Below are 52,496 nucleotides of genomic sequence, written 5' to 3' on the forward strand. Positions count from 1 at the left end.
CTCTATAGCTAAGACTAAACCTTAATTTGAAGTAAACAGCTTGTAATATGATTGCTTTAGGAAAACAGTGACCTTTGAACATCTTTTTGTTGTAAATATAAAAAAATAAAATTTTTCATTACATTAGATGCGACAGAACCTCGCACATGTTGTTAAGCTTTTTGGAATTCGAATTTTAATAAGAAAAAGAACAAAAAACAACTTGCCGAATATTCATTAAACTCACCAAAAATTGTCTGGTTCGATAATCGCTGAATGGAAAGGTTGCTCTAGTAAAGAAGAAAAGCAGAAACGAAAGTTTCGGTTTTTTTGATTTTAAAAACTTCAAAAAGTATTTTAAATTTTAACGACACTTAATTTCTAGTAATAAAACAAAAAAATCGCCTAAGTTACTTAGGCGATTTTAATAAATAAGAAATTTTTTATAATTTAGAAATTATAGTTTGTCAGCTTCTTTTTTAAGAGCATTTGCAGCATCTTTAGCAGTTTCTTTTGTAGCATCAACTGCTTTTTTAGCACCATCTTCTACTGTGTTAGCAGCATCTTTTGCTCCTTCTTTTACAGCATCTACTGCATTTCCAGCGGCATCAACAGCATCTGTAGCAACATCTCCAGCAGCATCTACTGCGTCATTTGCAGCATCACCAACAGCTTCACCTGCACTTTCAATTGCATCACCAGTTGCTTCAACAGCATCACCAGTTGCTTCTGCTGCATTCTCTATTGCATCTCCAGTTTTTTCTGCTTCTTCTCTACAAGAAGTGAACGTTACGCTTATAGCTAATAATAAAGCTGCGCTAAATAATAATTTTTTCATTGGTTTTAGTGTTTAAATTAATTCTCTTGCAAAAATACTATTTTGATTATAAATTTTAACATTTTAATATAGTATTTTTTTATTTGTTATCGACAATATGTCAATTACTTAGGTTAATTACGTAAAAACTTTAGTATTTGGATTACTGCGCCTTTGTTTTTTTTAATATAATTGTAATTATTTAAGCCATATTCTGCTCTAACAACTTTATTTGTAATAAATAAATCAAAAGCATAATTTAATTCTTTTTGATTAGAAATAGACACCATACCTTTGTGATCAATCATGGCTTGTGCTTCAGGAAATTTTTTGTGATTACTACCTATTATTATTGGTACTCCAAAAACAGCAGCCTCTAAAGTATTATGTAAACCTGTAGTACCTACTGCTCCACCTACATAGGCAATATCTGCATAAGTGTAAACTTTTGTAAGTAGCCCTATGGTATTTAATATTAGAACTTGGAATTCTGAAATCTGCTTATTTTCTTTTTCAGAAAATAATAAACAAGATGTTGCAATGCTTCGTTTCAAGTTTTCAATTTGGTTTTGCTTAATATTGTGTGGTGCTATTATAAACTTGGTGGTTTTATTGGCTAGTGTATTAATATATTTTACAATTAGCTTTTCGTCTTCAGGCCAAGAACTGCCAATAACAACGCACAAATTATCTCCTTTAAATTCTGATATAAATTCTAAAGTATTATTTTGTAATAGTTGATTAGAAACACGATCAAATCTAGTATCACCAGAAACACTTGCATTTTTGTATCCTATTTTTTCTAAAAGTAGTTTTGATTGTTCGTTTTGAGTAAAAATATGTTCGAATGCAAATAAAGCAGATTTAGCGAGCTTGCCATACCATTTAAAAAAAGATTGACTTTCCCTAAATGAGGCCGAAATTAAAATAGCCTTGCATTGCCTTTCTTTTAATTCCTTTAAAAGATTAGGCCATATTTCATACTTCACAAAAATTGTTAATTCTGGATGTACTAAATCTAAAAAACGTTTAGCATTTGTTTTAGTGTCTAATGGCAAATAAACCACAGTATCAGCAAATGGCGCGTTTTTTCTTATTTCGTATCCAGAAGGAGAGAAGAATGATAATACAATTTTATGATCTGGATAATCCTGTCTTAATTCTGTAAAAACAGGCAAGCCTTGTTCATATTCGCCCAAAGAGGCACAGTGAAACCAAAAGGTCTTATCTTTAATAGTAATACTTTCTTTTAATGTTTTAAAAGTTTGTTCACGTCCTGTAACACCTCGTTTTATTTTAGTGTTAAAAAGAGCGATAATTTTTAAAATAAAACTGCTAATGTATATTCCAAATGAGTACAATAAATTCAATTTAAAAAATGCGTTGTGCTAAAATACATAATTCATTGTATAGCATTTACGAATTTTGTAAATTCGTTTAATAAATCGTGAATGTTAGTACATTACTACTATAAAAATATATTGTATCTAACATATAATCGTACAAAAAATAATAAAGAAACACATGAAAAAAATTCAAATGGTTGACCTTAAAGGCCAATATGAACAAATAAAAACAGTAGTAAATAATTCTATTCAAGAGGTTTTAGAAACTACTACGTTTATAAATGGACCAAAGGTTCATGAGTTTCAAAAAAACTTAGAAAATTATTTAGGTGTTAAGCATGTTATACCTTGTGCCAACGGAACAGATGCTTTACAAATTGCAATGATGGGATTAGGCTTAAAACCTGGAGACGAAGTTATTACTGCCGATTTTACCTTTGCTGCTACAGTAGAAGTTATTGCTTTGCTAAATTTAACACCAGTTTTAGTAGATGTAAACCCAGACGATTTTAACATAAATATAGAAGCCGTAAAAAAAGCAATTACACCAAAAACTAAAGCAATTGTTCCTGTTCACTTATTTGGTCAATGTGCAAATATGGAAGCTTTAATGGATCTAGCCAAGGAGCATAATTTATATGTTATAGAAGATAATGCGCAAGGTATTGGTGCAAAATACACAAACAGTAAAGGTGAAAAAGCAATGTCAGGAACTATTGGTCATGTCGCTTCAACATCTTTTTTTCCATCTAAAAACCTTGGATGCTACGGAGATGGAGGAGCCATTTTTACCAACGACGACGATTTAGCTCACACGCTTCGAGGTATTGTTAATCATGGAATGTACGAACGTTACCATCATGATGTTGTAGGTGTAAATTCTCGTTTAGATTCTATACAAGCAGCAGTCTTAGATGCTAAACTACCACATTTAGATAAATACAATAACGCACGAAGAAATGCTGCAAGAGTTTATAACAAAGTCTTTGCTAACCACCCAAATATTACAACACCTAAAACAGTAAATGGCTGCGAAAGTATTTGCGATACTTGCGATTGCCACGTATTCCACCAATATACTTTAAAGATTGAAAATGCAGATAGAGATGCTTTAGTTAAACACCTAAACAGCAAAGGAATCCCTTGTGGAGTTTACTATCCAATCCCTTTGCATAAGCAAAAAGCATATTTAGATTCACGTTATGACGAAGCTAATTTTAAAGTTACTAACCAGTTGGTTAAAGAAGTTATCTCTCTACCAATGCATACGGAATTAGATAACGAACAAATTGCATTTATTACCGAAACTATAATAGATTTTGTAGATAATAATTAATAAAATTTGGGCGAGTCTTTTGGCTTTTATTGGCCAAAAGTCAGGCTGTCCACTGTATCTTTTTTGCTATAAAAATAGCAAAAAAGGATGCCGTTTCCATCCTTCTCGCAAACTCTAGAATAGCACATAATTTAAAGACTAATTTAAGAAATGGTAAAAATATTAGTAACAGGAGGATTAGGATATATTGGGTCTCATACTGTTGTTGCGCTTCAAGAAGCAGGATTTAAAGTAGTAATAGTAGATAATTTATCTAATTCATCTATAAGTGTGTTAGAAGGTATTGTAGCGATTACCAATAAAACACCTGAGTTCGAAAATTTCGATTTAAGAGACAAGCTTAAAACCAAACACTTTTTAAAAAAGCATACAGATATTTGCGGAGTTATTCATTTTGCAGCAAGTAAAGCCGTTGGTGAAAGTGTGGAGAACCCATTATTGTATTACGAGAACAATATAAATACATTAATTTATTTACTACAAGAATTAGACAAGAAAGAAACCTCTAATTTTATTTTTAGCTCTTCGTGTACAGTTTATGGTCAAGCAGATGCTATGCCAATTACAGAAGCAGCACCAATAAAACCAGCCGAATCTCCATACGGTAATACCAAACAAATAGGAGAAGCAATTATTAAAGATACTTGCAGAGCAAACCAAAATTTTAACGCTATAGCATTGCGTTATTTTAACCCAATTGGAGCACATAAATCTGCTAAAATTGGAGAGCTTCCAATTGGAGTGCCTCAAAATTTGGTACCCTATATTACACAAACAGCCTTGGGAATTCGTGAGCAATTATCTGTGTATGGAAATAATTATCCAACTCCAGATGGAACATGTATTCGCGATTATATACATGTAGTAGATGTAGCTAATGCACATGTAGTAGCATTAGAACGATTACTAAATAAAAAGCACCAAGATAATTTTGAAATTTTTAATTTAGGAACAGGAAAAGGAAGTTCTGTACTAGAGGTTATTCAAGCTTTCGAGCGTGTTTCTAAACAAAAATTAAATTATAAAATTGTAAATAGACGAGAAGGAGACGTTATTTCTGCCTATGCAGATACTAAAAAAGCAAACGAAATTTTAGGTTGGAAAGCCAAGTCTACAATAGATGATGCTATGGATTCTGCTTGGAAATGGCAAAAAACACTTTAATTTACATTATCATATTCTAATCATTAGCAGTAACTTTTTAAGGGTCTTTCAATTTTAATGCATTATCATTGTTAATTTAAAATTAATAAGTTGATTAACAAATACTTAGCTGAAAATATTTGTAATTGGTAAAATATCTTGGTTTCTTTGTAGCTCAATGAAATAGATATTATGAAACTGATACAAGTAAAAAGAAAAACAAAATTAGAGAACAGATTTGCTCCTAAAATGGGACGTCTAAATGCAAGAGTAACCTACATTAAAAAACAATTTCTTGGTATACCAATTAAAACTTTACATAAATATAGAGAGACATATTATGGTGAAGTTAAAGACTGTGAAGACTGTGTTTTAGTAAAATAAACAAAAAAAGCCTCGATATTTATCGAGGCTTTTTTATGCCTTTTTCTTTTTAAAATTTCCAAGAAGAAGTAATCCCATTCCTAGCATAACAGACATATCTGCAATGTTAAAAATACCTGTTCTAAAAACACCACCTAAATCTATATGCCAAAAATCTGTTACAGATTTGTAGAGTATTCTATCGTAAATATTGGCAACTCCACCACCTATAATGCAACAGAATCCAATGAGAGAAAATTTATCTAGATTTTTATCTCTAAACACATGTAAAAGAACTAATGCTAAGACCACAATTGGTAAAACATTAAGGAGTATAATCTTTAATATAGGATTAAAGTCACTTCCTAAACCTAAAAAAGCACCTTCGTTTTCAACATTGTGTAATGTAAAATAATCTCCAATAATTTGAGATTTACTTCCAGCAATAACATTTGCTCTTATCCAAAATTTAGAAATTTGGTCTATGGCAATATTAAAAATAACAAGCAAAACGATTAAAAGCGTTCTTTTATTTTTCATGTTATGAAGCGCTTTCTATAGTTGCAGAAGCAGTTTCAGCCTCTCTGTTAATTTTCTTTACTAAACCTTGTAATACTTTTCCAGGACCTACTTCTGTAAACAATGTAGCACCATCCTTAATCATTTGTTCTACAGATTGCGTCCAACGTACAGGAGCTGTTAATTGTGAAATTAAATTAGCTTTAATTTCTGCTTCATTAATAATAGCACTTGCAGTTACGTTTTGGTATATTGGGCAATTAGGCTTGCTAAATGTTGTATTTTCTATTGCTGCAGCAAGTTCTTCACGAGCAGGCTCCATCATAGGTGAATGAAAGGCACCACCAACTGGTAATACTAAAGCACGTCTAGCTCCAGCTTCTTTAAGGCTTTCGCACGCTCTATTTATGGCATCTATTTCACCAGAGATAACTAATTGTCCTGGACAGTTATAATTTGCAGCAACAACAATACCTTTGGTATCATTACATATTTGTTCAACGATACTATCTTCTAAACCTAAAACAGCAGCCATTGTACTAGGTTGTAATTCGCAAGCTTTTTGCATGGCTAAAGCACGTTGTGAGACTAAGCGTAAGCCATCTTCAAAGGTTAATGCGCCATTTGCAACTAAAGCAGAGAATTCTCCAAGAGAATGTCCTGCAACCATATCTGGTTTAAAGCTTTCGCCTAAAGTTTTTGCCAATATTACAGAGTGTAAAAAAATAGCTGGTTGTGTTACTTTAGTTTCTTTTAAAGCTTCAGCAGTGCCTTCGAACATAATGTCTGTGATATGAAATCCTAAAATTTCATTGGCATCTTCAAATAAATGTTGTGCTTCTGGTGCCTTTTCGTATAAGTCTAAACCCATTCCTGAGAATTGAGCGCCTTGACCTGGAAATATGTATGCTTTCATGGTTTAATTTTGAATGACAAAAATAGGAATAAATTCTTTAAAAAGAACCAAGACCAATTTGAAGACTTATATCTTTTTATAGTTTAGTTTAAGGTTAATTACAACCCAACCACTGCAGCCTCAGCACAGCGTTCACCATCCATTGCAGCACTAATAATGCCTCCAGCATAACCACCACCTTCACCACATGGAAATAAATTTGAAATTTCTGGATGCTCTAAAGTTTCGGTTCTTGGAATATTTACAGGAGAACTTGTGCGCGATTCTACACCTATTACGTTGGCTTCCTCTGTATAATAACCATTCATTTTTCTACCAAAAGCTTCAAAACCTTTGCGTAATCTACTACCAATTAACTTTGGTAAAAGCGAGTGTAATGGCGCACTATTTAAGCCAGGTTGATAAGAAGTTTCGTTTAAAGTACTCGATAATTTACCTTCAACAAAATCTGTTAAACGTTGTGCTGGTGCAGTTTGTGTTCGTCCACCAGAAGTAAACGCAATACGTTCTAAATTCTTTTGGTATTCTAAGCCTTTTAAGGCTCCAAATTGTTCGTATTTAGGAATGTCTTGGTCTGCGTTAATTTCTACTACAATTCCAGAATTTGCAAATTTATTATTGCGTTTAGAAGGTGACATTCCGTTAACAACTACTTCGCCATTGGCTGTTGCTGCTGGAACAATAAAGCCTCCTGGGCACATGCAAAAAGAGTATACGCCACGCTCTTTTACTTGTTGTACTAAGCTGTAAGATGCAGCTGGTAAAGATTCGTGTCGTTCGCCAGAACAATGGTATTGAATAGCGTCTATAATATGTTGTGGATGTTCTACACGAACTCCCATGGCAAAAGATTTAGCTTTTAGTGCTATTTTCTTTTTATCTAACAGATAGAAAATGTCTCTAGCCGAATGTCCAGTTGCCAAAATAACACGTTCTGTTGTCATTTCGTTTCCATTTTCTAGTACTATAGATTTTATCTTTTTATTTTTAATATTAAAATCTGTTACACGCGTATTAAAATGAACTTCTCCGCCAAACTTAATAATATTCTCACGAATATTCTGGACCACTTTTGGTAGTTTATTAGTTCCAATATGTGGATGTGCATCTACTAAAATTTGCTCTGTTGCGCCATGAAACACTAAGTTTTCGAATATTTTTCTTACATCACCACGTTTTAAACTTCTGGTATACAATTTACCATCACTGTAAGTTCCTGCACCTCCTTCTCCAAAGCAATAGTTAGAGTCTTCGTTTACAAAATGATCTTGGTTTATGGCTTTTAAATCGCGTCTGCGATCTTTCACATTTTTTCCGCGTTCTAAAACAATGGGTTTAAAACCCAATTCTATACAACGTAAAGCTGCCCACATTCCAGCTGGACCAAAACCAATAATATGTATAGATTTTGCTTTAGAAACATCTTTATAGTCAAATTGATATTCTGATTTTTCTGGTAAAGCCTCTTTTATATAAATAGATAATTTGTAATTAAGTATAATTTTTGGCTTTCTAGCGTCAATAGATTTTCGCAACACTTTTATTCCTGTTATATCTGCTTTTGGAATACTTAAATATTGAGCTGCTTTAATCAGCAATATATCACTACGTTCTTCGTCTTTTAAAGTTAAGCGAAGCTGAATGTCTTTTACCATGTTGCAAAATTAGGAAAAATTATAGTTTCAAATTTATAGAAAACAAATACATGCTTATTGTGTTTTTATTATTTAAATTTAATCTTGGCATAATACCTAAATCAAGTTTTGAGCTAACGGAAAAATAAAGTTGTAATTGAATTGGAATATTTAAGCTGGTTCCATTTTCTTTATTCTTAAGTTTTGTTTGTTCCAAAATGCCTATTCCAGAAAAAAGGTTTAGATATAAATTCTCATTAAACAGTATCCTTCTTCCATACAATAGGTCGAAAGTAATAAAAGTGTGGACTGTGTTTTTTAGAATTTCATCTTCGTTTAAAACGCCTAAACCCAATGAAATACTTGATGATAAAAGATGATTATCTAATTTAAAGTTAGCTTGAATTACTCCTGAAACACCAGATCTATCATCATTTTTTTCTAATGTGTAAATTCCAGTTCCGTTATTAATAGACTCTATCTTTAGACTTGATTTTTCTTGACTAAAGGAGACTAAACTTAGATTGAATAGCGTAATTATGATTATTTTTTTAACACACTTAACGTCTCTCATAAGTCAAAAAAGAAAACGTATACTTATGGTTTTCGTCTTGCGCATGAATTTTACTTTGTGTTTCTGTCCATTCATTCTTGTTTATTTCTGGAAAAAAAGTATCTGCATCAAATGTAGAATGTACGCGTGTGAGTTCTATTTTAGAAGTAAAAGGCAAGGCTTGTTTGTAAATTTCACCTCCACCAATTATAAAAGGTTGACTGTCTCCACTTGCTGCATCTATGGCATCTTCTATAGAATTTACTACTAAAACACCTTCTGGAGCTTGGTAATCTTTTTGTCTTGAAATTACAACATGAGTTCTATTAGGCAATGGTTTCGGGAAGCTTTCAAACGTTTTACGTCCCATAATTATATGGTGTCCAGAAGTAAGTGCTTTAAAACGTTTTAAATCGTCTTTTAAATGCCAAATAAGGTCGTTATTTTTTCCTATTTCATTATTTTCTCCAGCAGCAACAATAATAGTAAGGTTTTTATGAGGCTCTATTTTAGTTTCTGTTGTAGTTGAGACTAGGTTGTTTTTTAAAGTTTCAATCTTTTCTTGTTGTTTAGCAACTAATTTTTCTATTTGTGTTTTTTCCCAGTCTTTTCCCATGAATTTATAGGTAATGAAAACATTAAAAGCATGATATAAAAAGAAAAACAACCAAACAGAAATAGCAATTACAAACCAGTTTAATCCAAAAATAGTAAAGTCTTTACCAATGCCTAAAACTGTATTTGCAAGAATTAAAAAAACTGCTCCAATTAAGAACACCACAAAATGAACATATAATCCTTTTTTTTGTTTTACCCGACGTTGAGCGTTTTCTATAAGCGCTAATTGTTCTTGGTCTATTTGCGGTTTTTGTTTCTTTTTTCCGAACATAATTTCTATTAAAGATGTAAAGTTAGAAATTTAATACCAATTTTAATTTTTTTATTTAACAATCAAATGTTTACGTTTGATTATCATCTTTTTACGTATTTCAAGTTGGCTGTTAAATCAGCAAAAAAACTATGATATATTTATAAATAGGTAACAAAAATTAGTAAACCAATAATTCTTTATTAAAAATTAAAAATTAAAAGTAAACGGTAAACTATAAGATGCTTTTACTGGTTTTCCATCCTTTGTTGCAGGAATAAAAACAGGTAGCATTTTAATTGCATTAGCTACATCATTTCTTACTGCATAATGAGATCCATTTATTTTTATGTTTTCAACTTCGCCTTTTTCATTAACATCGAAATAAGCAAAAACGCGATGACTTCCATTAAGTTTGTGCTTTTTGCTAAATTCATCATTTAAATTTCTACCAACAATTTGAATTATTTTCTTTTTTGTGCAAAGTAGCTTCTGTTGGTTAGTTTTAAGTTTATTACAACTCGATAAAATTGGCCCATTTTCAATCTGAGTACTTTTATTGATAGTTTGTAATAATTTTAAATCTTGATTGCTTTCTGAGATAAATGATTTGTTGCCAAAAGTTTCATTAATAGTAATCTTAAATGGCATTGAATAACAGGTGTTTGTTTCTAAATTAGAGAAAATAGATACCGTTGATAAATCGGTTTCACTTAATACTTTTTTCAACATAATGTCGAAATTAACATGAGGCGATTCAAAATATAAATCATTAACTGTTCTATCTTCTGAAAGATGAAAAAAAAGGCTTCCCTCAACTTTTTGAGCTAAAAGTTTATAGCCAAGTTTGCTTGCAGTAACTATTATTGGTACTTCTCCAGAGTTAATATTTAAGTGTTCTTCAAGTTTATATCTATGAATGGACTTTAGCTCATAGTTATCGTTAACGTAATATTGAGGTATATAAGTGAAATAAAAATCTTGAGGTGTTTTTACAATTAAAGCTTTTCCAGGTGAAAACTTAGGTAATAGCAACAAGACTCTTTTAATTTCTTCATTAAAAACTGAAACGTCTGTATTAATATTAATAGAGTTTACAATACCATTTTTACTTATTATCATGTTAAAATTAAACTCAATTGAATCTTGTGGTTTAAAGTATTGTTTCACAAAATTTTGAGATACTGTATTGGCTATAAAATCTTGAATATTATGGTTTAAAGAATTTAAAGCAGTTGTATGGTTGGATTCTTTATCTATTCTATTAAAAGAAGGAACTTGCTCGGCGTTTATTTCATATTGAGAAAATACAATATTTGAAATAAATAATATAATAATTATTATAACGTTTTTCATAATTTAAACAGCAACTGTACCTTTAATGTGTGGATGTGGATTGTAATCTTCTAATGTGAAATCTTCAAAGTTAAAATCGAAAATATTGGTAATCTCTGGATTGAGTTTCATTTTTGGTAAAGGTCTACACTCTCGAGATAATTGTAATTCTAATTGTTCTATATGATTGTTGTAAATATGTGCATCACCAAAAGTATGAATAAATTCTCCCGCTTGGTAACCACAAACTTGTGCCATCATTTCTGTAAATAATGCATAAGATGCAATGTTAAAAGGTACGCCTAAAAAAATATCTGCACTACGTTGGTATAGTTGGCAAGATAATTTGCCGTCTGCTACATAAAACTGAAAGAATGCATGACAAGGAGGTAAGGCAGCTTTGCCATTGGCAACATTCTCATCGAAAGATTTTGAAGTGTCTGGTAATACTGAAGGATTCCAAGCAGAAACTAGCATACGTCTACTGTTTGGGTTGTTTTTTAGAGTATGAATAACTTCTGTAATTTGGTCTACTTCGTCACTATTCCAATTACGCCATTGGTGCCCATAAACAGGACCTAAATCACCATTTTTATCTGCCCAAGAATTCCATATTTTTACACCATTCTCTGTTAGGTAATTAATATTTGTATCGCCTTTTAAGAACCAAAGTAGTTCGTAAATAATAGATTTTAAGTGTAGTTTTTTTGTAGTAACCATTGGGAAACCTTCGCTTAAATTGAATCGCATTTGGTAACCAAAAACACTTTTAGTTCCTGTTCCTGTTCTGTCTCCTTTTTCGTTTCCGTTTTTTAAAACGTGCTGTACTAAATCGTGGTATTGCTTCATATTCATTTCCCACGAAAGTGGGAATCTTTTTTAGTTAACTAAAGTATTAATATATTGAGATTCTTCGCTAAGCTCAGAATGACAAAAATATGTGTGGTTAAAAATATAAAAAAGCTTCAAGTCTAGTGAATTGAAGCTTTGTTTTATATTAAAAGTTATTAACGGTTTTACCCAATTATCATTCCAGCAATAGTAGCAGAAATTAATGAGGCAATTGTACCACCAATTAAAGCCTTCATACCAAATTTAGAAAGTTGCTTGCGTTGTCCTGGCGCAAGAGAACCAATACCTCCAATTTGAATTCCAATAGAAGCGAAGTTTGCAAATCCACACAACATATATGTTGCCATGATTATAGATTTTTCGTAGGTTAAATGTGTTACATTCGATACATTTTTAAGATCTGCTAATTGAATGTAACCTACAAATTCACTCGCTGCTAATTTAATGCCTAGAAGTTGTCCCATTAACATAATGTCTTCTTTTGCTACACCAATTAACCACATTAAAGGCGAAAAAATGGTTCCTAACATGGCTTCTAATGATAAAGCTTGATATGGTGAGTTAGCACTAACCCATTCATTTAAACCTCCTATAGTGCCTATCTTTAACAATCCGTAATTTACCATAGCAATGAAAGCTACAAAAACCAAAAGCATCGCTCCAACATTAACTGCAAGTTTTAAACCTTCGGTAGTTCCATTTGCAATTGCATCTAAAAAGTTAGAGCCTATTTTCTCTTGAGATACAGCTACATCAGTATTGATTTTTTCGGTCTGAGGAAACAGTATTTTAGAAATTACTATAGCTCCAGGAGCAGCCATTACAGAAGCTGCAAGCAAGTGTTTTGCATATACTAGTTTTAAAGCTTCATCATCACCACCAAGAAAGCCAATGTAGGCTGCTAAAACTGCACCTGCTACTGTAGCCATTCCACCAATCATAACTAGTAAGATTTCAGATTTATTCATTTTTTCTAAATAGGCTTTAATAAGAAGTGGCGCTTCTGTTTGACCTAGAAATATATTACCTGCAACACTTAAACTTTCTGCTCCAGAAATACCTAATAGTTTAGTTAATAACCATCCCATGGCCTGAACTACTTTTTGAATGATACCTAAATAAAAGAGCACTGAAGTTAATGCTGAAAAGAATAAAATTGTAGGTAGTACTTGAAATGCGAATATAAATCCATAAGAGGTAACATCCATGAAGCCTCCAAAAAGGAATTTGCTACCAGCTTGTGTGAAGCCTAATATTTTAATAAAAATTTTTCCTACAAATTCAAATATTGTTTTTATAAAACCAATTTTTAAAACTCCAATGGCAATAATTAATTGAAAAGTTAAACCAATTCCCACTGTTTTCCAATTCACAGCTCTACGATTACTACTAAATAAAAACGCAATAAATATTAGCGAAATCATGCCTAAAACTCCTCTCCATAAGCTGTTAAATGAGAAGCCTTGACTTGGTATTATGGTGTCAGTTATAGCAGTTTCAATAGGAACTATATCATCAGAAGTTTTACTTCTAAATGAATAAATACTACCTTTTTCTGAGAGTACTAATGTAGAATCTGTTTTAGTGGCAATTTTAAAAGTATAAATAGTGTCTTTGGGAGCTTCAAAATAAAAAATAAGTAGGTTGTTTTGATATAAATAATCTCCAAAAGCTTTTTCTTTAGAATGTATAGAAGAAATTTCAAAACTTCCTTCTTTTAGTTCTAGAGTAGGAATAGGTGGAAATATAGATTCTTCTGGTTGATTTACTGAAACATCCATTTCCCAAACCTTTTCTAATTCTTGACCTGAAGCAGTTGTTATTCCAAAAAAAATAGCTGCAATAGCGAATAGTATATTCTTAATCATAAGGTTAGCGTTTAGAAATTTCATCGCGAATTTTTGCTGCTTTTTCGTAGTCTTCGTTTGCAACAGCATCGTTAAGGAGGTTGTTTAATTCTTCTAAAGTGTGAGATTTATAATCTTCTTTATCAGTAAATTCTAATTCTTCGTTAATAATATCTTCAACCAGAATACTGTCGATGTCGATGTCCTCATTCTCTTCTTTATTTGGATCTGCTTTTAAGTAAATTCCGGCTTTATCTAAGATGTTTTTATAAGTAAAAATAGGCGCTTGAAAACGTAAAGCTAGAGCGATAGCGTCGCTAGTTCTGGCATCTATTATTTCTTCGATTTTATCACGTTCGCAAATTAAGCTCGAATAAAAAACACCATCTACTAATTTATGTATAATGACTTGTTTAACAACAATATCAAATCGATCTGCAAAATTTTTAAATAAATCGTGAGTGAGTGGACGTGGTGGTCTAATTTCTTTTTCAAGTGCAATAGCAATAGATTGCGCTTCAAAAGCTCCTATAACTATTGGTAATTTACGTTCGCCATCTACTTCATTCAATATCAATGCATACGCGCCATTTTGAGTTTGGCTGTACGATATTCCTTTTATTTTTAGTCTTACTAAACTCATATATAATAAATGAAAAAACGATTTAAATTGTAAAATGCAATTTAAACCGCTTTTTTTACGAGCACAATTTATAAAAAATTAAGCGTTTGCCACTTTAAATGCTTTTAATTTTTCGATAAGTGTTGGTACTACTTCAAAAGCATCACCTACAACTCCATAGTCTGCAGCTTTAAAGAAAGGTGCTTCAGGATCTGTATTAATAACTACTTTTACTTTACTAGCGTTAATTCCAGCTAAATGCTGAATGGCTCCAGAAATACCAATAGCAATATATAAATTAGAGGCTACAGGTTTTCCTGTTTGTCCTACGTGTTCACTATGTGGTCTCCAGCCTAAATCACTTACTGGTTTAGAACAGGCTGTTGCTGCTCCAAGAACTTCGGCTAACTCTTCTATCATTCCCCAATTCTCTGGACCTTTTAATCCACGACCTGCTGATACTACTGTTTCTGCATCTGCAATGGTTACTTTGTCTGTAGCTTTGTCAACAGATTGTACACTAACTCCAGATTCCGGAATTGATGGAGAAAAATCTTCAGATGTAGCACTTGCACTGTTTTCAACTAAACCAAAGGCATTGTTAGAAACACCAACTATTTTTACATCTGTATTTATAGTCGTCATGTTAAATGCTTTATTTGTAAATGCCGTACGTTTTACTGTAAAAGGCGCAGTATTTGATGGTGCTTCTACAACATTTGGAGCATAACCAGCATGGAGTCCTACTGCTAAAATAGGTGCTAAATATTTGCTATCTGCACTTTGGCTAATGACAACTACTTTTGCGCCTTCTTGTTCTGCTGCTTGTTTTATTACTTCAGCATAAGATTTTGCATTAAATTTTTCTAAAGTCGAATTAGATACATTTAGTACTTTATCTACACCGTAATTTCCTAATTCACTTGTGTTTGCTGCATTAACTGTTACAGCAGTAACAGTAGTTCCTAGTTGGTTGGCTACTGCTTTTGCATAAGAAGCAACCTCTAAGGCTGTTTTCTTAAATTTTCCGTTTTCTGATTCTGTATATACTAAAACTGACATAATATTTTTTATAAATATAAATTTCAAAAACTAAATTACTAAACACGACCTGTTAGAATTTGTATTTGAGATTTGGTTATTAAATTACCTTTGCTTCGTTATGAAGTAAGTTTATTAGCTCGTCTAAATTTCCTGCATCTACTAAAGTAACTGAGCCTTTTGGAGCTGGCTTTTTAAATTCTATAGAAGCAGTTTCTGTCTCAGCATCTGTAGCTTCAACAATTGTTAAAGGTTTTTTACGAGCCATCATAATACCTCTCATGTTAGGAATGCGTAAATCGCTTTCTTCTACTAACCCTTTTTGTCCACCAATAACTAAAGGTAAACTTGTAGTAACTGTTTCTTTTCCGCCATCAATTTCTCTTATTGCTGTTGCATTTGTGCCTTCAATATCTAGGCTAATACAATTAGTTACAAAGTTTGCTCCTATTAATTCTGAAAGCATTCCAGGTACCATAGCGCCATTATAATCTATAGACTCACGTCCAGCAATTACTAAATCATATCCACCATCTTGTACTACTTTTGCTAATTCTTTAGCGACTTGAAAGCCATCTTTAGCTTCGGCATTTACTCTAATAGCAGCATCTGCACCAATAGCTAAAGCTTTACGTAAAGTGGGTTCTGTTTCTACTCCACCAACATTAACAACATCTAAACTTGCACCTTGTTTTTCTTTAAACCACATAGCACGTGTTAAACCAAACTCATCGTTAGGGTTAATTACAAATTGTACACCATTAGTGTCGAATTTAGAATCTCCATCTGTAAAATTAATTTTCGATGTAGTATCTGGAACATGGCTAATACACACTAAAATTTTCATATATATTATTATTTAATTAAGACTATTTTTTTTGAGAAGCGATTAACTATAACGATATCGTATAATTTGTAATTGCGGCTTCAGTTTTCAGGTTACGAAGATAATTATTTTATTTCAAAAAATACTATGCACGCATAGTAAATTTTAAATAAATTCTTCTGTATTAGTTTAGAGATATTCTTATTTTTGTTTTCAATTTTATAAAGAATATGAAGACAATTCAATTTAGAGAAGCTATATGTGAAGCCATGAGTGAAGAAATGCGTAGAGATGAAAGCATTTATTTAATGGGTGAGGAAGTAGCAGAATATAATGGTGCTTATAAAGCATCTAAAGGGATGCTAGATGAGTTTGGTGCTAAGCGCGTTATAGATACTCCAATTGCAGAACTAGGATTTGCAGGTATAGCTATTGGTTCTACTATGACTGGTAATAGACCTATTGTAGAATACATGACTTTTAATTTCTCATTAGTTGGTATTGATCAAATAATAAACAATGCGGCAAAAATTAGACAAATGTCTGGTGGGCAATTTAAATGTCCAATTGTTTTTCGCGGTCCAACAGCTTCTGCTGGTCAGTTAGCAGCTACACACTCTCAAGCTTTCGAAAGCTGGTTTGCTAACACGCCTGGTTTAAAAGTGGTTGTGCCCTCAAATCCTTATGATGCTAAAGGATTATTAAAATCTGCAATACGCGATGACGATCCTGTAATTTTTATGGAAAGTGAACAAATGTATGGCGATAAAGGAGAAGTGCCAGAGGGCGAATACACAATACCTTTAGGAGTAGCAGAAATTAAAAGAGAAGGAACAGATGTAACTATTGTTTCTTTTGGTAAAATTATTAAAGAAGCCTATAAAGCAGCAGACGAGCTTGCAAAAGAAGGTGTTTCTTGTGAAATAATTGATTTAAGAACAGTTAGACCTTTGGATAAAGAAGCGATTTTAAAATCGGTTAAAAAAACAAACCGTTTGGTGGTTTTAGAAGAAGCGTGGCCTTTTGGAAACGTGTCTACAGACATAACTTACATGGTACAAGCCGAGGCTTTCGATTATTTAGATGCTCCTGTAGTAAAAATTAATACAGCAGATACTCCTGCACCATATTCACCAGTATTATTAGCAGAATGGTTACCAGATTATACAGAGGTAATTAAAGCAGTTAAAAAGGTGATGTATAAATAAAAACAACAAATTTTTTTTATCAAACTTCATTAGCACAATTGTTGATGAAGTTTTTTGTTTATATTCGACTCCTATGAAAAAGTACTTATTGTTAATATTATTTTTTGTTTGTATCTCTACATTAGCTCAAACTAAAGTTAGTGGTCATGTGTACGACGATGCAAACGACCCAGTTCCTTATGTTAATATTTATTTTGAAGGCACAAGCATTGGAACCTCCACAGATGAGAATGGTACTTATTACATAGAAGATGATGAAACGCACGAAACCATAGTTTATTCTTTTGTTGGTTTCCAAACACAAAAAGTAAAGTTAACTCAAAAAGTAAATTATAAGTTTAATGTGGTGCTTAAAGAAGATGCTGCTACGCTTGATGAAGTAGTTCTTGTAAGTGGAAAGCAACCAAAGAAAAATAATCCAGCAATAGATATACTACGTAAAATATGGGCTAATAAAAGAAGTAATGGATTAAAACAGTACAAACAATACCAGTACGATAAGTATGAAAAAGTTGAGTTCGATTTAAATACTATTGATAGCGCAACAATAAATAGTAAATTATTTCGAGGTATGGAATTTGTTTTCGAACAAGTAGATACTTCTAAGGTTACAGGTAAAACCTATTTACCAATGTTTATAAACGAGTCTTCAGCTCAAGTATATGGTGATAATGTTATAAACGAAAAACGCGAGATTTTAAAAGGAAACAAAAATTCCGGATTTAGTAATAACCAAGTTATTATAGATTTTGTTGACGATTTATACAGCGATTACGATGTGTATAATAACTATTTAAAGTTTTTCGATAAGAGTTTTACTAGTCCAATTTCTAGAACAGGAATCCAAACGTATAACTATGTACTAGCAGATAGTGCATACATAGATAATAAATGGTGTTATAATATTATTTATTATCCAAGACGTAAAAACGAATTAACTTTTAAAGGCGATTTTTGGGTTGCAGATTCTACTTATGCAATTAAGGAAATTAATATGCAAGCCTCAAAAAGTGCAAATATTAATTGGGTTAAAGAAATATATATAGAGCAAGAGTTCGATGTTTTAAACGATTCTACTTTTTTAATAAAACGAGACTATTTTATGTCTGATTTTGCTTTTAATAAAAAAGAAAAGTCCCAAGGTATTTATGGAAAACGTACTACTTTGTACAACAACTACAAGTTTAATGAAAAGAAAGAGCCTAAATTTTATAAACAGAAGACGTATAGTTTTGATGAAGATCTTTACAATCAAGATGATGCCTTTTGGGATAAAAACAGAATGGAATCTTTAAGTAAAGATGAAAAAGGCGTATATGTGATGCTAGATTCTTTAAAGAAAACTAAAAAGTTTAAACGACTCTATAATTTAGGAAGTATTTTGGCCTCTGGTTACATAGAGTTCGATGAGCTAAATCTAGATTATGGACCTATTTTTTCAACCTTTGGATATAATGAAGTAGAAGGTGTACGATTACGTGGAGGTGGTAGAACCTACTTTGGTCAGAACGATTTATGGCGTTTAGAAGGATTTGTTGCTTATGGTTTTAAAGACGATAAATTTAAATATGGCATATCTGGTAAATGGTTGATTGATAAGAAAAGTAGATTAATTATCTCTGGAGGAAATAGAAGAGATGTAGAGCAAATAGGCGCAAGCTTAACAAGTTCTACAGATGTTTTAGGACGAAGTTTTGCATCTTCATCTGTTGCCAATACTGGAATTAATGACAAGTTAACCAGTGTTAATTTAACAACAGCAGCTATAGAACTAGAACCTATGCGTAATTTTATAACACGCTTAAGTGGTACTTATAAAACGCTTGAATCTGCTTCACCAACTTTTAGCTTAGACTACTTTACAGATGCAACACAAACCACAACAGAATCAGAAGTTAAGCAATATGAAACAGCTTTATCTTTGTCGTATTTTCCAAAACGAGAAATGACAGGTTTTGGTGTTGAACGTAGAACTAAAAACGATGATTTTGCAAGACTTTTTGCTCAAGTTACAGTTGGAGTTCCAAATCTTTTTAATAGTGATTTCGATTATAAAAAACTTCAATTCTCTTACTATCAACCATGGGCTTTAGGGAGTTTGGGCCGTTTAACTACTAGCATAGAAGTAGGTAAAACATATGGCGAAATTCCGTTAGGTTTAATGAGTGTTGTGCCAGGAAACCAAAGTTATTTTTCAATTTACAACACGTTTTCTAACCTAGATTTCTATGAGTTTGTTACAGATGAATATGCAACACTTCATGTAGAACATAATTTTAATGGACGCTTATTTTCAAGAATACCGTTGCTTAAAAAATATAATCTAAGAGCCATAGTAGGTTTTAGAGGTGTAATGGGCAACGTATCTCAACAAAATAGAGATATTAATGCTTCTGGTTTAACTTATGTATCACCTAATAAAGAAGCGTATTATGAATACAGTTTAGGTGTTGGAAATATTTTTAAAGTCTTTAGAATAGACTTTAATTTTAGAGGCAATTATCTAGATCCTATTGTAAATCCAGATGCTAGAAAATTTGGAGTCACTGGTAGTTTTGGGTTTTATTTTTAAACATAATTTTAAAGCTTATATAAAAAAAGGCTTCCATTAAGGAAGCCTTTTTTAATGCCTATTATTTTAGTTGTAATGAATTAAAAAGAAGTTGGCTGTAATCTCTAACCCTTACACTTTTAATACTGTTGGGTCTTATAATGTTACTGCTACAAGTGGAAGTCTTACAAACTCTACAACCATAACAGTAGAGGAGGTTCCTACACCATCTTCTATTACAATGACAACTAATACCAATGCTTTTTGGTACGATACTGAAGGTGCTACTTTTGTAGTTACAGATAATTTAGGTAACAATTTAACTGGTTTAGCAACTTATACTGCTGAGTCTGGAACACTTAACAATCCTGCTACATTCTCTAGTGCTGGTGTTTATAATGCTTATGCTACTTATACATTACCAGATGGTAGTACATTAACTTCTAATACAGTTGAATTAAATGCTGTAGCTTCTACTCACACAACTAAAGTAATGATTGAAGACTATACAGGAACTTGGTGTGGTTATTGTCCAAGAGTTGCTTCTGCTCTAGAAGATGCAGTGAATCAAAATGGTAACATAATTCCTGTTGCTATTCATGATGATAACCAAATGTTATTTCCATACGCTAATCAGATGGAAAATACTTTTGGAGTTAACGGTTTTCCTACAGCTAAAATCAATAGAACATCAACTTGGAATGAAAATTTTAACCAATTAACTGCTTATATTAATACAAGACAAAACATGGGATTAGCAATAAATTCTTCTCTTTCTGGGAATACAATTTCTGCTGAGGTAAAAGTGCACTATGATTTAAAAGTAAATTCTCAAAACAGAATAGTTGTATATCTATTAGAGAATGGTTTAGTGTATAATCAAGTAAATTATTATAATGGAGATTCTTCTAGTCCTTGGTACCAAACAGGTAACCCAATTGTTGGTTTTGTTCATGATCTTGTAGCACGTACTGTGTTTACAGATGTTTTTGGAGATGCTATTCCTGCTGCTAATACAGAAACAGGAAGTACTTATACTGCTAATTATACTTTAACAGTTCCTGGAAGTGTTCAAAACACTGATAATTTAGAGTTAGTTGCTTTTGTAGTTGGTCCAGATAATAAAGCATTAAATATTCAAAAAGCAGATTTAGGAGAAAATAAAGATTTCGACTAATAATTGTTTTTAATTAAATAAAATGGCTACCATTTGGAAGCCATTTTTGTTAGGTATAATTTGTTATTGCTTAATTATTTTTGTTCGAAAAGTATAATTTTCGTTAGTTTTAATATTTAAAATGTAAATACCTGAGGCTATATTAAGAGTAATTTGTGCTTCCTTATTAATGTTTTGTTGAGAGTTATAAACTACTTTTCCAGTAATGTCCACAATAGAAACATTAGCATTATTAATTAAAGAAGAACTTAACAGTGTTAGTGTATTGTTAAAAGGATTGTTTTTAACTTTAATAAAATTAGAATCAAAAAATTCAGTATTTAAAGTATTGTCTTCAATAATTTCACTCAAAGCAAAGTTTACGTTTTGTTGAGTTAGTGTTACATGAGGCTCATTATTATCTGGCATATACCAGTTTACAAATGGTGTTTGCGAATTGGTTGTTGTTGTAGCATCCCAAGGTGTGTCACCATTTCCTAAATTTATATTTTGAAACCAATCTAAATTTGGGTTTGTACTCAAAGCCATTGCGCTAACAGTAGGAATAAAGTTAAAATAATCTGTAGATAGAGCTGCAAAAAAGGCGTCAATAGTTGGATCTGTTCCAACCATTCCAGCGGCTAATGCGCCTAAATCGAATAATCCGCCAGGTGCTGCATCTATTCCATCAGAAAAGGAAAAAGCTTTAGAATCTGGTTCAGCATGAATATCACAAAAGCATAAAAATGGCGCATCAATCCAAATATCATCAATTTTAATAGTTTGATTTGCATAAGGTGTAAACCAAGTATCAAAATAAGCATCGGTTAAGAAGGCAACACTTGGTAAAAAAGCATCAATAACTTTATCGCCAGGATCTAAATCATTTCCATTTTTATCTTGGTAAGGATTACCAATACCGCTTCCATTAATTAAAGAAACATTTCGTGTCGTTTCTGGAAAACCAGAAGTGGTAAGACTATTAATTCCACTAAAAAAAGTAACCGAATAGTCATGAGCTACTGGTAATAAGATGCTAGAGTCAAACTCTGCAATTTCTCCATTTTCTAGATGAGGTTCAAAATGATCTGTAAGCATCTGTCTTGCTGCTGGAGATTTTAGCATGCCATCTACAATTGGTCTTACAGCTTCAAGACTAAAATCGCCTACCCAAGTATCTAAACCGTAACCTAAATAATTAAATAAATGTTGGAAACCTATTGGCACATTTGCGCCTAAATGAGGAGAATCGAAAGATAACCACAAACGCGTTTCGTGCGTTAAGCTATTCGCTTCCATATAATTTAAAGCATAGCGAGAAATTAGCCCTCCCATACTTGGTCCAATAATAACATTTTCTTCGCTACCTGTTTTTTGAGAATTAATAAGGTTTATTATATCAACAACACTAAAAGCGTTACGTTCTATAAAATCTGCGCCTCCATCTACAAGTGTACTGCCTGGATAATCTAAAGTATCTATAACTGTATCTCCGTTAACATCTGTTGAATTAGATAAAGATTGTAATGTACCATTAGAAAGTAAAAAGTACGTTGGAAAGTTAATTAATACAACATCAAAATCATCGTCATTTCTAACTTTATCAGCGAGGTTTTCAGTAGTTCCATTATTATCAAAATCTAGTAAACTATAAAGGCCAGCTATATTTCTACTATCACTTGGGTCGAAACCATCAATAATAAAAATAGGTTTATCTAAGACGTTGTCTGCTCCTAAAAACACTTCATATTCTGCTAATCCTGCATGTGATGTTGCTCCAGAATATGCGGTTAAATTGGGAACAATTGAAGATGTAATTTCCGAAGATGTCATTCTATTAGCTAAAGCAATATCTTTTCTCGAAGCCTCAATAATAATACTTGAATGTCTTGTTATAATGTCTCCATTAGATAATTCTATAATAAAAGTAATATTCTTTTTACCTTCTGTTGTGTAGTTTATATTTATAGGAGTGTTAGAAGCTAAAGCGATCAACCCATTACCATCATTAAAATTTGCTTGTATTGAGACAATATCTATAGATGTGTTATTTACATAAAAATCATCATTTAAAATATAAGATGTTTCTAATCCTCTTTTGGTAGATGTTAGTGGACTAATAAGTGTTGAAGTGTTATAATTAAATATGTAGTTAGAATTTACACGTTCTACTTTTTTGTTTTTAAGAATAACATCATTTCTATTTAAACTTTCTTTATTTAATGTTTCGTATTCTACATGCATTAACCCAATACTAATAGTTTTAGAATAATTTATAGGTTGATTAAAACGTTGTAAGTTTTTAAAGTTGTCAAATAATCCGTTGTTGTCATTGTTTGCGAACTCTTTATATTGCTGTAAAAACCCATACATTGTGTAGGTGTCACTATTTTTTGCAATAGAAGATAACGGACTTACATTTTTAATGAAGAGGTTGGTTTTTAAATCTGAAAAATCAAAATTTGAATAATCTAATGGTTTAAATTCTTGAGCAAAACTTGAAGCAGAAAGAAGTATAATAAATAAAGAGTAGATTTTTTTCATAATTTCTGTAAAATTTAACATTACAATATACTAAAATTAATGCACAAAAAAATCCAAAGCTAAAGGCTTTGGATTTGTATTTTTAAAGCAAAAAATTTATTCTCCTAAAAAAGGATATCTATAGTCTGTAGGTGTTACAAATGTTTCTTTAATCATTCTTGGTGAAACCCAACGCTGTAAGTTTAAAATACTTCCTGCTTTATCGTTAGTTCCAGAGCCTCGAGCGCCTCCAAATGGTTGTTGTCCTACAACAGCACCTGTAGGTTTGTCGTTAATATAAAAGTTTCCGGCACAATTTTGTAATGCTTTTGTTGCTTCTAATATTGCATATCTATCTTGAGCTAAAATAGCACCTGTTAATGCGTAATCACTTGTTTCATCAACTAATTTTAATGTTTTAGAGAAATCTTTATCATCAAAAACATAAATTGTAATTACTGGTCCAAATAATTCGTCGCACATGGTAGTGTATTTTGGATCATCAGTTACAATAACTGTAGGTTCAATAAAATACCCTTTAGTTTTATCGTAGTTTCCACCTACAATAATTTCTGTATTTTTATCTGCTTTTGCTTTGTCAATATAATTTGCTAGTTTATTAAAAGAACCTTCGTGTATAACTGCAGTAATAAAATTTTCCATATCTGCTGGTGATCCCATTTTAAAAGATTTTACATCTTTTACTAATTGCTCTTTAACATCATTCCATATACTTTTAGAAATATAAGCTCTAGAAGCAGCACTACATTTTTGTCCTTGAAATTCAAATGCTCCACGAGCAATTGCTGTTGCTACTTGTGTTGGGTTTGCTGTTTTATGGGCAACAATAAAATCTTTACCACCAGTTTCACCTACAATTTTTGGATATGTTTTATAGTTATGGATGTTATTTCCAATTTGTTTCCAAAGTTCTTTAAATATATAAGTAGATCCTGTAAAATGTAATCCAGAAAAATCTGGACTTGCTAACACAACATCTGTAATCATTTTTGGATCACCAAAAACAACGTTTATTACACCTGGAGGTACTCCAGCTTCTTCAAAAACATCCATGATTACTTTTGCAGAATAAATTTGAGAGTCACTTGGTTTCCAAACCACAACATTTCCCATCATTGCCATGCAAGATGGTAAGTTTCCAGCAATAGCTGTAAAGTTAAAAGGTGAAACAGCATAAACAAAACCTTCTAGAGGCCTGTATTCTAGTCTGTTCCATGCGTCACTTGTGCTTTCAGGTTGTTCATGAAACATATCTGTCATGTACTGCACATTAAAACGTAAAAAGTCTATAAGTTCGCAAGACGCATCAATTTCTGCTTGGTGTATGGTTTTAGACTGTGCCATCATAGTAGCTGCATTTATTCGAGCTCTGTATGGTCCAGCAATTAATTCAGCTGCTTTTAAAAAGATTCCTGCTCTGTGTTCCCATGGCATGTTTGCCCAATTTTCTTTAGCTGCTAATGCAGTAGAAATAGCTTCATCAACATGAGATTTTTCTGCTAAATGGTAGTGGCCAACCACGTGTTTATGATCGTGTGGAGGCGACATAGGTTTTGTGTTTCCAGTTGAGACCTCTTTACCATTAATGTACATTGGCACGTCTAAAACGTTATTATACATGTCTTGGTATGCTTTAGAAATTGCTTCGCGATGTTCGCATCCAGGAGCATAAGCTCTTACAGGCTCGTTTACCGCAATAGGTACATTAAAAAATCCTTTTCCCATTTTATTTGTTGTTTATAGTTGTAGAAATTAAAGTGCAAACTTACGAAATTTTTATAGATTTTATACTGAAGGAAATGTCAAACAATTCTTAATTTTTTGTAAGTTGCCATTCCTTTTTCTGACTATTTACCTTATGTGTACAGTAAGTATTTTTTATAAAGAAAACAACGATTTTGTTTTAACTTCTAACAGAGACGAAGCGCCTAACCGTAAGGCGTTATCTCCTGCTATTTATACTATTAATGAAACAGAATTAGTGATGCCAAAAGACGAGGAGTCTGGTGGAAGTTGGATAGGTGCAAGTAATAAGAATAGAGTGGTTTGCTTATTAAATGGTGGATTTAAAGCTCATGAAAGACAAGAAAAATATAGACAAAGTCGTGGAGTTGTAGTTACAGATATATTGGCTTTAAAAAACATAAACGATGCTCAATCGTATAATTACAGTGCTATTGAACCTTTTACTTTAGTTGTTGCAGATTGGAATGCTAGTTTAAATTTCTATGAAATTGTTTGGGATGGATTACAGGCTCATTTTAACCTATTAGAGCTGACAAATCATATTTGGTCTTCTTCAACTTTATATACAGAGAAAAAAAAAGAAGCAAGACGCGAATGGTTTAGAGACTTTAAATCTAGCAATAAGTTATCTCCAGATTCACTTTTAAAGTTCCATAAAACAGCAGGTAAAGATAATGCAGATTATGGTGTTATCATGGATCGCGGTTTTGTAAAAACAACGAGTATTACTCAAATAGAAAAAACGGGAGAAACAATAGAAATAAAATTTCTAAATCTTAAAACACAAGAAACTTCCATTCAAACATTAAATTTTTCTGAATTAATAAATGAGTAATTCTGCATTCATTTTAACTTTGGCTTATCCAGATACTATTGTGTCTCATGCTAAAGAATGGTATTCTCCGTATTTACGTTTTGTAGGTGTTGGAAATAAAACAAGTGTGCGTGCTGGACATGCTGCTCTGGTTTTAATTAATAGAGATACTGAAATTTTAGAATATCATGATTTTGGTCGCTATATCACTTCAGAGCCTAATGGCAGAGTTCGTGGAATGCATACAGATAACGAGCTTCAGTTTCCTTTTAAGGCAAAAATTAAAGACAATAAGATTTTAAATTTAGAACGCATATTAAAATTTTTGGCAACCCATCCAAAAATAACACATGGAGACGGAAGGTTGGTTGCTTCGGTTTGTAATAAAATAAACTACGATTTAGCAAGAACGCATATTTCTAAAATGCAAGCACGTGAATTTATTTATTACGCAGCTTTTAAGAAGGAGGCTTGTAATTGTGCACGTTTTGTAACAGATAGCTTAATTGCTTCGGTTACTGATAGTAAAATAAAAAAAGCACTACTAAACTCTAAATGGTTTACGCCAAGCACAGTTGGTAATGTTTTATTGGCTAATACAGGAGATCATCCTTTTGAAGTTTCAGATCAAGGTGTGATTAAGGAGTATAAGGGTTCTCAAAAAAGTGAAAATTTAAAATGTTATCTAGACCGATTAAAAGGTTACAAACCTAATTACGAAGGCACGATTAAGCCTAAAAAAGTGGAAGGGCTTCATGAAAATGCACAGTGGCTCTCTGGTATTGCGGCTGGTGCTTGGTATGAGATTTACATTACAGAAATTAGGCACGAATATCGCTATAAACGTATTTCACCTTATGGAAATATAGATTGCGATGCTATTTATATTGTAGAAGATTCTAGTTTTGAATTTGAGGAACATTACAAAGTTATTCATTATTCAAACTGCCATTTCTTTCATGTAAAGCAGAATAATAAAGTATTTAGGTTTAATAGAAAAGGAGTTTAATTTATTGCAAAAGGAGCACTTAATTTAAAAGTAGGAATTGTTACATTAAACTTTTTTGTGGTGGTAAAATTCACCATACTGTAATAACCTTGCATTGCTCCAAAAGGAGAGGTGAGCAAACATCCAGAAGAATAGGTGTGAGATTCTCCAGGTTTTAAAACAGGTTTTTTTCCAATAACGCCTTCTCCAGAAACGGTTTCGATAGCATTAAGTGCATCAAAAATTGTCCAATGTCTAGCATTGAGCTGTACCGAGTCTTTGCTCTGGTTCTCTATGGTGACTTTGTATCCAAAGGCAAAATGTATTTTATAGTTTTTATAAAATGTGCCTTCAAAATTAGTGACTACAGAAATTTTTATGCCTCTTGTTACTTGTTGAACCATTTTTTTATTAAATTCTATGCTAAAGTACTAATATTACATTAATTATCACAACAAAGTATGCCAATTACAGAGTGTTTTAACTAATCTTTAATAATTTAGTTTGTAATATCTACAGAATTTCCTTCGCCATAACCAATTATTCTATCGTATCTCGCGCCTAAATCTCTGTAATATACTAAAACTTTATAGTTGTTTTCGGTTTGCCAAAAATTACCATTTATGGCGTTTTCATCTATGCTGCCGTCTTTATTTTTTATAACATACTTATAGCTGTAAAATCCTTGTTTTAAAAGTAGTTTGCCCTCGTAAGTGCTCTCGTCGTCGAAGTAGGTTAGTTTAGTTGTATTGTCTACAGCATAATTATTAAAATTACCATAAACATGTACAGTTTGTCCTTTGCTTAATTTGTTGAGTTCTAAAGTAAAATGTACTTGCGCATAGTCTGCTCCAATTTTAGGATTGTCTGTATCTAAAGCCGTAATTAAAAAGTTGCCATTAATATCTGGATTATAAGTGTAATCTCTATTTGCACGTAATATGTTTCTATATAAATAACTGTTGTAAAGTTCTTTTAATTCTATAAACTGTACACCAATATTTGCACCTCTTATGTCTTTATTCTCAAAATTCAGGTATTCGTTTCCTGCATAAAAACTAGTTTCTTTAGTGTAGCGATATTGTAATTCGTTACCTAGAATATATTGAGGCTTAACGTTTTTAATAGCAGTTCTTAAATTATTATTTTGAATAATAACTGTTTTTATAGTTTGTAATGGATTGTTAAATCTTAGAATTGAAGAGTTAATAGCAATGTCTACAGATTGTTTTTCTTTAATATCACTTACATCTCTAGAGCGTTTAATAGCAACACCAACACTTGCAATATCCTCGTAAACCATAAATTTTCTTGTAAACTCAATGTCGTCATCTTCATTATAAACGGTAATAATATAGTTTCCAGATTTTGTTATTGCTCGTGTTTGTTCGTTAGGAATTGTTAAGGTAAAATGTGAATAGATTTGATAGGTATTAAATGAATTGTCCCAAGTTCTAATACGTTGTTCGTTAAAGCCTTGTAAATATTCAGATTGCACTAAAACCGAAGGTGTCCAGTCGTAATTATAATGTTTTATCTCATAGTAATAATCGTCTTCATTTCCATTTAAAACATCAAATTCTAAAACAAGGTATTCTCCGAGTCTTAAAATAGGGAGCTGACTCTCAGGTGTGTCGCCTTTAAAAGTTATGGTTTTAATATTTTCGGCAGGATTTATTTCTTCAACTTGACCGAAAGTGTGCAATGAAAATAATATTGTTATAATAGAAAAAAATACTCGCATATGTTATCAGCTTTATTGTTTTAATATTAATTCTGGTGTCTTATTAGTTTGTAATATTTGTAGAAGATACTTCACTAAAGCCAACAACTTTATCGTATCTAGCACCTAAGTCTCTATAATAAACTATAACTTTATAATTATTTTCTGTTTGCCAAAAATCGCCACTTATAGAGCCATGGTCTAAAGTGCCGTCTTTTTTTAAAATAACATATTGATAATTGTAGAAACCTTGTTTTAGTTTTAACATTGTTATGTAATTTTTACTTTCCTCATCAAAAAACAATTCATTTTCTTCCTCTGTAGCATAGTTGTTATAGTTTCCGTAAACAAATATGCGTTCATCTGGTTGAATTTTAGGAATATTAAGAGCAAAATGTACATTAATATAATCTGCCTCAACATTAATGTCATCTGCATCTACTGCAGTTATTTTAAAACGGCCATTAATATCTGGAGCCCAAGTATAATCTAAGCTAGCACGACTGGTATCGACTCTAAGATAACTATTGTTTAGGTCTTTAAGTTCTGTGGTTTCAACACCATTTAGTGCTGCTCTTGGGTTTTTTGTTTCAAAAAAAAGAAATTCGTTACCACCTTTAAATGCGGTTTCTTTTGTATATCTATAAATTAACTTGTCTCCCACTACATATTGCGGTTTTAAGTTTTTTATAGCTGTATTATAATTTCTATTTTGAATAATTGTGGTGTTAATTGTTTGTGTTGGATTATTGAATTTTAGAGCTCCTGAAATTTCAATATCTACAGTTTGCATTTTATCAATTTTTGTTACATCTCTAGAGCGTTTTACATCTAGTTTAATATCCACTTTATCCTCATAAATAATAAATTTTCTGGTAAATACAATATTGTCTTCCTCGTCTCTAATGGTTATTAAATAATTACCAGTTAATTTTATTTGTCTTGTCTGCGCATTTGGGAATTCTAGTCTATAATGCGAATAAAGTTGAAACGTATTAAAAGAATTACGCCAATTTAGAATTCTTAAATTATCTAAACCTAAAAGAAATTCAGGTTTAGCAAGATCAGACTCTGTCCAATTATAGTTATAATGTTCTAAAGTGTAATAGAAATCTGGCTCATCTTCAACCAAAGCATCAAACTCAAGATAAAATGGGTCGTTTAGTTTAATAATTGGTATTTCACCTTGTTCGCTATTATTGCTTTTAAAAGTTATCGTTTTTATATAATCTGGAGGATTAACTTCTTCGATTTGACTGTATAAAAAAAATGAAAATGAAATTATAAGACAAAATAAAAAATGTTTAACGTAAGTTCTCATTTAAAAGGGTTTTAGTTATGTAAAGATAAACAAAATTCATGCCTATTTTGGAACTTCAAAATAACTACCCAAAAATCTATTGAATTATTGTGAAATTTGTTTAATTAATTCGTATTTTTGCACCGATTTTTTGTGTTCATAAAATCACATTACTAAACTATTAACAAATAGATTTATACACATGTCAAACGACATTAAGATTAAAAAAGGTCTAAATATAAAACTAAAAGGTGCTGCAGAAAAGGTGACTGAAAATGCCATTGTAAGCAATACTTATACCGTTAGACCAGAAGATTTTCACAGTGTAATTCCAAAATTATCAGTAAAAGTTGGAGAAAAAGTAAAGGCTGGTCAAGCTTTATTTTTCAATAAAAACAACGAAAACGTAAAATTTGCTTCGCCAGTTTCTGGAGAGGTTGTTGAGATTGCTCGTGGTGAAAAACGTAGAATACTTTCAGTTAAAATTCAGGCTGACAAAGAACAATCTTATCAAGATTTTGGAGCTTTAAAAGTGGATTCGGCTAAGGCAGAAGACATTAAAGAAACATTATTAGCTTCAGGTTGTTGGGCTTTTGTAAAGCAACGTCCTTATGATGTTATTGCAAATCCAGAAGTTGTGCCAAAAGCTATTTTCATTTCTGGCTATGCTAGTGCTCCTTTGGCAGCAGATTTAGACTATGTTTTAGCTGGGAAAGAAGCAGAGCTGCAAGCTGCAGTTTCGGCTCTGGCAAAATTAACCAAAGGTCAGGTTCATGTAGGTATTGGTAAAAACGGAACTTCACCATTAGCAGGATTATCTAATGTTTCAATGCACAAGGTATCTGGTCCACATCCAGCAGGTAATGTTGGGACGCTAATAAATAAAATAAATCCAGTTAACAAAGGTGAAACGGTTTGGACTGTTGCTGCTCAAGACTTGGTAATTATTGGTGAGTTATTATTAACAGGAAAGTTTAATGCAGAGCGATTAGTTGCATTTGCTGGTTCCTCAGTTAAGAAACCACGTTATTTTAGAACAAAAATAGGAAGCGAAATTGCAACAATTGTTTATGATAATGGTGTAGACAAAGATGGAAACGATAGAATTATTTCTGGAAATGTCTTAACAGGAACACAGGTAAAACCAGATGGTAATCTAGATTATTACAGTAACGTAATAACTGTAATTCCAGAAGGTGATGATTATGAGTTTTTTGGATGGAATAAGCCAGTTTTTAATAAGGTGTCAACCTCTAGAGCATTAACGTTTTCTTGGTTAACACCAAAGAAAGAATATGCTTTAAATACTAATACAAATGGTGAACATCGTGCTTTTGTTCTAACAGGATCTTACGAACAAGTGTTTCCATTAGATATTTTTCCGCTTCAAATTTTAAAGGCTTGTATGTATCAAGATTTAGATGAAATGGAAGCTTTAGGGATGTACGAAGTTGCACCAGAAGATTTCGCCTTAACAGAATTTGTTTGTGTGTCTAAACAACCACACCAAGATATTATTAGAAAAGGTTTAGACTTAATGCTAAAAGAGATAGGATAATGGGTTTAAAAAGTAATTTACACAATTTAAAAGAGAAGTATAAAGGTACTAAAATGGCTCCTGCATTTAATGCAATCCATACCTTTTTATACTTGCCAAATGAGACAACACACAACGGAACTCACATTAAAGCAGCTGATGACTTAAAACGTACCATGAATATTGTTATTATGGCAATGGTACCATGTTTAATCTTTGGTATGTTTAATGCAGGTTACCAGCACTATTCAGCAATAGACGCAGCAAATGGTATTATAAGAGAAGTTTCTGTTTTAGGAAATTTTTTAACATGGGATAATTTTATTATTGGTGCTTGGACAGTTTTACCATTAGTAATTGTTTCTTATGGAGTTGGACTTATAGTAGAATTTATTTTTGCAGTAATTAAAGGTCATGAAGTAGAAGAAGGTTACTTAGTAACAGGAATGTTAGTACCATTAATAGTACCTGTAGATATTCCTTTATGGATGTTAGCTGTTGCAGTCGTTTTTGGTGTAGTAATAGGTAAAGAGGTTTTTGGAGGAACAGGAATGAATATTTTAAATCCTGCATTAACAATACGTGCTTTCTTATTTTTTGCATATCCAACATGGATGTCTGGTGATAAAGTTTGGGTACACAAAGCTACAGAAATGGCTGGAAGTCCAGATGCAATCTCTGGAGAAACAATGTTAGGGTATTATGCAAAAGCAGGGCAGAACTTAACTGTTGAAGGTGCTAATGGTGCTTCAGATGTAGTAACAACTTATGGTGATAGAGCTGCAGAGTTATACTCAATGAGCGATATGTTTTTTGGATTCATTCCAGGATCGATTGGTGAGACTTCAAAACTATTAATTTTAGTAGGAGCAGGATTACTAATCTTTTCTAAGGTTGGTAGTTGGAGAATTATCCTAAGTACTTTAATTGGTGCATTAACTATGGGATTAATATTTAATGGTGTTGTTTCTGCAGAATGGATTGGAGAATCAAGTAAGTTTTATGGATTAATGAATTTGCCATTTTGGCAACATTTAATTGTTGGTAGTATACTTTTTGGTGCTGTTTACATGGCTACAGATCCGGTAACTGCTTCTCAAACTAATAAAGGCAAATGGATTTATGGATTTTTAATTGGTTTCATCTCTATAATGATACGTGTATTTAATCCAGCTTATCCGGAAGGCGTATTTTTAGCAATCTTATTAATGAACGTCTTTGCACCAACTATTGATCACTACGTGATTCAAGGTAATGTTAAACGCAGAATGAAACGTTTAAAAGTTAAAACAACATAATTATGGCAATCAATACAGATAAAAATTCTTACACAATATTTTTTGCAATTGCAATGGTAGTAGTTGTAGGTTCTTTATTAGCGTTTACAGCATCTACATTAAGACCTAATATTGATGAAAATAAAAGAATGGAAAAGCAACAGAATATTCTGTATGCTATGGGTATAAATGCTAACGAAGGCTCAGGAGATATTAACTTTATTTCTACAGATAAAGTAGCAGAAGCTTTTACTAATAATGTTTTAGAACAAATTGTTTTAGAAGTAAAAGACGGTAATGTTTTAAAAGAATTTTCTCGTGATGAATTCATGAATTCTAAAGCTCAAGGTGCTGGAAAAGAACCTTATCTAATAGACGTTAAAAAGGAACAAACAAAAGCTAAAAATGGTGAGTCAAGGTTTTTACCATTATTCAAAGGTTCTCAAAACGGAAAAACAGTTTATGTAGCAGCAGTTAGAGGTAAAGGGCTTTGGGATGCCATTTGGGGATATATAGCTTTAGATGAAAGCATGGTTGTTCAAGGTGCGTTTTTCGATCATGCAGGAGAAACACCAGGCTTAGGAGCAAACATAAAACAGCGTTACTTTATGGATGATTTTAAAGGTGAGAAGTTATTAACAGAAGAAGGTGTTTTTAAAGGTATTAAAGTAGCAAAAGGGAATAACGATCCAGTCAACAATGATAAAGACGACTATGAAGTAGATGCTTTAGCTGGAGCTACAATAACAGGAGATGGTGTATCTGCAATGATAAAAAATGATTTAAAATTGTATTTACCATACTTTAAAAATTTAAAAAATAATAACAACTAATATGGGACTACTTTCAAAAAAAGACTCAAAGTTAATAACAGATCCATTAGCAGATAATAACCCAATTACTATTCAAGTATTAGGGATTTGTTCTGCATTAGCAATTACAGCAGAGCTTAAAGCTTCTTTAGTAATGGGAATAGCTGTATTGTTTGTATTAGGAATAGGAAATGTAGTAATCTCTTTAATGAGAAACATTATTCCTTCAAAAATTAGAATTATTGTACAATTAATTGTAGTTGCAGCTTTAGTAATTATTGTTGATCAAGTATTAAAAGCTTTTGCATACGATTTGAGTAAAACACTTTCAGTATTTATTGGATTAATTATTACCAACTGTATTATTATGGGACGTTTTGAAGCTTTTGCTTTGGCAAACAAACCATGGCAATCGTTTTTAGATGGTATAGGAAATGCATTAGGTTATGCAGTTATCTTAATAATTGTTGGTTTTTTTAGAGAACTTTTAGGTTCTGGAACACTTTTCGGAGTTCCTGTATTAGGAGATCCAATTGAAAAAACAGGAGTATATGCTTTTGGTTATGAAAACAATGGCTTTATGTTAATGCCTCCAATGGCCTTAATAATTGTTGGATTAATAATTTGGGTACAACGTAGTAGAAATAAAGATTTAATCGAGGATTAAAATCCTCTTCAATTTTCTTTAATTTTAATTAAAAGAAATTTGAAGACGAAAATTATAAAAAAATGATAGAACATTTAGAATTATTTTTCAAGTCAATTTTTGTTGACAATATGGTGTTTGCCGTATTCTTGGGTATGTGTTCATACTTAGCTGTTTCTAAAAAAGTAGCAACAGCAGTTGGACTTGGAGCGGCTGTAATATTTGTACTAGCAATAACAGTACCTTTAAACTGGTTGTTAGACCAATACTTACTACAACCTGGAGCATTAGCTTGGTTAGATGGAAGCTCTAATGGAGAAGGTTTCTCTGGAATGGATTTAGGTTTCCTTTCCTTTATCATGTTTATTGCAACTATTGCAACCATGGTACAATTAGTTGAAATAGTAGTAGAAAAGTTTTCACCTTCATTATATAATTCTTTAGGTATTTTTTTACCTCTAATTGCTGTAAACTGTGCCATATTAGGAGGTTCACTGTTTATGCAATCTCGAGAAATAGAAACTTTAGGTTTGGCATTTAATTATGGTGTTTCTTCAGGAATAGGCTGGTTTTTAGCAATTCTAGCAATTGCAGCCATCAGAGAGAAAATTAGATACTCTAATGTACCAGCTCCTTTAAGAGGATTAGGAATCACATTTATCATTACAGGTTTAATGGGAATTGGGTTTTTAAGTTTTGGAGGCATGTTAACGGGTGGTGAAGAAGAGAAAAAACCAGTAGAACCAACAACACAAGTAGATACAATACAAACGGAAGAGGCTAATAAATTAGCAGAAAACACTAAAATAGCAGAGTAGTATGATTTTAGCAGCAGGAACATTAGGAACAGTATTAGCTACTGTAGCAGCGTTTTTACTAATAACATTAATATTAGTAAGTTTATTACTTTTTGTAAAACAAAAATTATCACCGTCTGGACCAGTAAAAATTACTATTAATGGTGAAAAAGAAATTGAAGTTGCTTCAGGTGGTACTTTATTATCAACATTAGGAAATAACAAAATTTTTTTACCATCGGCATGTGGTGGAGGTGGAACCTGTATACAATGTGAATGCCATGTTTTATCTGGAGGAGGAGAAGCACTTCCAACTGAAACACCTCACTTTTCAAGAAAAGAATTGGCTCATGGAGCACGTTTGTCTTGTCAAGTAAAAGTGAAACAAGACATGGAAATCACTATTCCAGAAGAAGTTTTTGGAATTAAAAAGTGGGAAGCAACAGTAGTTTCAAATTATAATGTTGCAACTTTTATTAAGGAATTCGTAGTAGAAATCCCAGAGGATATGAATTACAAAGCAGGTGGATATATTCAAATTGAAATACCAAACTGTGAAATAAAATATTCAGATATGGATATTACTGCTCACCCAGAAGACCATCCAGGAGAACCAAATAAGTTTGAGGCAGATTGGGATAAGTTCAACTTAAGACCTTTAGTTATGAAAAACGAAGAGTTAGTTGAGCGTGCTTATTCTATGGCTTCTTATCCTGCAGAAGGAAGAAGAATTATGCTTAACGTACGTGTAGCAACACCTCCTTTTGATAGAGCAAAAGGTGGATGGATGGATGTTAATCCTGGAGTAGCATCATCTTACATTTTTAATCAAAAAGAAGGTGATAAAGTTACTATTTCTGGACCATATGGAGAGTTCTTTATAAATGAATCAGATTCAGAAATGTTATATGTAGGAGGTGGAGCAGGTATGGCTCCAATGCGTTCTCATTTATACGAATTATTTAGAACCATTAAAACTGGTCGTAAAGTAACATATTGGTATGGAGGACGTTCTAAAGCAGAATTATTTTACATACATTACTTTAGAGCATTAGAGAAAGATTTTCCAAACTTTAAATTCTATTTAGCATTATCAGAACCTTTAGAAAGTGATAATTGGAAAGTTAAAAAAGATATTAATGATGAAGAAGGAGATGGTTTTGTAGGTTTTATACACAACTGTGTTATAGATAATTACCTTAGTCATCATGAAACTCCAGAAGATATAGAATTATATTTCTGTGGTCCACCTTTAATGAATCAAGCAGTTCAAAAAATGGGAGAAGACTTTGGTATTCCAGATGAGCATATAAGATTTGATGATTTTGGAGGATAGATTGATAATCTATTTCATATAAAAAAAATAATTTATTTTTAAATTAAAACCCAATACGAAAGTATTGGGTTTTTTACGTTTATTTGTTCAAATTGAATCTATTGTTTTTAAGATTTAATTCGTTTTTCTTTTTTAAGCATTCTTAATTAAAGACAAAAATTAAATATATGTGTATTACAAACGCATGCATCGATATATAATTATACTTTTTGGATATCGTTATCTCAAGAGTTGAAAACAATAACTTCAGTTAAAAATCTTAAGATAGGAGATGTATTAATTAAAGGTGGAAGTCCAGGACATATTGTAATTCTTGCAGACGAAGTTATAAACGATAGAGGAGAAAAACTTTTTCTATTATTTCAAGGTAATACACCAGCGCAAAGTGTGCATTTAGTTAAAAACCTTGAAGACACCTCTATTTCACCATGGTATAATTTAGAAATAGATGCAGTAATTCCTGTGTCTAACTATACGTTTTACGATTCTAAATTTGCAAGATTTAAATAACGCAAACTTTAATTACTTGTTAGAAAACTACTTTTTATTATTAAAACGCTTTCGTATTTTTGTACCATGAGCAAAGCATTAACACCACAAGAACTTCATAATCTAGCCATGAACCATGTTGGTAAAGATTTAGAAAAAAGAGGTTTCGAGTTTATAGCCATTAACAGCAAGTTAAAAAAGCATCCTCAATTTGTTTGTATGGATGCCAATAAGCAATACTTTTTTGTTATTGTTAAAGCAGTAAGACTTCCAGATAATGCAAATAATTACGATGTAGTTTGGATGGAATCTTTTAAAGAACATGCTAGAGAACACGATGCAAAAGTATTGTATGCAGGAGTAGGTTTAGGCAACCCAAATGGAGAGTCTTTACCTGTGTTTTTAAATGAAGAGTATTTAATAGAATATAATGGTATTCAAGTTTTAGAAACCAATTTAAATTAATATGTCATTTCGAGGACAAAAGACGTGGCAATCTTATACAATAAATGAATTTTATGTAAGTATGAATAAACTAATAATTCTATTTTTCTTCATTCTTTCAATTGTTTCGTGTAAGCAAGAGCCAACAAACACAAAACTCTCTGGACCTATTTTTGGTACTTTTTATGATATAACTTATGATTCAGAAGAGAATTACCAAAAGCAAATAGATAGTTTGTTTTTTATCATCAATAAATCGATGTCGAATTATCAAACGGACTCAGATATTTCAAAACTAAACAGAAACGAAGCTGTTAAAGTAGACAATCATTTTAAAACTGTTTTTAAGGCCGCAAAACAAATTTATAAAGATACAGAAGGTGTTTTTGATCCTACTATTGGTAAATTAGTAAACGCATGGAATTTTGGTTCAGAAGAAAACAAAACCGCTTTAGATAATGCAAAAGTTAATAGCCTAGTTAAATACGTTGGGCTAAACCGAGTTGGATTAGTAGATAACGCTGTTATAAAACCAAAAGAAGCATATATAGATTTTAATGCCATTGCTAAAGGCTATGCAGTAGATGTAATTAGCGAGTTTCTTGAGCGCAAAAACAGTAATAATTATATGGTAAATATTGGTGGAGAGTTGAGGTCTAAAGGCATAAATGTAGTAAAACAAAACGGTTGGACTGTTGGTATAGAAAACCCAAATTTTGATGGCTCTCAAAGTACAAATCTAATATTTGAGTTAAAAAATGAAGCTATGGCAACATCTGGTACTTATAGAAAATTTAAGCTAGACGATAATGGTAATAGATATGCTCACATTATTAATACAAAAACAGGTTATCCAACCAAAACAAATGTGTTAAGTGTATCTGTAATTGCAGATAATTGCATGTTGGCAGATGGTTATGCGACGGCTTTTCAAGCTATGGGAATAGAAAAAACTACTATTTTTTTAAAAAAGCATCCAGAACTAAAAGTATATCTTATTTTTGAAAACGAAATTAATGAACTCCAAACATTAGCTTTAAACCAATTCCCGCAATAGCTGTTTTTTCTATCTTAGAAGTTCAAACCTAGCATTTAGAAGTTATATCAAGTAAGTTATACAAGATTAATTAATATTTGTTAATCTTATTAGCACTTATGAAACCTGTTTTACTCTTATTTATTTTATTTTCTTTTTCACAATTTGGCCTAATGCAAAACACCAATATATAGAAGAATTTACAGAATTGGAGTTAAAACCTAAAACTAGCAATACAATAGCATGATACATTTGGTATTTTACACCAACTTCAAAACTATATAACTGTTCTTTAGTTAATATTTTCTTTAAGGCATGAGCGCCAAAGGCACCAAAAATAACTGAAAGCATCCCAAAAAATGCACCTGTAATAATTACAATTTGTGTTGTCAATAGTGTTGTTTATTTATAAACTAAAGGAATAATTTCACCTTCAGCTAAGCAATATTTTATAATATCTTCTTTTAAAAGTTTTGCAGTATAATCTACTTCATTTACTTTAAAACCAATATGTCTAAGTTTATTGAAATAATCTTTTCCATAAATGCGAACATGATCGTATTGTCCAAAAATTTTAGCACGTTCTTTTTTGTCGGTAATGCTATCATCTTCGAAGGTTATTTCACGTTCTAAATCTTGAGGTACTTGAAAAACACCATAACCTCCTGGTTTAAGAACGCGATATAGCTCTTGCATGGCTTTAGTATCGTCTGGAATGTGCTCTAAAACGTGATTACAAAAAATAACATCGTAACTATCATCTTTAAACGGAAGGTTACAAATATCTGCTTTTACATCTGCAATAGGAGAAAGTAGGTCTGTTGTAGTATAGTCTAAATTTTTAAGTGTTCTAAAACGTTTTAAAAAACATTGTTCTGGTGCAAAATGTAGTACTTTTTTTTCTGCTGAAAAGAAATCGGTTTCATTTTTTAAGTATAGCCACAAAAGTCTGTGTCGTTCTAAAGAAAGTGTTGAAGGCGATAACACATTACTACGTTGTTTGCCATAACCGTAAGATAAAAAACTTTTGAAACTTTTACCATCTATTGGGTCTGTAAATTTATCTCCTTTTAATATGAGAGCAAAAATAGGACTAACAATATAACTAAACCTTATTAATAAAGGTCTTGGAACGCTGTTAAGTATAAAGTTGAATATTCTTTTCAAGGTATTACCAATTTAAAAATTCTTTAAATTTATCTGTAGTCAGTATTTTATAGATTAAAAGACTACCAAAAATAACCTTTATTAAAGTTCCAATTGTTAACATTTCATTAGCATAAGGCCAGTGTTGGATTTTAAATAAAGTGCCTATTATCGAGAAAATAAAACCAAAAATAATAAATGCTAAAAGGTGTTTTATTGTCATAATAAAAATTAAAGCGTAATAGTTTTCTGCCTAAATTCATCTTCTTCATTAGAAACTATTCCTAAAGCATCATAGATGTAAGCAAATGTTGATAGTATTTCTGGTTTTCCATCTAAAATGGCAACGTCATGCTCAAAATGTGCACTAGGTTTGCCATCTTGAGTTGTTATAGTCCAACCATCTCTATGTTGTTTAATACGTTGTGTTCCTAAATTTATCATTGGTTCTATAGCAACAACCATACCTTCAATAAATTTTTTACCACGACCACGTTTGCCATAATTTGGCATCTCTGGATCTTCATGCATTACACGACCTAAACCATGTCCAACAAGTTCTCTTACAACTCCATAACCATGGTCTTCGCAATATTTCTGTATGGCATAACCAACATCACCAACACGATTTCCAACCTTTAATTCTTTTATACCAACGTAAAGAGACTCTTTAGTAACTTGTAATAATTTTTTAGTTTCAGTTGCTATTTCACCAACGGCAAAAGTATAAGCATGATCTCCATAAAAACCATGTTTTATGGCACCACAGTCTATAGATATAATGTCGCCTTCAACTAAAGGAGTGTTGTTTGGTATACCATGTACTACTTGAGAGTTTGGACTCATACAAAGCGTGTTAGGAAAATCATACAATCCTAAAAAACCTGGTATAGCATCTTGATCTCTAATACAAGCTTCGGCAATTTTGTCTAATTCTAATGAAGTTACACCAGGTTTAACAGCTTTTGCAACTTCACCTAACGTTTTAGAAACCACAAGTGCAGCTTCACGCATTAACTCTATTTCTTCTCTTGTTTTTACTATAATCATGTTCACAAAATAAGGGCAAATATACTTAAAATAAACTGCTTTTTTCTTCTAATATTATGACTTTTGGCAGGTTTTTAAAATGTTTTAGGTTGTATTTTTGTATTCTAAAATTAAAGATATGTTTTCACCAGTTAGTGCAGAAGAAGCAGTTAAAGTTATAAAATCTAATAATCGTGTTTATATTCAGGCAGCAGCAGCAGCTCCACAAGCTTTAATTCATGCCATGACGAATAGGCACGAAGAGTTAAAACACGTTGAAATATGCCAATTACATACCGAAGGTGAAGCACCATATGCTAATCCAGAATTCCGAAATAGTTTTCATGTTAATTCTTTTTTTATTGGAAAAAATGTTAGACACACTTTAAAGGCTGGAAATGGATCTTACACACCAGTTTTTTTTAAGTGAGTTACCTTTACTTTTTAAACGCAATATTATTGATTTAGATGTTGCTTTAATTCATGTTTCTGTTCCAGATAAACATGGTTATTGTTCTTTAGGTGTTTCTATTGAAGCTACTTTGGCAGCAATAGAAAATGCGACTACTGTTATAGCGCAAGTAAATACCTTTATGCCGCGTACTCATGGAGCTGGTATTATTCATGTTTCAGAGATTGATTTGTTTGTAGAGTCTAATGAAGAGTTGCCTGCGCATACTATTTCTGAACCTTCAGTTATTGAAAGTAAAATAGGAAACTTTGTGGCAGATTTAATAGAAGATAGAAGCACATTACAAATGGGAATTGGAAGTATTCCTAACGTGGTTTTAACAAGACTTAGTAATCATAAAGATTTAGGTTTGCACACCGAAATGTTTTCGGATGGTGTAATAGATTTAATTTTAAAAGATGTTATTAATGGTAATTATAAAGGTATCAATAGAGGTCGAGCATTAACAACATTTTTAATGGGCTCTAAACGTTTGTATGATTATGTTGATGATAATCCTTTTATAGAAATGAGAGCTTCAAATTATACCAATGATGTTTCAATAATTAGGCAAAACCCAAAAATGGTAGCTATAAATTCTGCTATAGAAGTAGATGTTACTGGTCAAGTTTGCGCAGATTCTATTGGAGCACATATGTATTCTGGAGTAGGAGGACAAATGGATTTTATTAGAGGTGCATCTTTAAGTGAAGGTGGAAAAGCAATAATAGCGTTGCCATCTATAACAAAATCCGGAATTAGCAGAATTGTACCAACATTAAAACCTGGAGCTGGTGTTGTTACTACGCGCTCTCATATTCATTATATTGTTACAGAATATGGAGTAGCCAACCTTTATGGAAAAACTATAAAACAACGTGTAAAAGAGTTAGTAGGTATTGCTCATCCAGACCATAGAGAAGAAATTGATAAAGCCTATTTTAAAATGACTACTAGTTAAAAGTTAAACCAGTTTTTTTTCTTTTTTTGGTTGGGTTGAGGTGTCTCGTTTGTTAGCATTTGGTATATTTCTCCCCAACCAAGTATACCACCAATATTTCTGTCGTCTATAAATAAATCGGCATGAATTTTTCGACTTACATTATCTACCGTATTTTCTTCAGGAAAACTTCTGTTTACAGCATAAAATTCTACACCATTGTTTTTACAAAATGCAACTGCTTCGTCTAATTTTTTACCATGCCTGTAGGTCCATAAAATTAATCGATGACCATCTGCTTGCAAACGTTTTAAAGTGTCGAAGGCAAAAAGACGTTCTTCACCAATACCAGGATAACCATCTTCTACGATAGTGCCATCGAAATCTACAGCAATAATAAGTCCTTTGGAAATATTCATTTAATTAAGATAGGTTACAAAAATACAATTTTTTCATATTTCAAAAATCACTTGAACAGACGACTCATTTTAAATCAACGATTCCTGAGTCATAACTATAGGCTTTTCTATGCCAATAAGCTTTAATATTGTAGGTGCTAAGTCTCCTAAAACACCATTTTTAATCTGTTTTAAATCTTTATCAATTAGAATAATTGGAACAGGATTAGTAGTGTGTGCTGTGTTTGGCGAACCATCTGGATTTATCATAGTTTCGCAATTGCCATGGTCTGCGATAAGTAGAGTAGTATAGCCATTTTCTATGGCTGTAGTCACCACTTTTTCTACACAAGTATCGACAGCTTCGCAGGCTTTTATTGCTGCTGGCATTGAGCCTGTGTGTCCTACCATATCTCCATTTGCAAAATTTAAACACACAAAATCTACATCTCCTTTTTTTAACTCTGGAACTAGAGCATCTGTTAGTTCAAAAGCACTCATTTCTGGTTTTAAATCGTAAGTAGCTACTTTTGGAGAGTTTTTTAATATACGAGATTCGCCTTTAAAAGGTGTTTCTCTTCCTCCTGAAAAGAAAAAAGTAACATGAGGATATTTTTCTGTTTCAGCAATTCTAATTTGAGTTTTGTTGTTTTTCTCTAATACTTCACCAAGTGTTTCGGTTATGTTATCTTTATTAAATACAACGTGTAAACCTTTAAAGTTTTCATCGTAATTGGTCATTGTCACGTAATATAAATCCAACTTTTTCATACCAAACTCAGGAAAATCTTGTTGGCTTAAAGCATTGGTTAATTGGCGACCTCTATCTGTTCTAAAATTAAAAAAGATAACAACATCGTCTTCTTTTATTGTGGCAAGCGGAAGACCTTCAGAATTTGTTTTAATTATAGGTTTAATAAATTCGTCTGTAGTAGCATTATTATAATTTTTTTGGATACTTTCTAAAAGATTTTGAGATTGCTCGCCTTCACCATTTACTAGTGCATTGTAGGCTAACTGAACACGTTCCCAACGATTATCTCGATCCATTGCATAATAGCGTCCAGTTACTGAAGCTATTTTGGTATGTTTTTTTTTGTTGAAATTTTCTAAATCTTCAATAAATGTTTTTCCAGAATGAGGATCGACATCGCGACCATCTGTAAAGGCATGAACATAACATTTTTCTATACCAAAAGCTTCTGCAGCTTCAATAAGGCCTTTTAAATGGTTTGTGTGAGAATGAACACCACCATCACTCACTAAGCCTAAAAAATGAATGGGTTTATTATTTTTTTTTGCGTATTGAAATGCGTTTTCAAGAACTGGCTCTTGAGCAAGCGACTTGTTTTCTACAGCTAAATTTATCTTCGCTAAATCTTGGTAAACTATACGTCCAGCGCCTAAATTCATGTGGCCAACCTCACTATTTCCCATTTGGCCTTCTGGTAAGCCTACATGTAAACCATCTGTTCTTAGTTGTGCATGAGCATATTTTGTATATAAACTGTCAATAAAAGGCGTATTAGCATTGTCTATGGCAGATACTTTTGGGTTTGGGCTTTTTCCCCAACCATCAAGTATCATTAGGATGACTTTTTTGTTCATTGGTATTGAATTTAATAAAACAAATATAATAACAAAAGCCCTGTATTTACAGGACTTTATAATATATTTAAGCGAAAACGATTTAGTTTCGTCTGTAGCGTTCTATCGCTTCTCTAATATTTTCTATTCTATTTTCTGGATCTGGATGTGAGCTTGCAAATTCTGGCTGACGGTTTGGTCCAGCGGCTGCTTTTAATATTTCCATAACACCAATCATTTCTTCAGGATCATATCCAGCACGCATCATAAAGCGAACACCAAGTTCATCACTTTCTAGTTCGTCTCCACGACCATTTTTAAGTAAGGTTCCATTTCCTATTTGGCTCACTATTCCTCCCATGTCTGCACCTACAGAGCCTGCTGTGGTTAAACCTTGCCACATTTTACTGCTAGCAATACGCTCTGCAGAGTGTTTGCCTAATACGTGGCCAATTTCATGACCTAAAACACCTGCGAGTTGATCTTCATTCTTTAGTTTAGAAAATAAGGCATACGTAATACATATTTGTCCTCCTGGAAGCGCAAATGCGTTTATTGTATTTTGGTCTGCTAGAAGGTGAAAATCGTATTTATAAGGTGTGTCTTTAGCAATACTATTATTTACTAGTTTATTTCCAATATTATCTACAAGTGCTTGGTATTGCTCGTTTGGATACAAACCTCCATGTTGTTGTGCCATTTGGTTAATACTTGCTAGACCCATTTGTATTTCTTCATCTGGAGACATAGATATAGACTGTACTTTGCCTGTGTATGGGTTAGTTTCTCGTTGCATAAAATGCTTGATTAAAAAAAATGCTGCAATGGCTACACCAATTAATAATCGTCCTTTAAGGCCTCCTTTTTTCATGTTTTTAATGTGTTAATTAGTTTATAAAGTTACAAAAGTTCAGGATTTATATCTAAAATATTTTCTTTTGTATAGTCTGTAATAAATGCATTAGTAAAATGTTCGCTTCCTATTAAATCATTTGATTTTAGAATTTGTTTTATAGCTATTTGCCTATATGCTTTTAAATATAGAGATGATAATGGTTTGTAGCTATAATGCCAAGGCTCGTATTTAAAACCTTTTCTATTTGGTAAATCTGTATACACTAAATAAAAACCGTACTTTTTTGCATTGGTATCCATCCATTCTTTAAGCTTACAATAGGCGCCATTATTGTGAAAATTGTTTTCTAATAATTTACCATTTGGCTGTTTTACATTAGTTTGGTAAATGTCTATATCTGTTCCCCAATGATGGCGAGAAGTTCCTGGAATTGTAGAGTATTCTATAATTTTTTTGATGTTTTCTGTTGGCGAAAGTCCTAGCGCTTCATTACTTGTAAACTTGCGTTCCCAAATGCGTTTTTGGTGTGCAAAGCCTCTGTAGCTAGATACTGCACCAATTTTAATATCGCTTTTTAGCGCTTCGGTTTGCATTTTCTTGAAAGCAATATAGGCTTCTTCTCTTAATTTAAAGCCTTCACCATAGAGTTTAGGTTTTCCTTTGCCTATTAATTCATCATCAGAAATTGAAGTTTGAGATAATACAAGTTGTGGTATAATTGTTATTACTAAAGCTATTAATATTGTGATTTTAAGAAGTGTTTTTCTGTTCATTTAATATTTGTGTTTTCAGCTTTATATTATTTGATGTCTTTTAAATTTAACTAAATTTACTAAAAAATATTGCAATGAATTTAAGCTTTAAAATTATTGATAAAAAAAATATTAATAGCATTATTCCGTTAATTCAAAAATTAACAAATAATGCAAATTCTAGCGACTTGTTAATTGAACGTTTTGCTGTAATGGTAAATGAAAACTACGAATGTGCTGGTGTTTTTGATGATAATAAACTAATTGGTGTTTGTGGCATGTGGTTTCAAACCAGACATTATTGTGGGAAATCTATGGAAGTTGACCATGTATATATTGAGAAGGTGTACCAAAGTAAAGGTATAGGCAAACAATTTTTTAAGTGGCTGTACAATTATGCTCTATCTAAAGGCTGTACTACTTCAGAATTAAATACTTACGTTCAAAATTATCCTTCTCATAAATTTTACTACAATGAAGGTTTTGAAATTTTTGGATATCATTTTTATAAAACGTTATAATTTTCTTGTTTTAAATATAATAGTTTGTATATATTTGCCATCGGAAATGCGAGAGTAGCTCAGTTGGTAGAGCGTCAGCCTTCCAAGCTGAATGTCGCCAGTTCGAACCTGGTCTCTCGCTCAAAAAGCTTCATCACAACGATGAAGCTTTTTTATTTTAATGCATTTAGAAACGTATTTGTTTCAATTTCGTAGGCTTTTTTTTCGTATTCGAATATTCTTGCGTTTAAATTTCCTTTTAAAATAATATCGTTTCCTTTTACTTTAATATAACTGCCTTCTCTTAGTCCAATAACAGGTTGTGTATTAAATTTATGAAACTCTTTTATACGCGTCTCTCTCGTTTCTCCCATATGTTTGCTTCCTTTTATTGGGTCTAAGTAATGCGGATTAATATTAAAAGGCACAAAGCCTAAAGTTTTAAAACTTGGTGGATAAACAATAGGCATATCGTTAGTAGTATTCATGGTTAAGCCACAAATATTGCTTCCAGCACTAGTTCCTAAATAAGGAATACCATTATTTACAGCTTCTTTTAGCGCATTTAGGCAGCCATTTTTATAGAGTTGGCTCACCAAAACAAAGGTGTTTCCGCCTCCTACATATATACCTTTAGCTTGTTTTACAGCTTCGGTTGCATTAGTAAATTCATGTATTCCTTTTATAGTTTTGCCAATGGTTTTAAAAGGAATTTTTATTTTCTGGGTATAGTCTTCATGAGAAATTCCGCTTGGTCTTGCATATGGTAAAAAGAGAATCTCATTAGTGTTTTTAAAATGGTTTTTTAGTTCATTTAAAAGGTACTCTAATGGTTCTCCACCATAAACAGTAGAAGTGCTGGCAATAATTATACTTTTCATTGTATTGAATTTGTTGTAAATTTATATAAACTATGTTTTAACAAAAGTTTAGAACTCCATTAAATTTTAATTAAGATAAAAAAAACGTTATTTACATTACTAAATCTACCATAAAATGAAACATTTCTTTCTTGTTTGTGCTTTTTTTGCCTCTTTCTCATTCTATGCTCAAGACGACTCTCGTGTTGAAGTTAAAGGAAAAATAATTGTAGATGTCGAAGATTTGGAAAATATTACTATTTACAACACGTCTTCTAATAAAGGAGCAGTAACAGATTCTATTGGGAATTTTAAAATTAAGGTCACTTTAAACGATGAAATAAGAATTTCATCTGTGCAATTAATTCCTTTCACAACAAAAATTACAGATGCAGTTATAGATACCAAAGTTTTAAAAATATATTTAAAAGAATACATAAACACTCTAGATGAAGTAGTGTTATTACCATATGATTTAACAGGTGATTTGGCTACAGACGCCTTAGGTGCTAAGGTTTCAGATCCTATAGTTTTTAACTTTGAAAGTTTCGAAAATTTCGAAATGCCAGACGATTACCATTCAAAAGTAGATAATATTGCAATGGGATCGCAAAACGATCGTATTAGATATCAAGCAAATGGAATGGCAATAGTAGGACTATTAACGAATTGGATTTTTAAGAAAAAAAAGAATAAAAAAAAGGATGTAGATACAAGATTAATAACACCAATCTCTAGAGTTTCAGAGGCATTTGAGCCTTCATATTTTATAGAAAATTATAATATTCCAGAAGCTAAAGTTCAAGCTTTTATAGGCTTTCTTGAACAAAATCAATTTAATGATACCTTGTTAGAGCCAAAAAACGAGTTAAAATTAATTGAGTATCTACATACGCAAAGTAAAGCTTTTTTAGCAATAGAAAATGGAGTTAAAAAGTAAACTGTTTTATATTTTAATCTTTACTTTTGGAGCAAGTTTTTCTCAAAATATTACATTAGAAGGTGTTGTTGAAGGTGAAGAAGGTATAGAGAATATTCACGTAATAAACACTTCTCAGAAAAAATATACAATAACAAATGTTAAAGGTGCTTTTAAAATTGAAGCAAAACAGAGCGATACCATTTTACTTACATCAATACAATATAAGCCACTTACACATATTGTTACAATAGAAAATATTAATACTAAAACACTCTCCCTTTTTTTAGAAGTGCAAGTAAACGAACTCCCAGAAGCAGTAATAGGGTTTACACTTACAGGTGACTTAACTAAAGATGTTTTGAGTTCAGAAGCTAAAAGACCAATAGATTTTTACGATGTTGGTATTCCTGGTTACAAAGGTAAACTTAAAACTAAAAGTCAAAGATTACTTAGCGAAGCAACATCTGGTGGAGGATTTATTCCCTTAAACCCAATTTTGAATGGAATTTCTGGTCGTACAAAAGCACTTAAAAACAGAGTTAAATTAGAAGCTAATACCAAAATGATGAATGCCTTAAAAAATAGACTTTCTGAGGCTTTTTTTAAAGAAAACGAATTAAACGAAGATTTAAGAACAGAGTTTTTTTATTTCTGCGCAGAAGATGCTACATTCAAAGAGCGTTGTGAAACAAGCGATTTAGAAGCATTAAAATTTATGAAAGAAAAATACATTAAATACAAAGAAAATTTAGCCGAAAAAGAATAAATAGCAGCTTTTTGGAATGCTTTTTGACTTGTTTCTGTAAGTTTGTAATAGAAAATTAAACCATGAAAATTATTAAATCACTCTTAATATTAGCAATCATTACATCAATAGCTTTCGTAAGTGCACATAAATATTATGTTAGTATTACAAAAATTGAATATGTAAGTGAGAAGCAATCTGTACAAATTATTACACGTATTTTTATAGACGATCTCGAAAAACTCCTGAAAGAGCGATTTGATAATTCCATAGTTTTAAATTCAAACACTAACGAAGACCAAATAGATAATTATATAGAGAAGTATTTGTATTCTAGAATAGTAATTTTAATAAATGGGAAAGAGTCTACTTTAAATTTTATAGGTAAAGAATACGACGATGACGTAGTACAATGTTATATTGAAATCGAAAATGTAGCCTCTATTAAATCTTTCGAAATCGAAAACAAAGTACTTTTTGATTTGTTTAGTGATCAAAAAAATATAGTACGCACTAAAATTAATGGCAAAAACAAATCCTTTATTTTAATACCAGAAAACGATAAAGGAATGTTAAACTTCTAAAAAAAAAAGAGGTTTAAATCTTAAAAATTGTTAAATTCAGCCTTTATTCTGAAAAACAACAATTTATATGAACAACTTAAAGTACTTCGTGCTATCTGCACTTTTTGTTACTGTTGGTGTATTCGCACAACAAGACCAAGAAAAAAAAGAGCCTCAACAAGGCCATAAAAACGAAAATAAATTCAAGCAACTTTACGAGGAGTTTTCTACGCCTAATATGTATCGTGCTGCATCTGGAGCTCCAGGTTCTGCATATTACCAGCAACAGGCAGATTACAAAATGGATTTAGTACTTGATGATGTTAATGCAAAATTATCTGGTTTCGAAACTATTACCTACACGAACAATTCACCAGATGTACTGAGTTATCTTTGGGTGCAATTAGACCAAAACATGCGTGCAAGAGATTCTAAAACACCTTTAATTGAAGGTAGTGGAGTAAGTCCAGTAGCACAAATCGGATCTTATGCTAATGATTACATGGGAGAAGGTTTCGATGGTGGTTTTAATATTGAAGAAGTAAAAGATACTAACGGAAAGCCTTTACAACACATGATTAATCGCACCATGATGCGAGTAGAAATGCCAATGCCTTTAGCATCTGGTGAGCAATTTTCATTTTCAATAAAATGGTGGTACAACATTAACGACCATGTTAATGGAAGAGGACGTTCAGGTTACGAATATTTTAAAGAAGACGATAATAGAGCTTACGTTATTGCTCAATTCTATCCTAGAATGGCAGTTTATAATGATGTAGAAGGATGGCAAAATTCACAATTTTGGGGACGCGATGAATTTGCATTACCATTTGGGGATTTTGACGTAAATATTACTGTGCCTGCAGACCATATTTTAGATGGAACAGGAGTTCTTACAAACAGAAAAGAAGTCTACTCAAAAACAATGATGAAGCGCTATGAAGAAGCTAAAAAATCGTTTAAAGAGCCTGTAGTAATAGTAACTCAAGATGAGGTAATAGCTGCAGAAAAAACAAAATCTACAAAAACAAAAACTTGGAAATTAAGTGCTAAAAACGTTCGTGATTTTGGATTTGCAACGTCTAGACGTTTTATTTTAGATATGATGGCTGTAGATATTAACGGTTCTACTAAAATGGCTGTTTCAATGTATCCAAAAGAAGGAAACCCATTATGGGAGCAATGGTCAACTAAAGCCGTTGCAAGTACCTTAAAATCATACTCACGTATGACTTTCGATTATCCTTACCACAAAGCCATTTCTGTTCATGCTAAAAATCAAGGTATGGAATATCCAATGATTTGCTGGAACTATGGTCGTCCAGATGCAGAAGGTAAATATAGTGATCGTACTAAATTTGGGATGATGTCTGTAATTATTCATGAAGTAGGACACAATTTTTTCCCAATGATTGTGAATAGTGATGAACGTCAATGGACATGGATGGACGAAGGTTTAAATACATTTGTACAATATGTGGCAGAGCAAGATTTTGGTAAATGGTATCCAGATGCATTATCACCAGGACAATCTGCTTATCCATCACGTCGTGGTCCTGCAGCAAATATTACACGTTACATGGGAGGAGATCAAAATTACATTGCTCCAATTATGACTAAAGGTTTAAATACATACCAATTTGGTAATAATGCTTATGGAAAGCCTGGAACTGCATTAAATATTCTTCGTGAAACTGTAATGGGAGAAGAGTTATTTGATTATGCTTTTAGAGAGTATTCTAAACGTTGGATGTTTAAACACCCAACACCCGAAGATTTTTTCCGTACAATGGAAGATGCTTCTGCAGTTGATTTAGATTGGTTCTGGAGAGGATGGTTTTACACAACAGATTATGTAGATATTGGAGTTAAAGAGGTTAAAAAATTCTATGTCAGTACAAAGCCAAACAAAATTGGTGCAAACATGGCTAAACGTTATGGAATAGACGAAAAAGATTTAGTCTATTTTGTAGAAGAAGGAAGCGATGAATACACTGAAGGCATGACAAGTGAGAATGTTTCAGAAAAGTCAACGTCATTAAAAGAATATTTAATGGATAATTTTTCAGCTGCAGAACGTGCAACAATGAAAGAGCCTAAATATTTTTATAGTGTAACATTTAATAAACCAGGAGGCTTAGTAATGCCAATAATTGTTGAATATACATATGCAGACGGAACCAGTAAAACAGAAACGTATCCAGCTCAAATTTGGAGACTTAACGATAAAGAAGTAAGTAAAGCTATAGCTTCAGCTAAAGAGATTGTAAGTATAACTGTAGATCCTAAATTAGAAACAGCAGATGTAGATACATCAAACAACTCTTGGCCAAGAGAAGTTAAACAAGGAGAGTTTGATGAATTCAAAAATAAAGTTAAAAACTAAGCATTAGTTTTAAAAATCTAAAAAAAGCCTATTCAATTGAATAGGCTTTTTTTTATGCAGAAGCCTCCTGTTTTTTTGAGGATTAAAACATTTTTTACTTAACATTGAATTTATTACATTTGCGCACAATAAAAACTAATCAAAATTAAAAACTAATATGGATAAAATGATGATTTACTTGCCACTAGCATTGGCAGTATTAGGCCTAATCTACATGGCAATTAAGCAAAAGTGGGTAATGAAGCAAGACGCAGGAGATGGAAAGATGAAAGAAATTTCAGATCATATCTACGAAGGTGCTTTAGCATTCTTAAATGCTGAATATAGATTACTTGCAATTTTTGTGGTTGTAGTAAGCGTTTTATTAGCAGTTGTTTCTTTTGTTGTGCCAACTACACACATTCTTATAGTAGTTGCATTTATATTTGGAGCTATATTTTCTGCATTTGCAGGAAACATAGGAATGAAAATAGCAACAAAAACAAATGTAAGAACAACACAAGCAGCGCGTACTAGTTTACCAAAAGCATTAAGTATTTCTTTTGGAGGTGGAACAGTAATGGGACTTGGTGTTGCTGGTTTAGCTGTATTAGGTTTAACCTTATTTTTTATTGCATTCTTTCAGTTTTTTATGGGAGGTGTTTGGACAAATACCATGGATATGACTATCGTTCTTGAAACCTTAGCTGGTTTCTCTTTAGGAGCAGAATCTATTGCATTGTTTGCTCGTGTTGGTGGAGGAATCTACACTAAAGCTGCAGATGTAGGTGCTGACTTAGTTGGTAAAGTTGAAGCAGGAATTCCTGAAGATGATCCAAGAAACCCTGCTACAATTGCAGATAATGTTGGAGATAATGTTGGAGATGTTGCTGGTATGGGAGCTGATTTATTTGGTTCTTATGTAGCTACGGTTCTAGCTGCAATGGTATTAGGTAACTATGTAATTAAAGACATGGG

The 52,496-nt window shown here is 31.9% G+C and carries 48 protein-coding genes, 1 tRNA gene and 2 pseudogenes; 25 read left to right on the top strand and 26 right to left on the bottom strand.

The features are described 5' to 3' along the window. Positions 1-436 precede the first annotated feature (436 nt). The gene (locus tag P8H50_RS04150) at positions 437-817 is read right to left on the bottom strand and encodes a hypothetical protein (protein WP_300205906.1); all 381 of its coding nucleotides are present in this window, start codon (positions 815-817) and stop codon (positions 437-439) included. Between the two features lie 113 nt (positions 818-930). Further along, positions 931-2,157, bottom strand: a complete 1,227-nt coding sequence (locus P8H50_RS04155) for a glycosyltransferase N-terminal domain-containing protein (protein WP_366900954.1) — start codon at positions 2,155-2,157, stop codon at positions 931-933. Positions 2,158-2,320: 163 nt separating this feature from the next. On the opposite strand from P8H50_RS04155, the gene P8H50_RS04160 reads away from it, so the two are divergent. The 3 genes from P8H50_RS04160 to P8H50_RS04170 all read left to right on the top strand — a co-directional run bounded on the left by P8H50_RS04160 (position 2,321) and on the right by P8H50_RS04170 (position 5,005). Beyond that, complete coding sequence (locus tag P8H50_RS04160) at positions 2,321-3,478, top strand: DegT/DnrJ/EryC1/StrS family aminotransferase (RefSeq protein ID WP_300205910.1); 1,158 nt, start codon at positions 2,321-2,323, stop codon at positions 3,476-3,478. A 150-nt stretch (positions 3,479-3,628) separates the two neighbouring features. After that, positions 3,629-4,642: a UDP-glucose 4-epimerase GalE gene (gene galE, locus P8H50_RS04165; protein WP_300205912.1), complete on the top strand. Its 1,014-nt coding sequence runs from the start codon at positions 3,629-3,631 to the stop codon at positions 4,640-4,642. A gap of 171 nt (positions 4,643-4,813) precedes the next feature. After that, positions 4,814-5,005, top strand: a complete 192-nt coding sequence (locus tag P8H50_RS04170; RefSeq protein ID WP_300205914.1) for a hypothetical protein — start codon at positions 4,814-4,816, stop codon at positions 5,003-5,005. Positions 5,006-5,038: 33 nt separating this feature from the next. Here P8H50_RS04170 and lspA read toward each other — a convergent pair whose 3' ends face one another. The 11 genes from lspA to P8H50_RS04225 all read right to left on the bottom strand — a co-directional run bounded on the left by lspA (position 5,039) and on the right by P8H50_RS04225 (position 16,018). After that, positions 5,039-5,524: a signal peptidase II gene (lspA, locus tag P8H50_RS04175; protein WP_300205916.1), complete on the bottom strand. Its 486-nt coding sequence runs from the start codon at positions 5,522-5,524 to the stop codon at positions 5,039-5,041. Position 5,525: 1 nt separating this feature from the next. Beyond that, complete coding sequence (gene fabD / locus P8H50_RS04180; protein WP_300205918.1) at positions 5,526-6,419, bottom strand: ACP S-malonyltransferase; 894 nt, start codon at positions 6,417-6,419, stop codon at positions 5,526-5,528. A 98-nt stretch (positions 6,420-6,517) separates the two neighbouring features. Further along, positions 6,518-8,074: an FAD-dependent protein gene (locus tag P8H50_RS04185; protein ID WP_300205920.1), complete on the bottom strand. Its 1,557-nt coding sequence runs from the start codon at positions 8,072-8,074 to the stop codon at positions 6,518-6,520. A gap of 19 nt (positions 8,075-8,093) precedes the next feature. Next, a complete protein-coding gene (locus P8H50_RS04190) occupies positions 8,094-8,627 on the bottom strand; it encodes a hypothetical protein (RefSeq protein ID WP_300205922.1) in 534 nt (177 codons plus the stop codon). Next, on the bottom strand, positions 8,614-9,495 hold the full coding sequence (locus tag P8H50_RS04195) for a dihydrofolate reductase (protein WP_300205924.1): 882 nt from the start codon (positions 9,493-9,495) through the stop codon (positions 8,614-8,616). Before P8H50_RS04195 ends, P8H50_RS04190 begins: the two co-directional genes overlap by 14 nt. Positions 9,496-9,684: 189 nt before the next feature. Next, complete coding sequence (locus P8H50_RS04200; protein WP_300205926.1) at positions 9,685-10,830, bottom strand: energy transducer TonB; 1,146 nt, start codon at positions 10,828-10,830, stop codon at positions 9,685-9,687. A gap of 3 nt (positions 10,831-10,833) precedes the next feature. Next, positions 10,834-11,658, bottom strand: a complete 825-nt coding sequence (locus P8H50_RS04205) for a thymidylate synthase (RefSeq protein WP_300205928.1) — start codon at positions 11,656-11,658, stop codon at positions 10,834-10,836. A 167-nt stretch (positions 11,659-11,825) separates the two neighbouring features. After that, positions 11,826-13,529, bottom strand: coding sequence for a nucleoside transporter C-terminal domain-containing protein (locus tag P8H50_RS04210; protein ID WP_300205930.1), 1,704 nt, complete (start codon positions 13,527-13,529; stop codon positions 11,826-11,828). Between the two features lie 4 nt (positions 13,530-13,533). Beyond that, entirely contained in the window at positions 13,534-14,151 is a 618-nt protein-coding gene (locus tag P8H50_RS04215) for a bifunctional nuclease family protein (protein ID WP_300205932.1), read from the bottom strand. Between the two features lie 78 nt (positions 14,152-14,229). Next, the gene (locus tag P8H50_RS04220) at positions 14,230-15,192 is read right to left on the bottom strand and encodes an electron transfer flavoprotein subunit alpha/FixB family protein (RefSeq protein ID WP_300205934.1); all 963 of its coding nucleotides are present in this window, start codon (positions 15,190-15,192) and stop codon (positions 14,230-14,232) included. 79 nt (positions 15,193-15,271) lie between these two features. After that, a complete protein-coding gene (locus tag P8H50_RS04225) occupies positions 15,272-16,018 on the bottom strand; it encodes an electron transfer flavoprotein subunit beta/FixA family protein (RefSeq protein WP_300205936.1) in 747 nt (248 codons plus the stop codon). A gap of 209 nt (positions 16,019-16,227) precedes the next feature. Here P8H50_RS04225 and P8H50_RS04230 point away from each other — a divergent pair, with 209 nt between their 5' ends. The 3 genes from P8H50_RS04230 (at position 16,228) to P8H50_RS04240 (ending at position 20,933) form a co-directional block, all read left to right on the top strand. Beyond that, a complete protein-coding gene (locus P8H50_RS04230; RefSeq protein ID WP_300205938.1) occupies positions 16,228-17,205 on the top strand; it encodes a pyruvate dehydrogenase complex E1 component subunit beta in 978 nt (325 codons plus the stop codon). A 73-nt stretch (positions 17,206-17,278) separates the two neighbouring features. Next, positions 17,279-19,777 carry a DUF5686 and carboxypeptidase-like regulatory domain-containing protein gene (locus P8H50_RS04235; RefSeq protein ID WP_300205940.1) on the top strand — a complete coding sequence of 833 codons (2,499 nt, stop codon included), beginning with the start codon at positions 17,279-17,281 and terminating at the stop codon, positions 19,775-19,777. Between the two features lie 91 nt (positions 19,778-19,868). Then, positions 19,869-20,933, top strand: a complete 1,065-nt coding sequence (locus P8H50_RS04240; protein WP_300205942.1) for an Omp28-related outer membrane protein — start codon at positions 19,869-19,871, stop codon at positions 20,931-20,933. Positions 20,934-20,996: 63 nt separating this feature from the next. Here P8H50_RS04240 and P8H50_RS04245 read toward each other — a convergent pair whose 3' ends face one another. Both P8H50_RS04245 and pruA read right to left on the bottom strand, forming a co-directional pair. Then, complete coding sequence (locus P8H50_RS04245; protein ID WP_300205944.1) at positions 20,997-23,456, bottom strand: T9SS type A sorting domain-containing protein; 2,460 nt, start codon at positions 23,454-23,456, stop codon at positions 20,997-20,999. A gap of 96 nt (positions 23,457-23,552) precedes the next feature. Further along, on the bottom strand, positions 23,553-25,181 hold the full coding sequence (gene pruA, locus P8H50_RS04250) for an L-glutamate gamma-semialdehyde dehydrogenase (protein ID WP_300205946.1): 1,629 nt from the start codon (positions 25,179-25,181) through the stop codon (positions 23,553-23,555). Positions 25,182-25,314: 133 nt separating this feature from the next. Here pruA and P8H50_RS04255 point away from each other — a divergent pair, with 133 nt between their 5' ends. Further along, entirely contained in the window at positions 25,315-26,037 is a 723-nt protein-coding gene (locus P8H50_RS04255; protein ID WP_300205948.1) for an NRDE family protein, read from the top strand. After that, on the top strand, positions 26,030-27,025 hold the full coding sequence (locus tag P8H50_RS04260; RefSeq protein WP_300205950.1) for a DUF6695 family protein: 996 nt from the start codon (positions 26,030-26,032) through the stop codon (positions 27,023-27,025). The genes P8H50_RS04255 and P8H50_RS04260 overlap by 8 nt, the downstream gene beginning before the upstream one ends. Here the strand turns inward: P8H50_RS04260 and apaG are convergent. From apaG to P8H50_RS04275, 3 genes are all read right to left on the bottom strand, one after another. Then, positions 27,022-27,408: a Co2+/Mg2+ efflux protein ApaG gene (gene apaG / locus P8H50_RS04265; RefSeq protein ID WP_300205953.1), complete on the bottom strand. Its 387-nt coding sequence runs from the start codon at positions 27,406-27,408 to the stop codon at positions 27,022-27,024. The two genes, P8H50_RS04260 and apaG, sit on opposite strands and share 4 nt — an antisense overlap. Positions 27,409-27,503: 95 nt before the next feature. Further along, the gene (locus P8H50_RS04270; RefSeq protein ID WP_300205955.1) at positions 27,504-28,748 is read right to left on the bottom strand and encodes a type IX secretion system plug protein domain-containing protein; all 1,245 of its coding nucleotides are present in this window, start codon (positions 28,746-28,748) and stop codon (positions 27,504-27,506) included. 43 nt (positions 28,749-28,791) lie between these two features. After that, positions 28,792-30,048, bottom strand: coding sequence for a DUF5103 domain-containing protein (locus P8H50_RS04275; RefSeq protein ID WP_300205957.1), 1,257 nt, complete (start codon positions 30,046-30,048; stop codon positions 28,792-28,794). Positions 30,049-30,229: 181 nt separating this feature from the next. Here P8H50_RS04275 and P8H50_RS04280 point away from each other — a divergent pair, with 181 nt between their 5' ends. The 9 genes from P8H50_RS04280 (at position 30,230) to P8H50_RS04320 (ending at position 38,422) form a co-directional block, all read left to right on the top strand. Beyond that, the gene (locus P8H50_RS04280) at positions 30,230-31,585 is read left to right on the top strand and encodes a Na(+)-translocating NADH-quinone reductase subunit A (protein ID WP_300205959.1); all 1,356 of its coding nucleotides are present in this window, start codon (positions 30,230-30,232) and stop codon (positions 31,583-31,585) included. Next, positions 31,585-32,862: an NADH:ubiquinone reductase (Na(+)-transporting) subunit B gene (locus P8H50_RS04285; RefSeq protein WP_300205961.1), complete on the top strand. Its 1,278-nt coding sequence runs from the start codon at positions 31,585-31,587 to the stop codon at positions 32,860-32,862. The genes P8H50_RS04280 and P8H50_RS04285 overlap by 1 nt, the downstream gene beginning before the upstream one ends. 2 nt (positions 32,863-32,864) lie before the next feature. Next, positions 32,865-33,674 (top strand): Na(+)-translocating NADH-quinone reductase subunit C, encoded by an 810-nt coding sequence (locus tag P8H50_RS04290; protein ID WP_300205963.1) that lies wholly within the window; start codon positions 32,865-32,867, stop codon positions 33,672-33,674. A 1-nt stretch (position 33,675) separates the two neighbouring features. Next, positions 33,676-34,320, top strand: a complete 645-nt coding sequence (locus P8H50_RS04295) for an NADH:ubiquinone reductase (Na(+)-transporting) subunit D (RefSeq protein WP_300205965.1) — start codon at positions 33,676-33,678, stop codon at positions 34,318-34,320. Between the two features lie 62 nt (positions 34,321-34,382). After that, positions 34,383-35,117, top strand: coding sequence for an NADH:ubiquinone reductase (Na(+)-transporting) subunit E (gene nqrE, locus P8H50_RS04300; protein ID WP_300205967.1), 735 nt, complete (start codon positions 34,383-34,385; stop codon positions 35,115-35,117). 1 nt (position 35,118) lies between these two features. Further along, the gene (nqrF, locus tag P8H50_RS04305) at positions 35,119-36,432 is read left to right on the top strand and encodes an NADH:ubiquinone reductase (Na(+)-transporting) subunit F (RefSeq protein ID WP_300205969.1); all 1,314 of its coding nucleotides are present in this window, start codon (positions 35,119-35,121) and stop codon (positions 36,430-36,432) included. Positions 36,433-36,624: 192 nt separating this feature from the next. Next, entirely contained in the window at positions 36,625-36,942 is a 318-nt protein-coding gene (locus P8H50_RS04310) for a DUF4846 domain-containing protein (protein ID WP_300206001.1), read from the top strand. A 66-nt stretch (positions 36,943-37,008) separates the two neighbouring features. Further along, entirely contained in the window at positions 37,009-37,386 is a 378-nt protein-coding gene (locus tag P8H50_RS04315; protein ID WP_300205971.1) for a Na(+)-translocating NADH-quinone reductase subunit F, read from the top strand. A 61-nt stretch (positions 37,387-37,447) separates the two neighbouring features. Next, complete coding sequence (locus P8H50_RS04320) at positions 37,448-38,422, top strand: FAD:protein FMN transferase (protein WP_300205973.1); 975 nt, start codon at positions 37,448-37,450, stop codon at positions 38,420-38,422. A gap of 147 nt (positions 38,423-38,569) precedes the next feature. Here P8H50_RS04320 and P8H50_RS04325 read toward each other — a convergent pair. The 3 genes and pseudogenes from P8H50_RS04325 to map all read right to left on the bottom strand — a co-directional run. After that, positions 38,570-38,752, bottom strand: a pseudogene (locus P8H50_RS04325) (DUF423 domain-containing protein); the annotation flags it as partial. Positions 38,753-38,803: 51 nt separating this feature from the next. Continuing rightward, positions 38,804-39,568: a class I SAM-dependent methyltransferase gene (locus tag P8H50_RS04330; protein WP_300205975.1), complete on the bottom strand. Its 765-nt coding sequence runs from the start codon at positions 39,566-39,568 to the stop codon at positions 38,804-38,806. 210 nt (positions 39,569-39,778) lie between these two features. After that, positions 39,779-40,597 (bottom strand): type I methionyl aminopeptidase, encoded by an 819-nt coding sequence (map, locus tag P8H50_RS04335; RefSeq protein WP_300205977.1) that lies wholly within the window; start codon positions 40,595-40,597, stop codon positions 39,779-39,781. A 118-nt stretch (positions 40,598-40,715) separates the two neighbouring features. Between map and P8H50_RS04340 the strand changes: the two are divergent. Beyond that, a pseudogene (locus P8H50_RS04340) lies at positions 40,716-41,988 on the top strand (acetyl-CoA hydrolase/transferase C-terminal domain-containing protein). Here P8H50_RS04340 and P8H50_RS04345 read toward each other — a convergent pair. From P8H50_RS04345 to P8H50_RS04360, 4 genes are all read right to left on the bottom strand, one after another. Further along, positions 41,985-42,386 (bottom strand): BT0820 family HAD-type phosphatase, encoded by a 402-nt coding sequence (locus P8H50_RS04345; RefSeq protein ID WP_300205979.1) that lies wholly within the window; start codon positions 42,384-42,386, stop codon positions 41,985-41,987. The pseudogene P8H50_RS04340 and the gene P8H50_RS04345 overlap by 4 nt on opposite strands. A 69-nt stretch (positions 42,387-42,455) precedes the next feature. Beyond that, a complete protein-coding gene (gene gpmI, locus P8H50_RS04350; RefSeq protein WP_300205981.1) occupies positions 42,456-43,973 on the bottom strand; it encodes a 2,3-bisphosphoglycerate-independent phosphoglycerate mutase in 1,518 nt (505 codons plus the stop codon). 82 nt (positions 43,974-44,055) lie between these two features. After that, entirely contained in the window at positions 44,056-44,823 is a 768-nt protein-coding gene (locus P8H50_RS04355) for a M48 family metalloprotease (protein ID WP_300205983.1), read from the bottom strand. Positions 44,824-44,852: 29 nt separating this feature from the next. Continuing rightward, complete coding sequence (locus tag P8H50_RS04360; protein WP_300205985.1) at positions 44,853-45,581, bottom strand: M15 family metallopeptidase; 729 nt, start codon at positions 45,579-45,581, stop codon at positions 44,853-44,855. A gap of 74 nt (positions 45,582-45,655) precedes the next feature. On the opposite strand from P8H50_RS04360, the gene P8H50_RS04365 reads away from it, so the two are divergent. Both P8H50_RS04365 and P8H50_RS04370 read left to right on the top strand, forming a co-directional pair. Then, positions 45,656-46,081: a GNAT family N-acetyltransferase gene (locus P8H50_RS04365; RefSeq protein ID WP_300205987.1), complete on the top strand. Its 426-nt coding sequence runs from the start codon at positions 45,656-45,658 to the stop codon at positions 46,079-46,081. A gap of 48 nt (positions 46,082-46,129) precedes the next feature. Next, positions 46,130-46,202, top strand: a tRNA-Gly gene (locus P8H50_RS04370). A gap of 31 nt (positions 46,203-46,233) precedes the next feature. On the opposite strand, the gene pepE is transcribed toward P8H50_RS04370, so the two are convergent. After that, the gene (pepE, locus tag P8H50_RS04375) at positions 46,234-46,941 is read right to left on the bottom strand and encodes a dipeptidase PepE (RefSeq protein WP_300205989.1); all 708 of its coding nucleotides are present in this window, start codon (positions 46,939-46,941) and stop codon (positions 46,234-46,236) included. 115 nt (positions 46,942-47,056) lie between these two features. Here pepE and P8H50_RS04380 point away from each other — a divergent pair, with 115 nt between their 5' ends. From P8H50_RS04380 to P8H50_RS04400, 5 genes are all read left to right on the top strand, one after another. Then, positions 47,057-47,860, top strand: coding sequence for a carboxypeptidase-like regulatory domain-containing protein (locus P8H50_RS04380; protein WP_300205991.1), 804 nt, complete (start codon positions 47,057-47,059; stop codon positions 47,858-47,860). Beyond that, positions 47,844-48,608 carry a hypothetical protein gene (locus tag P8H50_RS04385; RefSeq protein WP_300205993.1) on the top strand — a complete coding sequence of 255 codons (765 nt, stop codon included), beginning with the start codon at positions 47,844-47,846 and terminating at the stop codon, positions 48,606-48,608. The genes P8H50_RS04380 and P8H50_RS04385 overlap by 17 nt, the downstream gene beginning before the upstream one ends. Before the next feature lie 62 nt (positions 48,609-48,670). Continuing rightward, positions 48,671-49,171, top strand: a complete 501-nt coding sequence (locus P8H50_RS04390) for a DUF6702 family protein (protein ID WP_300205995.1) — start codon at positions 48,671-48,673, stop codon at positions 49,169-49,171. A 67-nt stretch (positions 49,172-49,238) separates the two neighbouring features. Then, entirely contained in the window at positions 49,239-51,539 is a 2,301-nt protein-coding gene (locus tag P8H50_RS04395; protein WP_300205997.1) for a M1 family metallopeptidase, read from the top strand. Positions 51,540-51,696: 157 nt separating this feature from the next. Next, positions 51,697-52,496, top strand: an 800-nt coding sequence (locus P8H50_RS04400) for a sodium/proton-translocating pyrophosphatase (RefSeq protein ID WP_300205999.1), incomplete at its 3' end; no start/stop codon positions are given.

The sequence above is a fragment of the Lacinutrix sp. genome, from assembly GCF_029238095.1.
Taxonomy (GTDB): Bacteria; Bacteroidota; Bacteroidia; order Flavobacteriales; family Flavobacteriaceae; genus Lacinutrix.

Coding starts and splice junctions, on each gene's coding strand:
- P8H50_RS04150 (WP_300205906.1), bottom strand. CDS start 817: ATGAAAAAATTATTATTTAGCGCAGCTTTATTATTAGCTATAAGCGTA.
- P8H50_RS04160 (WP_300205910.1), top strand. CDS start 2,321: ATGAAAAAAATTCAAATGGTTGACCTTAAAGGCCAATATGAACAAATA.
- galE (WP_300205912.1), top strand. CDS start 3,629: ATGGTAAAAATATTAGTAACAGGAGGATTAGGATATATTGGGTCTCAT.
- P8H50_RS04170 (WP_300205914.1), top strand. CDS start 4,814: ATGAAACTGATACAAGTAAAAAGAAAAACAAAATTAGAGAACAGATTT.
- lspA (WP_300205916.1), bottom strand. CDS start 5,524: ATGAAAAATAAAAGAACGCTTTTAATCGTTTTGCTTGTTATTTTTAAT.
- fabD (WP_300205918.1), bottom strand. CDS start 6,419: ATGAAAGCATACATATTTCCAGGTCAAGGCGCTCAATTCTCAGGAATG.
- P8H50_RS04185 (WP_300205920.1), bottom strand. CDS start 8,074: ATGGTAAAAGACATTCAGCTTCGCTTAACTTTAAAAGACGAAGAACGT.
- P8H50_RS04190 (WP_300205922.1), bottom strand. CDS start 8,627: ATGAGAGACGTTAAGTGTGTTAAAAAAATAATCATAATTACGCTATTC.
- P8H50_RS04195 (WP_300205924.1), bottom strand. CDS start 9,495: ATGTTCGGAAAAAAGAAACAAAAACCGCAAATAGACCAAGAACAATTA.
- P8H50_RS04200 (WP_300205926.1), bottom strand. CDS start 10,830: ATGAAAAACGTTATAATAATTATTATATTATTTATTTCAAATATTGTA.
- P8H50_RS04205 (WP_300205928.1), bottom strand. CDS start 11,658: ATGAAGCAATACCACGATTTAGTACAGCACGTTTTAAAAAACGGAAAC.
- P8H50_RS04210 (WP_300205930.1), bottom strand. CDS start 13,529: ATGATTAAGAATATACTATTCGCTATTGCAGCTATTTTTTTTGGAATA.
- P8H50_RS04215 (WP_300205932.1), bottom strand. CDS start 14,151: ATGAGTTTAGTAAGACTAAAAATAAAAGGAATATCGTACAGCCAAACT.
- P8H50_RS04220 (WP_300205934.1), bottom strand. CDS start 15,192: ATGTCAGTTTTAGTATATACAGAATCAGAAAACGGAAAATTTAAGAAA.
- P8H50_RS04225 (WP_300205936.1), bottom strand. CDS start 16,018: ATGAAAATTTTAGTGTGTATTAGCCATGTTCCAGATACTACATCGAAA.
- P8H50_RS04230 (WP_300205938.1), top strand. CDS start 16,228: ATGAAGACAATTCAATTTAGAGAAGCTATATGTGAAGCCATGAGTGAA.
- P8H50_RS04235 (WP_300205940.1), top strand. CDS start 17,279: ATGAAAAAGTACTTATTGTTAATATTATTTTTTGTTTGTATCTCTACA.
- P8H50_RS04245 (WP_300205944.1), bottom strand. CDS start 23,456: ATGAAAAAAATCTACTCTTTATTTATTATACTTCTTTCTGCTTCAAGT.
- pruA (WP_300205946.1), bottom strand. CDS start 25,181: ATGGGAAAAGGATTTTTTAATGTACCTATTGCGGTAAACGAGCCTGTA.
- P8H50_RS04255 (WP_300205948.1), top strand. CDS start 25,315: ATGTGTACAGTAAGTATTTTTTATAAAGAAAACAACGATTTTGTTTTA.
- P8H50_RS04260 (WP_300205950.1), top strand. CDS start 26,030: ATGAGTAATTCTGCATTCATTTTAACTTTGGCTTATCCAGATACTATT.
- apaG (WP_300205953.1), bottom strand. CDS start 27,408: ATGGTTCAACAAGTAACAAGAGGCATAAAAATTTCTGTAGTCACTAAT.
- P8H50_RS04270 (WP_300205955.1), bottom strand. CDS start 28,748: ATGCGAGTATTTTTTTCTATTATAACAATATTATTTTCATTGCACACT.
- P8H50_RS04275 (WP_300205957.1), bottom strand. CDS start 30,048: ATGAGAACTTACGTTAAACATTTTTTATTTTGTCTTATAATTTCATTT.
- P8H50_RS04280 (WP_300205959.1), top strand. CDS start 30,230: ATGTCAAACGACATTAAGATTAAAAAAGGTCTAAATATAAAACTAAAA.
- P8H50_RS04285 (WP_300205961.1), top strand. CDS start 31,585: ATGGGTTTAAAAAGTAATTTACACAATTTAAAAGAGAAGTATAAAGGT.
- P8H50_RS04290 (WP_300205963.1), top strand. CDS start 32,865: ATGGCAATCAATACAGATAAAAATTCTTACACAATATTTTTTGCAATT.
- P8H50_RS04295 (WP_300205965.1), top strand. CDS start 33,676: ATGGGACTACTTTCAAAAAAAGACTCAAAGTTAATAACAGATCCATTA.
- nqrE (WP_300205967.1), top strand. CDS start 34,383: ATGATAGAACATTTAGAATTATTTTTCAAGTCAATTTTTGTTGACAAT.
- nqrF (WP_300205969.1), top strand. CDS start 35,119: ATGATTTTAGCAGCAGGAACATTAGGAACAGTATTAGCTACTGTAGCA.
- P8H50_RS04315 (WP_300205971.1), top strand. CDS start 37,009: ATGAGCAAAGCATTAACACCACAAGAACTTCATAATCTAGCCATGAAC.
- P8H50_RS04320 (WP_300205973.1), top strand. CDS start 37,448: ATGAATAAACTAATAATTCTATTTTTCTTCATTCTTTCAATTGTTTCG.
- map (WP_300205977.1), bottom strand. CDS start 40,597: ATGATTATAGTAAAAACAAGAGAAGAAATAGAGTTAATGCGTGAAGCT.
- P8H50_RS04345 (WP_300205979.1), bottom strand. CDS start 42,386: ATGAATATTTCCAAAGGACTTATTATTGCTGTAGATTTCGATGGCACT.
- gpmI (WP_300205981.1), bottom strand. CDS start 43,973: ATGAACAAAAAAGTCATCCTAATGATACTTGATGGTTGGGGAAAAAGC.
- P8H50_RS04355 (WP_300205983.1), bottom strand. CDS start 44,823: ATGAAAAAAGGAGGCCTTAAAGGACGATTATTAATTGGTGTAGCCATT.
- P8H50_RS04360 (WP_300205985.1), bottom strand. CDS start 45,581: ATGAACAGAAAAACACTTCTTAAAATCACAATATTAATAGCTTTAGTA.
- P8H50_RS04365 (WP_300205987.1), top strand. CDS start 45,656: ATGAATTTAAGCTTTAAAATTATTGATAAAAAAAATATTAATAGCATT.
- pepE (WP_300205989.1), bottom strand. CDS start 46,941: ATGAAAAGTATAATTATTGCCAGCACTTCTACTGTTTATGGTGGAGAA.
- P8H50_RS04380 (WP_300205991.1), top strand. CDS start 47,057: ATGAAACATTTCTTTCTTGTTTGTGCTTTTTTTGCCTCTTTCTCATTC.
- P8H50_RS04385 (WP_300205993.1), top strand. CDS start 47,844: ATGGAGTTAAAAAGTAAACTGTTTTATATTTTAATCTTTACTTTTGGA.
- P8H50_RS04390 (WP_300205995.1), top strand. CDS start 48,671: ATGAAAATTATTAAATCACTCTTAATATTAGCAATCATTACATCAATA.
- P8H50_RS04395 (WP_300205997.1), top strand. CDS start 49,239: ATGAACAACTTAAAGTACTTCGTGCTATCTGCACTTTTTGTTACTGTT.